The 57,671-nt window shown below is 39.5% G+C and carries 37 protein-coding genes, 1 pseudogene and 1 CRISPR repeat array (2 of these 39 cut by a window edge); of the genes and pseudogenes, 12 read left to right on the top strand and 26 right to left on the bottom strand.

Annotated elements, in window-relative coordinates; genetic code table 11:
• A protein-coding gene (locus VYJ22_RS05305; RefSeq protein WP_329905483.1) for a sodium:solute symporter crosses the window boundary here: on the bottom strand, positions 1–33 show its 5' portion. 1,428 nt of this gene lie to the left of the window's left edge; only the first 33 of its 1,461 coding nucleotides appear in the window; its start codon is at positions 31–33; the stop codon falls past the left edge of the window.
• Positions 34–51: 18 nt separating this feature from the next.
• The gene (locus tag VYJ22_RS05300; RefSeq protein ID WP_329905482.1) at positions 52–1,227 is read right to left on the bottom strand and encodes an exo-beta-N-acetylmuramidase NamZ family protein; all 1,176 of its coding nucleotides are present in this window, start codon (positions 1,225–1,227) and stop codon (positions 52–54) included.
• Positions 1,228–1,501: 274 nt separating this feature from the next.
• Here VYJ22_RS05300 and VYJ22_RS05295 point away from each other — a divergent pair, with 274 nt between their 5' ends.
• The 4 genes from VYJ22_RS05295 (at position 1,502) to VYJ22_RS05280 (ending at position 8,951) form a co-directional block, all read left to right on the top strand.
• On the top strand, positions 1,502–2,383 hold the full coding sequence (locus VYJ22_RS05295; RefSeq protein WP_329905481.1) for a hypothetical protein: 882 nt from the start codon (positions 1,502–1,504) through the stop codon (positions 2,381–2,383).
• A gap of 203 nt (positions 2,384–2,586) precedes the next feature.
• Positions 2,587–2,742: a hypothetical protein gene (locus VYJ22_RS05290; RefSeq protein ID WP_329905480.1), complete on the top strand. Its 156-nt coding sequence runs from the start codon at positions 2,587–2,589 to the stop codon at positions 2,740–2,742.
• A 1,058-nt stretch (positions 2,743–3,800) separates the two neighbouring features.
• On the top strand, positions 3,801–7,133 hold the full coding sequence (locus tag VYJ22_RS05285) for a SusC/RagA family TonB-linked outer membrane protein (RefSeq protein WP_329905479.1): 3,333 nt from the start codon (positions 3,801–3,803) through the stop codon (positions 7,131–7,133).
• 18 nt (positions 7,134–7,151) lie between these two features.
• The gene (locus VYJ22_RS05280; RefSeq protein ID WP_329905478.1) at positions 7,152–8,951 is read left to right on the top strand and encodes a RagB/SusD family nutrient uptake outer membrane protein; all 1,800 of its coding nucleotides are present in this window, start codon (positions 7,152–7,154) and stop codon (positions 8,949–8,951) included.
• A gap of 353 nt (positions 8,952–9,304) precedes the next feature.
• On the opposite strand, the gene VYJ22_RS05275 is transcribed toward VYJ22_RS05280, so the two are convergent.
• Complete coding sequence (locus tag VYJ22_RS05275; RefSeq protein WP_329905476.1) at positions 9,305–11,359, bottom strand: M3 family metallopeptidase; 2,055 nt, start codon at positions 11,357–11,359, stop codon at positions 9,305–9,307.
• A gap of 322 nt (positions 11,360–11,681) precedes the next feature.
• On the opposite strand from VYJ22_RS05275, the gene VYJ22_RS05270 reads away from it, so the two are divergent.
• Positions 11,682–13,370: a putative transporter gene (locus tag VYJ22_RS05270; protein ID WP_329905475.1), complete on the top strand. Its 1,689-nt coding sequence runs from the start codon at positions 11,682–11,684 to the stop codon at positions 13,368–13,370.
• A 9-nt stretch (positions 13,371–13,379) separates the two neighbouring features.
• Positions 13,380–14,099: a tRNA1(Val) (adenine(37)-N6)-methyltransferase gene (locus VYJ22_RS05265; protein WP_329905474.1), complete on the top strand. Its 720-nt coding sequence runs from the start codon at positions 13,380–13,382 to the stop codon at positions 14,097–14,099.
• A gap of 902 nt (positions 14,100–15,001) precedes the next feature.
• Here the strand turns inward: VYJ22_RS05265 and VYJ22_RS05260 are convergent.
• A pseudogene (locus VYJ22_RS05260) lies at positions 15,002–15,100 on the bottom strand (helix-turn-helix domain-containing protein); the annotation flags it as partial.
• 5 nt (positions 15,101–15,105) lie between these two features.
• Here VYJ22_RS05260 and VYJ22_RS05255 point away from each other — a divergent pair.
• Positions 15,106–17,559, top strand: coding sequence for a helix-turn-helix domain-containing protein (locus VYJ22_RS05255; RefSeq protein WP_329905473.1), 2,454 nt, complete (start codon positions 15,106–15,108; stop codon positions 17,557–17,559).
• Positions 17,560–17,561: 2 nt separating this feature from the next.
• On the opposite strand, the gene VYJ22_RS05250 is transcribed toward VYJ22_RS05255, so the two are convergent.
• The 4 genes from VYJ22_RS05250 to VYJ22_RS05235 are packed head-to-tail and all read right to left on the bottom strand — an operon-like array spanning position 17,562 to position 22,434.
• A complete protein-coding gene (locus VYJ22_RS05250; RefSeq protein ID WP_329905472.1) occupies positions 17,562–18,353 on the bottom strand; it encodes a DUF4249 family protein in 792 nt (263 codons plus the stop codon).
• 47 nt (positions 18,354–18,400) lie between these two features.
• Positions 18,401–20,893 carry a TonB-dependent receptor gene (locus tag VYJ22_RS05245; RefSeq protein WP_329905471.1) on the bottom strand — a complete coding sequence of 831 codons (2,493 nt, stop codon included), beginning with the start codon at positions 20,891–20,893 and terminating at the stop codon, positions 18,401–18,403.
• Positions 20,894–20,928: 35 nt separating this feature from the next.
• Positions 20,929–21,876: a FecR family protein gene (locus tag VYJ22_RS05240; RefSeq protein WP_329905470.1), complete on the bottom strand. Its 948-nt coding sequence runs from the start codon at positions 21,874–21,876 to the stop codon at positions 20,929–20,931.
• Between the two features lie 24 nt (positions 21,877–21,900).
• A complete protein-coding gene (locus VYJ22_RS05235) occupies positions 21,901–22,434 on the bottom strand; it encodes an RNA polymerase sigma-70 factor (protein ID WP_329905468.1) in 534 nt (177 codons plus the stop codon).
• Between the two features lie 178 nt (positions 22,435–22,612).
• Between VYJ22_RS05235 and VYJ22_RS05230 the strand changes: the two genes are divergently transcribed.
• The gene (locus VYJ22_RS05230; RefSeq protein WP_329905467.1) at positions 22,613–23,920 is read left to right on the top strand and encodes an IS5 family transposase; all 1,308 of its coding nucleotides are present in this window, start codon (positions 22,613–22,615) and stop codon (positions 23,918–23,920) included.
• Positions 23,921–23,995: 75 nt separating this feature from the next.
• Here the strand turns inward: VYJ22_RS05230 and VYJ22_RS05225 are convergent, their stop codons facing one another.
• Positions 23,996–24,583, bottom strand: coding sequence for a hypothetical protein (locus VYJ22_RS05225; protein ID WP_329905466.1), 588 nt, complete (start codon positions 24,581–24,583; stop codon positions 23,996–23,998).
• 379 nt (positions 24,584–24,962) lie between these two features.
• Here VYJ22_RS05225 and VYJ22_RS05220 point away from each other — a divergent pair, with 379 nt between their 5' ends.
• Positions 24,963–25,886: a TIGR01777 family oxidoreductase gene (locus tag VYJ22_RS05220; RefSeq protein ID WP_329905465.1), complete on the top strand. Its 924-nt coding sequence runs from the start codon at positions 24,963–24,965 to the stop codon at positions 25,884–25,886.
• 1,034 nt (positions 25,887–26,920) lie between these two features.
• Here VYJ22_RS05220 and VYJ22_RS05215 read toward each other — a convergent pair.
• Positions 26,921–27,058, bottom strand: a complete 138-nt coding sequence (locus VYJ22_RS05215; protein WP_329905463.1) for a hypothetical protein — start codon at positions 27,056–27,058, stop codon at positions 26,921–26,923.
• A 1,461-nt stretch (positions 27,059–28,519) separates the two neighbouring features.
• Between VYJ22_RS05215 and VYJ22_RS05210 the strand changes: the two genes are divergently transcribed.
• Positions 28,520–29,869, top strand: a complete 1,350-nt coding sequence (locus VYJ22_RS05210; RefSeq protein ID WP_329905462.1) for an IS4 family transposase — start codon at positions 28,520–28,522, stop codon at positions 29,867–29,869.
• Between the two features lie 73 nt (positions 29,870–29,942).
• Positions 29,943–32,500: a CRISPR direct-repeat array (repeat unit 32 nt; unit sequence GTTTCAATTCACGCACCCGTAAAGGGTGCGAC).
• 172 nt (positions 32,501–32,672) lie between these two features.
• On the opposite strand, the gene cas2 is transcribed toward VYJ22_RS05210, so the two are convergent.
• The 9 genes from cas2 to VYJ22_RS05165 all read right to left on the bottom strand — a co-directional run bounded on the left by cas2 (position 32,673) and on the right by VYJ22_RS05165 (position 46,296).
• Positions 32,673–32,960, bottom strand: coding sequence for a CRISPR-associated endonuclease Cas2 (gene cas2 / locus VYJ22_RS05205; RefSeq protein WP_329905461.1), 288 nt, complete (start codon positions 32,958–32,960; stop codon positions 32,673–32,675).
• A gap of 5 nt (positions 32,961–32,965) precedes the next feature.
• The gene (gene cas1c / locus VYJ22_RS05200; RefSeq protein WP_329905460.1) at positions 32,966–33,994 is read right to left on the bottom strand and encodes a type I-C CRISPR-associated endonuclease Cas1c; all 1,029 of its coding nucleotides are present in this window, start codon (positions 33,992–33,994) and stop codon (positions 32,966–32,968) included.
• Complete coding sequence (cas4, locus tag VYJ22_RS05195; protein WP_329905458.1) at positions 33,991–34,620, bottom strand: CRISPR-associated protein Cas4; 630 nt, start codon at positions 34,618–34,620, stop codon at positions 33,991–33,993. Before cas4 ends, cas1c begins: the two co-directional genes overlap by 4 nt.
• Before the next feature lie 26 nt (positions 34,621–34,646).
• The gene (gene cas7c, locus VYJ22_RS05190; RefSeq protein WP_329905457.1) at positions 34,647–35,657 is read right to left on the bottom strand and encodes a type I-C CRISPR-associated protein Cas7/Csd2; all 1,011 of its coding nucleotides are present in this window, start codon (positions 35,655–35,657) and stop codon (positions 34,647–34,649) included.
• A gap of 44 nt (positions 35,658–35,701) precedes the next feature.
• On the bottom strand, positions 35,702–37,603 hold the full coding sequence (gene cas8c, locus VYJ22_RS05185) for a type I-C CRISPR-associated protein Cas8c/Csd1 (RefSeq protein ID WP_329905456.1): 1,902 nt from the start codon (positions 37,601–37,603) through the stop codon (positions 35,702–35,704).
• Complete coding sequence (cas5c, locus tag VYJ22_RS05180; protein WP_329905455.1) at positions 37,600–38,295, bottom strand: type I-C CRISPR-associated protein Cas5c; 696 nt, start codon at positions 38,293–38,295, stop codon at positions 37,600–37,602. The genes cas8c and cas5c overlap by 4 nt, the downstream gene beginning before the upstream one ends.
• 17 nt (positions 38,296–38,312) lie before the next feature.
• Positions 38,313–40,637, bottom strand: a complete 2,325-nt coding sequence (gene cas3, locus VYJ22_RS05175) for a CRISPR-associated helicase Cas3' (protein ID WP_329905454.1) — start codon at positions 40,635–40,637, stop codon at positions 38,313–38,315.
• A 537-nt stretch (positions 40,638–41,174) separates the two neighbouring features.
• Positions 41,175–43,097, bottom strand: a complete 1,923-nt coding sequence (locus tag VYJ22_RS05170; RefSeq protein WP_329905452.1) for a SusD/RagB family nutrient-binding outer membrane lipoprotein — start codon at positions 43,095–43,097, stop codon at positions 41,175–41,177.
• A 19-nt stretch (positions 43,098–43,116) separates the two neighbouring features.
• Entirely contained in the window at positions 43,117–46,296 is a 3,180-nt protein-coding gene (locus tag VYJ22_RS05165; protein WP_329905451.1) for a SusC/RagA family TonB-linked outer membrane protein, read from the bottom strand.
• Positions 46,297–46,611: 315 nt separating this feature from the next.
• Between VYJ22_RS05165 and VYJ22_RS05160 the strand changes: the two genes are divergently transcribed.
• Positions 46,612–48,231: an ABC-F family ATP-binding cassette domain-containing protein gene (locus tag VYJ22_RS05160; protein WP_329905449.1), complete on the top strand. Its 1,620-nt coding sequence runs from the start codon at positions 46,612–46,614 to the stop codon at positions 48,229–48,231.
• Positions 48,232–48,371: 140 nt separating this feature from the next.
• Here VYJ22_RS05160 and VYJ22_RS05155 read toward each other — a convergent pair whose 3' ends face one another.
• The 7 genes from VYJ22_RS05155 to VYJ22_RS05125 all read right to left on the bottom strand — a co-directional run bounded on the left by VYJ22_RS05155 (position 48,372) and on the right by VYJ22_RS05125 (position 55,263).
• The gene (locus VYJ22_RS05155) at positions 48,372–49,349 is read right to left on the bottom strand and encodes a calcium/sodium antiporter (RefSeq protein ID WP_329905447.1); all 978 of its coding nucleotides are present in this window, start codon (positions 49,347–49,349) and stop codon (positions 48,372–48,374) included.
• Between the two features lie 72 nt (positions 49,350–49,421).
• Positions 49,422–49,751, bottom strand: coding sequence for a transposase (locus VYJ22_RS05150; protein ID WP_329905446.1), 330 nt, complete (start codon positions 49,749–49,751; stop codon positions 49,422–49,424).
• The gene (locus VYJ22_RS05145; protein ID WP_329905444.1) at positions 49,687–49,848 is read right to left on the bottom strand and encodes a transposase; all 162 of its coding nucleotides are present in this window, start codon (positions 49,846–49,848) and stop codon (positions 49,687–49,689) included. Before VYJ22_RS05145 ends, VYJ22_RS05150 begins: the two co-directional genes overlap by 65 nt.
• Positions 49,827–49,982, bottom strand: coding sequence for a hypothetical protein (locus tag VYJ22_RS05140; RefSeq protein ID WP_329905442.1), 156 nt, complete (start codon positions 49,980–49,982; stop codon positions 49,827–49,829). The genes VYJ22_RS05145 and VYJ22_RS05140 overlap by 22 nt, the downstream gene beginning before the upstream one ends.
• 620 nt (positions 49,983–50,602) lie before the next feature.
• Positions 50,603–53,029 carry an aspartate kinase gene (locus VYJ22_RS05135; protein ID WP_329905441.1) on the bottom strand — a complete coding sequence of 809 codons (2,427 nt, stop codon included), beginning with the start codon at positions 53,027–53,029 and terminating at the stop codon, positions 50,603–50,605.
• Between the two features lie 5 nt (positions 53,030–53,034).
• On the bottom strand, positions 53,035–53,976 hold the full coding sequence (locus tag VYJ22_RS05130; RefSeq protein ID WP_329905440.1) for an alpha/beta fold hydrolase: 942 nt from the start codon (positions 53,974–53,976) through the stop codon (positions 53,035–53,037).
• A 3-nt stretch (positions 53,977–53,979) separates the two neighbouring features.
• Positions 53,980–55,263: an O-acetylhomoserine aminocarboxypropyltransferase/cysteine synthase family protein gene (locus VYJ22_RS05125; RefSeq protein ID WP_329905439.1), complete on the bottom strand. Its 1,284-nt coding sequence runs from the start codon at positions 55,261–55,263 to the stop codon at positions 53,980–53,982.
• A 689-nt stretch (positions 55,264–55,952) separates the two neighbouring features.
• On the opposite strand from VYJ22_RS05125, the gene aspS reads away from it, so the two are divergent.
• A protein-coding gene (aspS, locus tag VYJ22_RS05120; protein WP_329905438.1) for an aspartate--tRNA ligase crosses the window boundary here: on the top strand, positions 55,953–57,671 show its 5' portion. It continues 45 nt past the right edge of the window; 1,719 of the gene's 1,764 nt are visible here — the first part of the coding sequence; the start codon lies at positions 55,953–55,955; the stop codon falls past the right edge of the window.

Raw genomic sequence — 57,671 nt, 5'->3', positions numbered from 1 at the left:
TATGACTGTGATGATGACTATCGAAGGATTCATATTGATATGGGTGTAATGCTATTCACTGTATAATAAATAAGGTTTGCGCAATTCTTTGAACTTCTCAACGTCGGTATTCCACCTTGACCTGATCTCGTCACTACTCTTTCCCTCCATGATCATCGTACGCACATAGCTCACACCGATGAGCTTTTCAAAAAACGGAGTAAAGAATTTCTCTCCCATATTCAGGTTGCGATAAGCATTGATCACATAGTCCAAGCAGATCTTATGGGAAACAATATCTTCATTGGCCAAAGAAGACAAGTCCACACCGAAGCAAAGTTTGTTGAGTAACGGTGGGTTCTTGGCTCCGGGTACGCTCTTGGGAGTGAAATTGAAGCTATACCCCACCATCCCCGGATGCCCGTAAATCCTAAATGGTTTATCTGTGCCTCTGCCCAAACTCACCACGGTACCTTCGAAGTAGCAAAGCGATGGATATAAGTACACCGATTTCATATCGGGCAAGTTGGGCGATGGAGCCACAGGCAAGGTATAGCGGGTCCCATGAGTATAGTGGAGGCAAGGTATTACCTTGAGATCAAGACTCTGAGTTTTCTTGTCCAGCCAATGCTCACCTATAGCCATGCGTGCCAGCTCCCCCAACGTGAGTCCGTGTACTACAGGGATAGGCAGTAGCCCCACCCCTGATTTGTATTTCATATCCAATATAGGGCCATCTACATACATACCGTTGGGATTGGGACGGTCGAGCACAACCACTTTCTTCCCGTATCGGGCACAAGCTTCCATGAGTCTCATCATGGATATATAATAGGTATAGTATCTGAGCCCCACATCCTGAATATCCACAAGCAATACATCGAAAGTTTTCATACTTTGCTGTGACGGATACCGGGATCTACCATCATAAAGCGAATAGATAGGCACACCGGTGGATGGGTCTTTGCCACTCGACACATGCTCTCCCGCATCGGCATTGCCTCTGAATCCATGCTCCGGAGAGAAGAGCGCTGTGACCTTGACACGATGCTCAAGCAAAACATCCAGTGTATGTCTCCCCTCGACCAAGCCTGTATGATTTGAGAATAAAGCTACCCGTTTCTTGTGAATCATGGGCAAATACTCATTTAGCCGGGCGGCACCTACCACTACGCTGTCTGTCTGCGCATAGCATAAGGTAGCCAATACACAAAAAAAGGAAAAGATAATCAATGCTCTTTTTTTCATACTATTAGTCAAACAATGGGATGTTTTCAACAAAGATAAAATAGTTTTAATATCATTATCTCCTAAATCAATTATTTATATTTTGGTAACAAATTTTAAGTTCACTACATTTGTATCATCTTTTATACAAAAAAGAATTAAATATAGAAGCCCCAAACAGGCATAGATAAAGAATAATGTATATTTAAGCCATATTGAGTAATACCATCAATAAAGCCGACAATAAGAGACAAATAAACACAAACGATTATATAGATCATAAAAAGAACCACCCATGATACTCATAGCGGAAAGCGGATCTACAAAAGCACAATGGACACTTCTGGAAAGAGGTGAAATTATAGAACAAGCCTATACAGAAGGCATCAATCCATACTTTCAGTCACGGAGAGAAATCAGCAGAGCCATAAGACTGGGGCTACCGGAAGGATTTTTCAGAACGAAAATCACCAAAGGATATTACTACGGCGCAGGATGCAACACTCCGGAGAAGATAGAGACGGTATCCGCATCCCTCACTGCACAGTTTCGCACGCCATTCGAAGTCGAGAGTGACCTCTTGGGGGCTGCACGCGGGCTATTTGGCAAAGACCAAGGCATCGCCTGCATTTTGGGTACGGGCTCCAACTCATGCTACTACAACGGCGACATCATAGTAAGAAATATCAAATCAGGAGGTTATCTACTGGGTGATGAAGGTAGCCTGGCGGTTGCCGGCAAAACATTCCTTGCTGACGTAGTGAAAGAATATGCCCCCAAAGAAATCACAGAGCATTACTTCGAGACATTTGCTACAAGCACCGAGTATATTATGGAAACACTGTACAGAAAACCACTCCCAAATAAATTCCTTTCCGAGACGGGCTCTTTCCTTTACCAATACATTGACAACAATTACATTTACCGACTGTTTCTCAACCATTTCAGACAATTCTTTGAGAGATGCGTTTGCCAATATGATTACAACGCACTGCCTACAAGAATTGTGGGTTCGCACGCTGATCACCTTTCGGAAATCTTACGAATAGTGGCCAAAGAATACGGCATCCAACTGGATCTTGTATGCGAAAATGCCATGGCAGGATTAGTTAACTATCATGAAATTGATTCATTCGAAGGCATACATGAGCCCGAATATTATTTACAAAACAAGTAACCTGAGCATCAACTTACTCCTGAATAGAAATACAACAATCGCCTCAACGAGTGACAAGATGACAGCAATAAGGTTAAATACGCAATTATTTTGATATTCCACGCTCACCTTTGAGGGTATTGACAAAGGGGGTGTACATGTAGTATATTTATCCTGAATATAATCGCGATAACCGCACATCCATACATAAAACTCAAAAAACAATGAATAACAACTATACTCTACTCCTTACCAATAAACAAGACTATGCACTCCTCCACAAAAACCTCGTGACACACGAGGCAACTCCGGCACTATGCCACAACACCAAACATAGACATCCGATCCCTGCATCTAAACTCCATATAATCAAAACATAAACAAGAAAACCCCAACACTCAAAGCTAAAGAGTGTAGTCTAAATAACAACTATATACCTCCCCCTTCAAGCGCCCTGCATCACACACGCTCAACCATAACCTAGTGAAATAACACACACCAGAAACCGGCAACTCATTGATTTCCCTCAACAGCCGCACAATTCACTTCTGCATCCCAAAAAAAGGCCCTATATCTTAGTTAAAACACTTTCGCATTTTAGTTAAAACGTTTTGGTGTTTTAGTTAAAGTACTGAAATGTCTTAGCTAAAACACCAAAACGTTTTAACTAAAACACAGAGGCATCACAACTAAAATACAACTCCATCTCTACAACATACCCCATTACCTCAAAAAGGAGTTTGAATCGAACTTATTCCACACGTCACATAGGACTTACGCAACAAGGAATAAGCTTTGAAAGGGATATAGAGCAATTATTTCAAAAAAATCAAATCTTCAACCAATTTATTTTACTGATAATTAAATAGTTATAAAAACATCACATCAATCACCACCAACCCTCAAAATAACACAATGATACCAAAAACAACAATACAATATCATTATGAAATATCGACCTCCCGTCCACATCGAAACCAATACGACAATACCACTGCCTTACAAATGCAACATAACAGTCGAATGAGCCTTCCCTACTGTAAAGCCCTTATAAATATGAAAATCAAAACTTCGCAATATGATTTGAAACAAAGGCGTTAGACCGTTAAAGAGAACACAGCCCGCTATTTGTGAAAATATGTTTCCAACATATAAATATAATCAAATACAAAGTTCATATAAAATTAATAAATACCTTTATCGCGAACATAAAAATAATTAAATCAAAAATCATAAGACACAATTAATAAACAATACGATACCATAGAGATTCTTTAATTAAAAAAACGAATATACCGGAGTGTAGTCTTTAGCCCCGGAAAGTAAACAAAAGACACTCCTACTCCAAACTCTTAGAGATAATAAGGCTATAGCCCCCGCAAAGGGCATAAAACAAATTATTAGGTTGATATTCAAATCACTAATACCAGTATTCTATATGAATGTAAATTTACAGCTAACAAAGTATTTCCGATCCTATCGGTTGGGGACTTTAATTTTTGCATCTGCGATTATGGGAGTGTGTGCCAATCCTCTTCATGCAGCACGCCCCATATCATCGGATGATGCGGAACAGTTGATCCAGCAAAACACCGTGGTTATCAACGGTACCGTGGTAGACGAAAAAGGCGAAGCTATCATAGGAGCCAGCGTGATAGAGAAAAGTATGCCAAAAAACGGTTTTGCCACGGATGTCAACGGCAAATTCAGTATCAAAGTGCCGGAAGGAGCCGTACTTATTATCACCTCGGTAGGATACAAGAAAGTAGAAGTCAAAGCCCACCAAGGAATGAAGGTGGTACTGCAAGACGATGCCAAAGCCCTCAAGGAGGTAGTGGTAGTAGGCTATGGAACTCAAAAGAAAGTAAACCTGACGGGGGCCGTTGCCAACGTAAATGTGAAAGAAGCTGTAGCAAGTCGCCCGGTAACGGATGTAGCGAAAGCTTTGCAAGGTATCACTCCGGGGCTCACCATCACCAATAACACCGGAGGTGTGGGAACAAACTCTACGATCAAACTGCGTGGTGCCATAGGATCACTCAATGCATCAGGGGGTACTTCTCCACTGATTCTGGTGGATAACGTAGAAATACCCGATATCAACCTCATCAATCCTGACGATATCGAAACTATATCGGTGCTCAAAGATGCTGCTTCATCGTCAATATACGGCACACGCGCAGCATGGGGAGTGATACTCATCACCACAAAGTCGGGCAAAAGAGGTGACAAAGTACAAGTCACCTACTCCAATAACTTTGCATGGAACACGCCTACCAAAAAACCGGAACTTGCATCTACAGTAGATAATGCCAAGTTCGCACTGGAAGTGATGAAGAGAATAGGCCTCAGCAGTAAGACCAATATAGGCTATACCATAGACGACTACGCTCTAAAAAAAATGATGGAGTGGAATGAGAAGTACGGGAATATGTCTGAAAAAGAGCTGGGAGAGTTGCAACAAGGCAGAGACTTTGAGGTGAGTAACGGTAAAACCTACTTTTACCGCTCATTCGACCCCATGAAAGAGTTTACCAAAAACTGGACACCACAGCAAACACACAACCTATCGATTTCGGGAGGTAATGACAAGACTATATATAATATCAGTCTGGGATACCTGAACCAAAAAGGTATTATGAAATTCAATACCGATCAATACAACAGATACAATGTAAACTCAAGTATCACCACGAATATCAAAGACTGGTGGAGGGTGAAAGCCAATATCCTTTACACTAAATCGGAGAACGAGCAGCCATATAGATTTACATCGGGACAATACGATGCTTGGTTTTATCTTTTGCGTTGGCCTCGCTGGTATCCCTACACTACCTACGAAGGAAAGGAATTCCGCTCTGCCGTAACAGATATCAAGGCGGGCAATAAAGAAAGGGAGACTCAAAACTACATTCGCCTCAACCTTGGTACGGAACTGAATCCCTTACAAAACCTCACCGTAAACTTCGACTACACCTACTCATCCATCAATGTGGCTGAGAAAAGAGACGGCGGCAAGATCACAGCCTATGATATGTTCTCGGCTGCACCGTTCGACAATTATAAGGATATATACGGAAGTTCGCATGATAGAGCCGTGCAGTCATCGAGCTATACTACAGCGAATATATTCAAAGCATACGGAACATACCTTTGGGAACTCAACGACAATCATAATTTTAAATTCATGGCAGGGATGGATGCAGAGAAGCGTGAGGCTTTGTCGCACTACTCCGAACGCAGAGGGCTTATCAGTATGAAATATCCCGAGATAGCGCTTGCCACAGGTGATCAGTACTCTTACAGCCCGTATGATTCATACCACAATGAACTTTCGTCAGCAGGATTCTTTGGTCGCATCAACTATAACTTCCAAGAAAAATATCTTTTGGAGCTAAATGCGCGTTATGACGGTTCATCCAAATTTCCTCAAGGAAAGAAATGGGCTTTGTTTCCCTCCGTATCAGCAGGATGGAGACTATCCGAAGAAAAATTCATGGAATGGAGCAAACCCTATGTATCCAACATGAAGATACGGGCATCATGGGGTACTATAGGCAACCAAGACGTACCGGCCAATACTTATATCTCCACAATGTCATCAGGCAATGCAAACTGGATAGTCGACGGTAAAGAAGTGACCTACCTAAACTCCCCGTCGATCATCTCACCTGAGCTTACATGGGAAAGAGTTACTACACTGGATATCGGTGCGGATATGAGATTTTTCAATAATAAATTCGGCATCACCATGGACTGGTATCAGCGTGTTACATCGGATATGCACAGTCCCGGCGAAACACTGCCACTTACCTTTGGCGCAAAATCACCGCTAATCAATTTCGGGGAGATTACAGGTAAAGGATTTGAGATAGCTATGGACTTCAATCATAGATTCGGATTCGGCCTTGGCGTCAATGCCCGTGCATCGCTGTCACACGTGAGTGAGAAAATCACTAAGTACAACTCCGCCATCAAAAATATCAATAGCTATTATGAAGGCAAGAAACTCGGAGAAATATGGGGCTACGAAACCGACAGACTCTTCCAAGCTTCGGATTTCAATCCTGACGGCACGCTAAAAGATGGCATTGCCTCTCAAAGTCTTTTTGAAAGCGGTAACTCTACGGGATTTAAATTCGGCCCCGGTGATGTGAAATATAAGGATCTTGATGGTGACGGCAAAATCACTTACGGCAAGAATACGGTAGACGACCATGGTGACCAAAAGGTGATCGGCAACAGCCTACCCAACTATGAATATAGCTTTAGCTTTGGATTGGATTATAAAGGATTTGATTTCAGTATGTTTTTCCAAGGTGTAGGTAAGCACGACTACTGGGCCTATGGGGCTTTTGCAATCCCTTCGGGCGGCTCCAGCTACGCCGATGCATTTTATGCTCATCAGACAGATTACTGGACACCGACGAATACGGGAGCCTTCTATCCCCGACCTTCTGATATGTCATGGAAAACGGATAATCAGAATTATCTGAAACAAACTCGCTTCCTCTCCAACATGGCTTACCTGAGATGTAAAAATATCACCGTAGGCTATACCTTGCCTGAAATATGGGTACAAAAGATATTCCTGCAATCGGCAAGAGTTTATTTCAGTGGGGAGAATTTATTTGAGTTTGATCACATGAAAATTCCTGTGGATCCCGAATCCACTGCTTATAAAGCCGGAGCCGGAAGCAGTACCTGGGCATTCGGCAGAAGCTACCCATTCAATAGGACTCTTTCAATGGGTGTAAAGATAGGATTCTAACATTAATTATTGAAGATTATGAAATACAAAATATTTGCATTGGCATCGATAGCACTGATGCTCTGCTCTTGCAACGATTTCCTATCATCAGGGGCTAAAGACAAAATAGAGGACAATCCCGACTTTTGGAATGACGAGGGTAACATCCGCACAAGTTTTTTCAAGTATTATGATCTCTACTTTGAGGGTTATAACAGTGGATGGAGCAGATCGGACTGGTTTTACAATACCAATGTGGCAGACTGGACAGATGATAATGCCCAAGAAGCCGCTACTACTTTTACCAAAGTAGCTCCGCCCGCAGAAACAGACGCATCCACCACAAAGAAAGATGAGCGCAACTGGACATTCAGCTATGTAAGAGAATTCAATACCCTTATCAACAAAATATCCGCCTCAAAGCTTGACAAGGAAGCTAAAGAGCACTGGCTCGGCATTGGGCGCTTCTTCCGTGGTCTTGAATATGCCAAATTGGTATCTAAATTTGGTGATGTGCCTTGGTATTCGCAGGCATTAGAAAGTAAAGATTATGATGCACTCTACAAAGAGCGCCAACCTCGTGAGGTAATTATGGATAGTGTGTTGAAGGATTTCGAATATGCAAGTACACATATCCGTAAAAATGATTTTGTAGAAGGAGTTTCAGTCAATCGATTTGTAGCGGAAGCTTTTGCTTCAAGAGCTATGCTATTCGAAGGTACATGGCAGAAATACCGCGAGAAAAACACAGGAGCAGCAAAAAAATATCTTGAATTTGCCCTAAAGATGTGTGAGGATGTGATGAAAAACGGACATTATATCATATCGGACGATTATAAGGCTCTTACAACCAGTATAGATCTGAAAGGTAATCCCGAAGTATTATTATACCGCTCTTATGTCGACGGTATCGTAACTCACAGTCTGATGAGTTTTCAGAATACTGAGGCAGAAATCTCGAGCCCTTCGAAGGATCTTATAGATAGCTATTTATCTAAAAACGGCTTGCCCATATCACAGACCGATAATAAGCAATACAAAGGAGACAAATGGTTCTTTGATGAGATAGCAGACAGAGACCCCAGACTCTCTGCTACGATAGATGTAAGCGGGCTTAAGCTAAATGGTGTGGAAAAGATCTATGCAGTATCAGGATACTTTGCCAATAGATTCGTAAATGAGACACTCAAAGATCAGCCCGGAGGTAAAAGTGCTACCAATATCACGGATGCTCCCATCATGAAATTCAATGAAGTGCTCCTCAATTACCTTGAAGCAGCGGCAGAGCTTTCGGCGCTAGGAGCACGTGCTATTACACAAATGGACGTAGACATAACTATCAATAAGATAAGAGATCGTAAAGGAGTACAGATGCCTCATGTAACATTGGCGGGACAAAGTTTTTCCGTAAATGGAATTACTATAGAAGATCCCTCCAAAGACGCTGACGTAAGCTCACTGATCTGGGAAATCAGACGAGAAAGACGTACCGAACTTGTGTATGAAGGGATTAGATTCGATGATTTGAGAAGGTGGAACAAACTTCAGTATGCTGACATGAAGCTCAATAAGAAGCTAAATCTTGGAGCATGGTTAGACAAACCCAAATTCATAGAATGGTACAACAAAACTTTCAATCCAACCAAGCCTATCACACTCAAAAGTCTTGAAACAGTATTTTTGGATAGAAGTGGCGATGCTGGGTACATCAAACCTATCAGAAATGAAAACTCTGTGAGAGTATATGCGGAGAAAGACTACCTCTACCCTATCCCTATAGACCAGATAACCCTATATGAAAAGAATGGTAAGAAATTGAAGCAAAACCCCGGTTGGTAGCAAGCTGATTTAAACCAAAATAAAAAAGGAAGAGTAAAATGTGTACTTAACAGCACATTTTACTCTTCCTTTTTTAGACTTGATCAGCCGGATGTATCTCAACAAAGTAGCTGAAAGACATATGGAGACCGTTGCATAGCTGGCAAATTGCTTCGTTGCTTGCGAGATTCGCGCTTGGTCATTTACCTGAGGTAAACTCCCTGTGCACTCACTCTTAGCGCCTTGCACTTTACCCTCTCTGCCCGGTCAAAGTGTCTTTTGTCGGCTTTGCCTCCAAAATCCATGAGACTGTTGACTTTTGCAACAGTTTCATATGGCATCAAAAGCCAAACTGTAATACTACAGCTTAGTGATCAGAGTCCCGTTCTTCTGAGCAGAGGTTGAATATCGGCATCTTGTCCCCTAAAACTTCTATACAAGTCTGCGGCATCCTGCCTATCGCCTTGTTCCAATATTTTATGACGAAAAGAATCGGCCGTTGACTTATCGAAAATACCATGTTCCTGAAAGCATGCAAAGGCATCAGCATCCAAAACCTCTGCCCATTTGTAACCGTAATACCCCGAAGCATAACCACCGGAAAAAATATGTCCGAATGAAGTACTCATCACGCAGGAAGGAGGAGACGAAGGTAATACCATAGCTTTTGCCCAGGCATTTTCTTCAAAAGTCTTAATATCCTGATCTTGGGGTAAGGCATCCCTAAGTGTATGCCACGCCATATCCAAGTAGCCGAAACTCAACTGACGACAAGCAGCATACCCGGCAAGGAAATTACGGGCTTTGATTATCTTATCAATTAAGAGTTGGGGTATTTTGTCTTGTGTCTCGTAGTGCCGAGCAAAACCATCCAACCACTCCCTCTCTGTAAGCCAGTTTTCCATGAGTTGACTAGGTAGCTCTACAAAATCACGAGACACATTGGTGCCTGACAAAGACTCATATTTTACCTTGGAAAATAACCCATGCAAAGCATGACCAAATTCGTGCAGGAATGTACCCACCTCACCTGCTGTAAGAAGAGAAGGTTTACCCTCTGTAGGAGGCGTAAAATTCATTACCACTACGATATGAGGCCTGTGATCTTTTGACTGACCTTCTTGATATTGCTCTTGGAAATTACTCATCCATGCCCCACTCTTTTTGCCTTCACGGGGAAAGAAATCGGTATACAATACACCAAGATAGCTACCATCAGTATCCAAGACCTCGTATGCATTGACATCTTTATGATAGACAGGGATAGCCGGTTGTAAACGGAATGTAATACCATACAAGCGAGTGGCAAGCGAGAAAACGCCGTTGATTACAGATGAAAGTTCGAAATACGGTCTGAGCATCTCATCGTCAAGGTCATAATAAGTTTGTTTGTACTGCTCAGCCCAGTATGCCCAGTCCCACGGTTGTAGCTCTCCTACAAAATTATTATTATGAGCATACTCGGATATCTTGGCTGTTTCTTGGACAGCCAGAGGTTTGTAGGCCTCAAGCAATTTATCCAAAAGTCCATAAACATCTTCAGGGGCTTTTGCCATGCGATGGCGCAAGGCCATATGAGCATAAGTTTCGTAACCCAAAAGATTTGCCAACTCTTTTCTTTTATTCACAATATCCAAGACAATCTGTTTATTGCAGTATTCATTGTCTACCGCTCCCAGCGACATCTTGGCTTCGTACATCTCCTTCCTAAGAGAAGAATCAGGGCAATGCTGCATAAATGGGAAATAAGACGGGGCAGAAAGATCAAAAAGCCAACCTGACTGATGTCCCCCTTTAAGGGCTTTGTCCGCAGCAAGATCAAGAGAAGCCTGTGGCATTGCGGATATCTGATCCTGATTGTCTACAAATAGCTTGAATATATTTTGTTCACGTAGATTGTTTTGACCATATGTTAAGGTAAGGCTGCTAAGTTGGAGGCTCAATTGTTCCAATGCTTTTTTATCCTCTTCCCCAAGAAGAGCCCCACTTTCCACAAAGCCGTCATAACAATTCTGTAGCAAACGTCTATCTTCGACAGAGAGGTCAAGGTCGTCCTTGGAGTCATATACGGCTTTGACCTTATCAAACAATGGCCGAGAAAGAATAATATACGTAGAAAGCTCTGAGAGCTGCGGAATAACACGTTCAGAAACTTTCATCAATTCATCTGAACTATTGCTATGTAAAAGATTGAAAAATACACCGGAAACCAAAGATAAATGTTTACCTGCCTGCTCTAAAGCAACAATAGTATTCTCAAAGGAGGGTTTATCAGGGTTATTTATGATAGATTCAATCTCCTCTCTCTTGAGCGAAATAGCATACTCAAATGCGGGTTCGTAGTCCTCAATGGAAAAATTAGTGAACGGATAAGTGCCGTGCAAAGTATTATAGACCCTAAAAATAGGATTGCCATTCAGTTTTTTCATTTCATATAAATTTTATGCAAAGATAATTATTACGAATCCATTTATCAATGGATCAACAAATCACCGCAAATAGCATCATTGCGGAAACATTGTTTGAATAAAATCACAAAATCCACAGTGCACCAATGCTATGGTTATAAAATTAAAGACTTTAGTCAAAATCACACTTCGAATATTTCTCAAACAAAAGAATATACCCAGAGTAATCTATCACAGTAAGACTATTTCCAGCTTTAAAACCTTGAAAAAAAGTATTACTTTTGTAAGCGCATGGAAGAAGGCAATGATTAAACATTAAATAAAAAACAATAATGTAATAATTATGACTTCACAAGAACAAGCCGATTGGCTCAGTTATCTCATTTTTGGCACTGGAACAGCCCACTCTATATTATTATTAGCACTTGTAATCACCTTTGGCGTGATTCTTGGGCGCATTAAAATAGGAGGAATCTCATTGGGCGTAACTTTTGTCCTCTTTGTTGGCATTATATTCGGGCATTTCGGAATCACGATGAAACAAGATGTAATGCACTTCTTCAAAGAATTCGGACTCATCTTATTTGTATACTCCATAGGTTTGCAAGTAGGTCCCGGATTTTTCTCATCCCTCAAAAAAGGCGGGCTCAAACTCAATCTTATAGCAATAGGTATAGTGTTACTGGGTGTTATTACCACAGTGAGTATCGCCTTTATTTCGGGTACGGATATGCCCACAATGGTAGGTGTGCTTTCAGGAGCTATCACTAATACACCGGGATTGGGTGCTGCCCAGCAAGCCTTCTATGACATATTCAGAGTGGAAAACACCAATATTGCTTTGGGCTATGCCGTTGCATATCCTCTTGGGGTGCTTGGTATCATATTCACCACCATAATACTCAAACATATTTGTAAGATCGACCTCAAAAAAGAGGAAGAAAAACTTATCAATGAAGAGCCGGACACGCACACAGCCGTACCTGTATCTTTAATTGTGAGAAATCCTGCACTCTACGGACAGAAGATAGGTAAGATCAATTCTTTGCTGGGAAACCTCAGCTTTGTGATATCCCGTCACTGGTGTAATAAAACAAATAAAATATCCATAGCTCGCGCTGATACAGAACTAAACGAAGGAGACAAGGTCTTTGTGATTACCAGTCCGCAAGACTCAGAACTTCTCAAAAACTACTTCGGAGAAGAAATATCCATGGATCGGAAACAATGGATCCCTACGGAAACTAATCTGATAAGTCGTAGATTCGTTGTCACCAACAAAGAAATCAACGGCAAACAGCTAGGCTCTTTAAGACTCAGACAAATCGAAGGGGTGAATGTAACCCGTATCAACAGAGCAGGAGTAGAGATGGTGGCTAGGCCCGAACTTTTGCTCCAGATGGGGGATCGTCTTACCATTGTAGGGAGTGAAGCTTCCATGCCCAAAATCAAAGAGATCATAGGAGACTCAGTAAAAAGACTCAACGAACCTAATATGGTGGGTATATTCTTGGGTATTGCTTTAGGTGTACTTCTGGGTGTTATTCCGTTTAACTTCCCGGGCATCCCCCAACCCGTAAAATTAGGACTGGCAGGAGGACCTCTCATTATTGCTATCCTTATGGGTGCGTTCGGTTATAAATATAACATTATTACTTATACTACGCCAAGTGTCAACCTCATGCTACGCGAATTCGGAATCACTATATTCTTGGCATGTGTGGGACTCGGAGCGGGAGAAGGCTTTGTGGAAACCATAGTTAGTGGCGGTTATAAATGGATCGGATACGGCGTTATTATCACGATACTACCCTTACTCATAATGGGTATTCTGGCACTTAAGGTCTGGAAAGTAAACTACTACACCCTTAGCGGACTTATTGCCGGTAGTACAACAGACCCACCGGCCTTGGCTTATGCCAATTCAAGTGCAACTAATGATGCTCCGGCTGTGGGATATGCCACCGTATACCCGCTAACGATGTTTTTGAGGGTACTTTCGGCTCAACTCTTAATCATATTCTTCTGCTAAACGAGATTCATGGCGAATGAATATTTCGACTTCAAGAATTTCCGCATAGAACAATCAGACTGTGCCATGAAAGTAGGTACAGACAGTGTTTTATTCGGTTGTTGGGCGGGTACTCCGGCAAAGTCGCCTTACATTCTTGATATCGGGTGTGGTACAGGTGTACTCTGTCTTTTTTTAGCCCAAAGATATCCCGAAGCTATGATTATAGGTATAGAGATAGATCCTCGAGCAGCCCAACAAGCCCATAGAAATATTAATAACAGTAAGTATAAAGACAGGATCAGCATAGTAAATGCTGATTTCCTGTCATACTCCCCAGATATTACTTTTGATCTGATTATAAGCAATCCTCCCTACTTCAAGAGTTCATTGCAAGCTCCACAATCACAAAGAAGCCAAGCTCGTCATGAAGAGTGTGGATTAAGCATAGAGAGCCTTTTATCGCATGCTTGTACGCTACTCAAAGACGATGGTGAGATAGCCCTGATCACTCCTCATCCTCGCTTGGAAGATCTAAGAAGTTATGCTGCTTACAATAGGATAAAACCCTCTCGTATCACTCATGTACAGAGTAAGCCTGACAAACAACCGTCAAGATTATTATCATCATGGTGCAAAGCCTACAACTCAAAAGCAGGTTACAAGGAAACAACCTTGATCTTAAATGATCCTGACAATAAAAGATCAAAAGAATTTATGGCTTTGACCTCTGATTTTTATATCAAATAACGTCCTGCACCACACTCTTTTCAGAAAACGAGTGAAATTCTGAGAAATAAATATAGTAAGGGGTTGACTAAGATAGTCCTTGAATGTAATCAATATTGAAACACAATGTACATGCAGTCTACCGGCTTTGTTATATTCAGGGAAATCAAACCCATTCACAAGTGACACTTTATTACAATTGATGGCTGTTTATGAGAGATAGAAATATTATCATAATGCTCACCATAAGCTCATATTAAAACCTAAATATCATTTAATATGGATAGCCTGAATCAATAAGACACTCCACATCTATCCCCCAATCACAAGTGTGAGCGATCTATTGACTCCGCGTATTTTTGTAACTACGTCATGATCTTTTCTTAGTTAGGTTTTACTTTTTTCTTAGTTAGGAAAGTCAAGTGACGTAGTTACAAAAATAATACAATGCAGTTAGAAAAAAATTGCATTGTAGTTAGGTTTTTACACACTTGAAGTACGGAAATAAAAAACCGCAAATGGAACTAATGTATCCCACTTGCGGATTTTTTGAGCTATATCTTGGTGTGATTAGCTCAGGATTGACATTTTGATATTATTGTCAGACTACTCTATTCTGACACTTTGTATCCTTATCAAAGTTATCACTCATATCCCCCCCTCCAAAGTAACCGTGGATTACAGATATGCTTGTGGAGTATAGTGTGGTTGTTAGTCTCATATTGCGCTTTATTAATTACAGATTTGAGTAGAATTCCAATAAAAAGGTAAATTATCCTGACACGGCAAAGATACAACATCAGCCCCCCCTTTGTCAAGAGGACAGATAGATTTTTTTCAAATACGGATTTGAGTATATCACCATAATTTAGAGATTTACCCTATTGAGATAGTTGCAAAATCATACAGCTCCTTTGGCTCTATTTATTGTCTCTCAATCTCTTCAAATGTTCCTTTTCAGTTGAGTAATCTCTATGTGCAAACAGCAAAAAGGCATCCTCCTTTTGAATATCATAGATGATTATAAATGAATAATCTATCCATGGAAGAGGTTCATAAATATTATTTGTACCTTTGGTTGAGAAACAAAACGATGAAGGGTGCACACTGCTGGAGGATAGACTTTGAGTTTTATTTACCTGCTTATTTTACCCCCAAATACATCAAGGCATCCTATACACTCTCGAATCTCAAGATTATGGAAATACAAGAGTATATATCAGAATTTATAAATCACACCAACCAAAATATTTTTCTCACTGGTAAAGCAGGTACAGGTAAAACCACCCTGCTGCGCTATATCACGGAACATACTTATAAAAACTGTGTGGTAGCAGCACCTACCGGTATCGCTGCCCTAAACGCAGGCGGTATCACATTGCATTCTCTTTTTCAGATTCCATCAGCTACTTTCATCCCTGAAGAGTTGAGCTTTACCCAACAAGATATTTCATACAATATTATCACTCCGGTTAGCTTTTGGCGACGCACCAAGATGCACGACAATAAGCGCAGATTACTCCGAAATATGGAACTGCTCATCATAGATGAAGTGAGCATGCTACGGGCTGATACATTGGATTTGATAGATATGATCCTAAGACGCATAAGAAAGTCGACCCAACCATTTGGAGGAGTACAAGTCCTTTTTATAGGAGATTTGTTGCAGCTTCCACCCGTAGTGAAGGCTTCAGAATGGAATATTATGAGCAAATATTATTCGGGAATATTCTTCTTCCATGCACAAGTGATCACAAAGTTTCCTCCGTTGTACATGGAATTGGAAAAAGTGTTTCGCCAAAGCGATAACACTTTTATATCATTACTTAATAATTTAAGGACTAATCAAATAGGCACAAATGATATCGCTATACTAAACAAACATGTCGATATACATTTCGATAGCACCCAACATCCCGGATACATTACGCTCACAACTCACAATTACAAAGCAGAACTGATAAACAAACGAGGTATGGATACCCTTGCAGGAAAGATAATGGAATATAAAGCCAAAACAGAAGGCGAATTTCCAGAGTATCTGTATCCAACAGAATCTACACTCGCACTCAAAGAAGGTGCGCGTGTGATGATTCTCAAAAACGATACATCCCAACCGCGTCGATATTACAATGGGAAGTTAGGAACAATACAAACACTCAGTGCCAAGCAGGTTAAGGTGAAACTTGATGATTCCGATCTATCAATCGATATAGAACCATATGAATGGCAAAATATCAGGTACACTTTGGATGCAGAAACAAATGAGCCGGGGCAAGAAGTTATCGGAACTTTCAGGCAGTATCCATTACGGGCAGCTTGGGCCATTACAATACACAAGAGTCAAGGTTTGACATTTGATAAGGCAGCATTGGATCTGGAAGATATTTTTGCATCAGGGCAGGCTTACGTAGCATTGTCAAGGTTGAGAAGCCTTGAGGGTACGGTTTTACTATCCGAAGTGAAAAACAAAGCCATAGTTGTCCCCAAAGATATTATGACATATAAAGAACACAAAAATAGTATCGAACAGCTGGAGCAGCAACTCGCAGTTTATAAAATAAAGTATTGGAAAGAACAAACTATTCTATCGTTTGAATGGACAAGCTTATCAGAACAATGGCGAAAGCATAGCTTCGGATACAAAGCAGAGACAGATCGAAGTGTTAAAAGCAATTACGGTGATTGGGCAAATGAACAGTCAGCACATGTAGATGAGCTGAGGAAAATAGCTTTGAAGTTTTGTAAACAATTGATCGCATTATGGTCAGAAACTTCGATTGACATGACCATGATTAATAATAGAATAAAGAGAGCCGTGGAGTATTTTACGCCTCACTTTAAAGAAATAGCCTCAAGTGTATTAAAAATCCAAAAGGAGGCAAAGAATCAGAAAAAAACAAAACAATACGTCAAAGAGCTGGAAAGTCTTTATCATATCACCACAGATGAAATGCGTCTTCTATATCGTATAAAAGGAGCAGTGGAAGCTCTGACCAAAGGGACTGTTCCTGATCGCCAAGAATTGAGAATCGATACGATGATGGGAGTCTTTCATAAAGATTGTGCTGATATAGCCGGCTTGAATGAAACTGAATTAGATGTAATGGATCATAACCACCTTAAAAGAAAATCTACAGAACGCAAAGTTAGCACTCAGCAACAAACTCTCCTATTATGGCGCTCAGGCAAAAAAATTGACGAGATAGCTTCAGAAAGAAATCTGAAGCCTGATACCATATACAATCATTTGGCTTTTCTCTTGGAGCATGGTGAAATTGAGAGCAAAGACATCATTTGTCAGGAAATAGTAGATGAGCTCATGCCTTTATTCACCAAAACACAAACTCGCGTAGAACTCAAAACACTCTTTGAAGCAACCCAAGGCAAATACCCATACAGCCTACTCAACCTGTACCGAGCTTATTTCGTTTGGAAAAAGAAAACAGAAAACCATAAAAAAGCAACAACAGACCAATAAGATTACTTATTAGGAGGAAGAGAGAGCTTTATTTTAGATTCATAAGTAGATGTTCCTCCTATAATACCTAAGAACATAGGATTTTGAGGAGATAGGATAGCCGAGTTTTCCGGAGATGTTTTCTGTATTTCATAGCTGTATAGATAATCATAAAACTCTTTTTCTACTCTCCTTATTCTCAATGACAAAGAGTCTCTTTCATCATAATTGGAATAATCTATATTGAAAAGCAACTCCTTGGGGCGATGAATATGAGTTCGTTTCACAAAAATTCTTTTATAAGGTGGTTTAATCTCATTATAAAGAATATTGTCACTATACTCATCCAGACATTGGATACTCATAAGAGACTGTTTGCCGGACTTTAGATTATAAGGAAACTCAATTATATAATACTCATCATTAGTTATATTATCTTCAAATGTAATAAAGGCATTGAAAAACTCATAATCCAAGTAAAAAGAAATACTATCCTTAACTTTTATCTTAGGTGGTATTTCAAACTTATTAATTATGTATTCATTGTTGCAAACTATCCTTAGAAAATATAAAGAAGGGTATTCCAAATGATACTTTGATTCCCAAATATGTTTTTCCGTATTCTTGAGCTCTGTAAGCACATTGCCATCTCTGTCTTCTATATATACAGTTTTGACTTTACTATCATAGGGGACTTTTTCGCTATTAATATACATACGAATAGGTTTTCCCAATGAAAATTCGGCTAGGACTTCCACCTTATTTTGATCAGTCTTTTTCAAGTCGACCTTAGAATAGTCTATACAACTAGCCACACATAATGCTAAAGACATTAAACACATTAACCGCTTCATATATAACCTCAAAATTGAAAACTATAACTAATGTACGGAAAACATTGCGGAAGTCGAGCTTCCTTCACCCAGATTTCACCTTTGGATTCTTTCACAGATTTGGAAAATGGCTTTTCTCTGCCCAAAATATTATTTAGGCCCAATTTAAGTAAATGGGCTTTCTTGTCACTCATTTGCTTATGAAACACATATCCGATATTAAGTTGATAATTATTGGGTAGTTTATAATTATTAATATGACTGATCAGAAATGTTCCATCAGCATCAAAGTTTCGTTCAATACCCATAATTTCATCAATATCTTTGATCTTGTAATCAGGGATAGTTATATACCCACCACTGCTTGCCGCAAAATGTAGTGTGACTCCATGATTTTTGGCCAAATTGTAATAGATACCGCCTTTGAGTGTGTGACGCTGGAAGTCAGATGAATAATATTTATCATTATTAATCCCGTCAAACTTTTCTTTAAATATATTCCATGTGTAAGATACATTGAATTTCAACCTATCATACATCCCTGTATAAGACATCTCCAGACCTTGTCCGTTCTTCTGTCCCGTAGTAATCTTCCTCTGCAAATCCAAAGCAATCCTATTACCCAGAATATCCTGGTAGAACCTATATCTCAAGATATCATTCTGCTCATTCATAAAGAGCGTAGCTTTAAACTCCTCTTTCCCTCCACGCAAAGATTGCTTTATACCCACTTCATACAGCTGCGAGCTTGACGGATTAAATTTATTGGAACTGGGAATTCTAAGTTCATAGGGAACACTGATCTTTTGTACAGATAATTGGTGATAAAACTGCCCCATCTCGGAAAATCCTGCATAAATAAGCGTTCCGTCCACCGGCTGATATATAAGTTGCAAACGAGGTTGCAAGTTATTTATAACATCACTGCCAATGATATACAAATTGTAGTTCAGACCTATGTTGAGGCTGAATTTCTCACTGTATTTTATCTTATTCTCAAAATACAGAGAAAGAAGTGAAGATCTCTTCCAATTTTTGGGGTCACTGTACAGGCTACTTATACTGAAGGATGGGTAACTGAAATGCTTTTGGCTGAATCTTACCCCCATTTTAATCTTATAATGTTTACCGAAATATTGTAGACTGCTATGTAATAAATACTCTTGAATAGAATATTTTAGATCCTCCAGTTCTTCTACACGATCTTTTTCCAAAACAATTTGCTTAAGAAATCGATTGTAGAATTTGCTGTAAGAGATATTGGTATTGCCAAACAACTTGTCAGAGAAGAAATGATTCCATCGGAAAGACAGTAGAGAGTTTGACCACCAAAGACTTTCTTTGTAATTTTCAGGTACATCAAAGCTCAGATCTCTGAGGTTGTCTCTACCGGTATATCCACTGAGATAAATATGATCTTTATCTGAAATTTTATAATTGGCCTTGAAATTCAGATCATATAACGAAGCATTGCTACTATCTTCCTTATCCCAGAACCTGCTAAGATAATTAATGAGACTCCGCCTGCCTGAAAAGATAAATGAACTTTTGTTTTTGACAATAGGCCCTTCGCAGAATAAACCTGCATTTACAAGGTCAATAGAGCACCCGCCATGGAACTTTGTCATATTTCCTTCGCGCATCATGATGTCTACTACAGAACTCAAACCGCCCTCATAACGAGCAGGAAATAGACCTTTGTAAAAGTCTACATTTTTCAAGATGTCAGGGTTGAATATAGATATAATACCGGAAAAATGATTATAATTATAAACAGGAACCTCATCAAACAATACTAAATTTTGATCCGGACTCCCTCCTCTGACCTGCAACCCTGTAAAGGAGGTCAAGGATCCGTCTACACCCGAAATAAACTGAAGCTGCTTCATGATATCATTTACACCCAAGAAGGAAGATGATACAGATGAGGTTTGGGCATTCATATTGATCTTTTCCTCAATGTTAACATTATTACGCATAACATTGAGAGGCTTGAGAACATATGTTTTCTCAAATAGATAAAAGTCTTTTTTGGTATCGCCTGTAATGTTAATCTTGAATACCAAGGGTTGATAACCAACATAATTAACTTTCACAATATGCTCACCGTGAGAAAGATTGACACAGTAATAGCCATACTTGTTAGATACGTCTCCTGAAAAGGATTGATCTATACTTACCGAGGCTCCAATAAGAGATTCATGAGAAGAACTCTCATAAATACTTCCACTCAAAGTATAGATTGGCGGATTATAAGTTATTATGATTTTATTGCTTTTTAACGACCAGTTGTAATATACCCCGGGGAGTATTGCTTTGAGTAAGTTATTTACAGATATCTTATCCTCGTTGATTGTGACTTTGCGGTTTAACGAAATCTCCTTGGGGTTGTACGAGAGAATAAACCCTTCTTTCTCAATATCCTTCAACCATTGGTGTACTGTCTGCGTTTGCATGCAACAATGGGTGGTAATCTGATAATCGAGCGTAAAAGAAGATTGGGCATAAAGTCTTATGCCCATACAAAGAAGTATAGTAACTGTTAATGGTATCCTCTTTAGTTTTCGCATTTCAGGTTCGATATCACTACATCTTTGCCATGTATAGTATAGTCGAAATGAAGTAACATTTGCAATTCCTTCATTGCATCATCCAAAGACTCTGTGGTAAAGGTTGTTGTTATCAAACATTTTCCGTCTACCGGTTGCTGCAATACGATATTAGCATCATAATAGTTACTCATGTCTCTCAATACTATTCTAAAATCGGTCTTATCAAACACCAATTTACTATTCTTCCATGACATATAGTTCTGTGAGCGGCTTTTATTTTTTGATATGGACGAATTACCACTTACATATACCCCTTGCTCACCGGGTAGAAGTTCGACTTTTTGTGTTTGAGTCTGAAGCTCAACCTTACCGGTCTTTACATTTACCATAGTGAAATTCTCAGGAGCATTGACATCAAAAGAAGTACCCAAAACTTTCACGATAGCGTTATCTGTTGTGATAACAAATGGATGCACAGTATCTCGCGATACTTCAAAGAAAGCTTGTCCTTTGAGCGTCACAGTTCTGTTTTTTACGAATTGTTTTTTGTATTTGATTGATGAGTTTTTATTCAGTGTGATAGCAGAGCCATCGATCATGGCAATAGTCTTGATATGATCACCTGAAGAAATTTCATATATTGGATTATAGAGATAGTTAAATGCTATTGAGATTACAGCGATCACACATGCTGCAATCCCAACCCAACGAAACAAGGGGATTTTGGTCACTTGTTTTTTGCCGGATATTCTATTTTTTATTTTCTGATAGGCTTTTTCAACGTTTATTTCCCAATGAGAGTCTGATGCCTCCTGTTCCCAAGACATAAACTTTTTTATATCCTCATACTCCTTGGGATTATCCTTGATCCATACTTCAAGAATTTTTTGTTCTTCCTGAGTCAGACTTTCGGAAACGAAGTGTTTGGCCAATATATTTTCGATCGTATTCATTCTGTTTCTGTTATTTTATCTTTCTCAGGATTCAATTAGAAATGCTATAATAAGAATAAAATATTGTGGATGGTCTTTAGCGAATTGTCTTATAATTTTGATAGCTTTACCCATTTGATTTTCGATAGTTTTTATCGACAAATTGAGTTCGTTCGCAATCTCCTGATATGTCTTGCGTTTTATTTTACTCAATTCAAATATTTCTCTACATTTCGGTGGAAGCAATGACAAAGCTTGTGATATTATTTTAACGGCATCAGGCTTTTCCTCATATGATTCTTCCACGATATCATGTTCATGCAAAGAGATATTATCATCGAAAGAAATATCTGAGTTTTTCTGCCTCAAATAATCAATGCATCTATTCCTGACTACAAGTGTGAGGTATGCCCCAGGATTGGAAACATTGTCTAAACGATGTTTTTCCCAAAGGTTCAGAAAACACTCCTGCACAATATCCTCGCAGGTATCTTTATTCGGGATCATTTTAAGAGCAATGTGACAAAGCCTTGCATAATGATCATAAAACAGTTCTTTAAAACGTTCTTTATCTTGCATGAGGGGTACCAGGGTAGGGCTGATTGTATATCGATAGTTCTTGTTTACATACGCTAATTTAGTTAGTCGCCCCTTAAAATCGCGTTTATTTTCTGATATACAGTGAATTACATTCTTATACTCTTTGATAAATCTGCAAGTTTTTGTATCTTTGGATGTAGAAACTTGCAGATTTTTTATGATACGCCCTACTCAAACAGTTCAATCTCTATTCTCTTCGCTGGACGATTTGCTTAACCAGCAACATCCTCTGTATAAACTTTCCCATAAAATCGATTGGAAAAGGTTCGAAGAGGCTTTTTCTTCCTTGTATTGCCCTGACAATGGTCGTCCCGGTAAGCCTATTCGTTTAATGTGTGGTCTTTTAATTCTGAAGCATTTGCGCAATATTTCAGATGAATCTGTTGTAGAACAATGGAGTGAGAACGCTTATTTTCAATATTTTTGTGGCATGCAGGAGTTTACTCCTTCCTTTCCCTGCAATGCCTCGGAACTGGTTCACTTCCGCAAACGTATCGGCGAAAGAGGGATAGAGCTTATTCTTGCAGAAAGTATTCGTGTGAATGATGACAAAAATGAGAAGGATCACCACGATACCGCTTTTATAGACTCCACCGTGCAGGAAAAGAATGTGACTTATCCTACAGATGCCAAGTTGCATAAGAAGATAGTAGGCAAGGTTCTCAAAATCGTAAGGGCTCTCAATCTACCCATTCGTCAAAGCTATACTTTCGTATTGAAAAGAATTTATCGGGATCAACGTTTTCGCAACCATCCCAAGAACCGTAAGAAAGCTCTTAAAGCGGATAAACGGTTACGAACAATAGCGGGACGTTTGGTTCGGGAACTTAAACGAAACCTGGGTAATAACAGGGAGTACGACAAACTCATTTCCCTCTTTGAAAGGATTCTTTCGCAACGGCGTAATTCCACTCAAAAGATTTATTCTATTCATGAACCGGATGTTCAATGCATCAGTAAAGGTAAGGAGCACAAAAAATATGAGTTTGGAAACAAAGTCTCGATTATACGCTCCATGACGGGAGTGATTTTGGGAGCCTCTTCTTTCCGTAATGAGTATGACGGACATACCATAGAGCAAAGCCTCGATCAGGTGAAGAGACTCACGGGAGAAAGGATTAAGAAATTGGCCGGAGATAGAGGTTACCGTGGGAAAAAAGAAATAAACGGTACGCAAATATTGATTCCTGACACTCCAAAAGCTAAAGACAGTTATTATCAACGTAAAAAGAAGCATCGACTTTTCTGCAAGCGTGCAGGAATAGAACCAACTATCGGACATTTGAAGTCAGATTATCGCTTAGGACGTAACTTTTACAAAGGGCTCTTCGGGGATGCTATCAATGTAATGTTAGCTGCAGCGGCATATAACTTCAAAAGAGCCATGAAGCTTCTTTTGTACCTAATAAACAAAATCAGCGAAACACTCCCAATGGAGAGGATTGCGCTGAAATGTGCTTTTTAAGGGACGACTAGTTAGAATTTAAGACAAAAAGAAATCAACCCGCTAATGCAAGGTTGATTTCCCAATCATCGATAATCAAAAGTTTAGAGTTAGACCTGTTGTTATTATCCCCTTATAACCATAGCCGAGTTCTATGAAAGCCCCAAATCCTATAACTCCGGCTCGTAGAGCTATTGGATTGACCTGATATGCAAGCTCCGCTCTATTAGGGCTTTCCGGTTGTGAATACATCATTACCCCCATACTTGCCGAGCCATAAATATTAAACAATGAACTCCGGTAATAAGAAAAATCGCCCGTAGGCATAAACAACAGCCTATTATGATCAATACTGTATATTGGTATAGTGGAATTTTCTGATTTATATACATCTTCCCTTGCTAAAGAATAAGTCAAATCGAAACCTACACCAAACACATCCCAATTATAGCGATAACCAACCCCGATCATGCCTGATGATATGATTTGGGAATATTCACCCCTATCCGTTATCTTATTAGGCATGTCAGGAGTCAATATTTCACTTATTTTTCTGTCATATCCTGTACTGTAAAATATTTTTAATCCTGTTTGTTTTATTTCTTGAGCCTTCAAAGAGACACTCATCACAGGAATCTGGGCAACCCATAGCAATAACAACAATGCTTTTTTCAAAGGTTTCATCTTATCCTATTTAAATATCTCTCTACATCTTACGTAATCAAAGTCTACGCTTAAGACCTATGATACACTTATAAGACGTAAATATCTGTAAAAACCCCTATTTCTTTTTTATGAAATTTTAGGTATTATGCTATACATAAATAGATGATCACCGAGTGATTATTCTCATTTCTCTGATTACTAAGCTAAAACCATACTTCGATCAGAATAACTCTCATTACGTTATAGTAAAATAAAAGATTATCAACTAATTTTGCATAAGGTAAAATATGTCAAATTTGATCATCGATAATATTATGGCAACCTTGCAACTTTGCCTACTCCTGTAACGTTATATTATAAAACAGAACAACATATACTGAAGTGCTTTATGGATGAAATGAAGAAAAAACATACTGTATTGATTACCGGAGCCACAGGGCTTATCGGGAAAAAGCTTTCGACACAGCTGCAAGGCGAAGGGCATACAGTCAAATGGCTTTCAAGAGATAGATATGAAGGCCCGGATGCTCCTAATGGTGGAGTATTTTATTGGAATCTGGATTCAAAGGTCATCGAAGAAAGAGCTTTTGAAAATGTAGATACCATCATACATCTTGCCGGAGCCAACATTGGAGAGCAGCGATGGACTGCTGATCGTAAAAGGGAGATTATGCGAAGTCGCATAGTATCAGCCCGACTCATTTTCAACAAGCTCAAGGTGATGAATCACTCTGTAAAGACTTTTATATCAGCATCAGCTATTGGATACTACGGAGCAGTTACAAGACAAGTGATTTTTGATGAGACCTCACCTATGAGCAATGATTTTCTCTCCAAGACATGCTTCCTTTGGGAACGAGAAGCACACAAGTTTGAGGAGTTGGGAATCCGTACCGTTATATTCCGTAACGGTGTAGTGCTATCCAAAGATGGCGGTCTCTTACCCAAAATGATCATTCCCGTGAAGTTCGGCATCAATTTACCCATGGGAACAGGGCATCAATACATCAATTGGATTCACATTGATGATATTGTAAGAATATACATAAAAGGTGTTGAAGATGAGAACTTGGTAGGAGTTTATAATGCAGTAGCTCCCGGACCACTGACAAACGAACAGTTTATGTATGCTCTATCCTATGCCAAAGGTGGCGAGCGCATCCATATCAAGATGCCCGAAGCTATTCTCAAAACATGCCTTGGCGAGATGTCTCAGCTTATTCTGGAGGGAACTCGAGTATCTGCTGAAAAGATTAAATCTACAGGATTCATTTTTGAATACCCCTCTCTCAACAAAGCTCTACATGAGTGTATAGATTGACCCTCTTTCATTCCTTATCAGAGTATGACTTGGGTGTAAGCATCACAGGCAAAATACATAAATTCGATTTATGAAATGCTCATTTAATGAGCAATTTGCCCCTGATCCTTACACCCAAGTCTCGTTAATAATCATAGTCTGACGTATTATGAGACCGTTGCATAGCAGGCAAATTGCTTCGTTGCTTGCGAGATTCGCGCTTGGTCATTTACCTGAAGTAAACTCCCTGTGCTCTCACTCTTAGCGCCTTGCACTTTACCTTCTCTGCCCGGTCAAAGTGTCTTTTGTCGGCTTTGCCTCCAAAATCCACAAGACTGTTGACTTTTGCAACAGTCTCATTATATAAAATATTTGCTCCACCTCTTGACAAAGGGGGGTAGCATGTTGTATATTTGTTGATATATTTATTTACTATACATACCAATTACACAGAATCAATATACAGGCTACAACACATTTATAAAGATTAAGAAATGAAAACGAGAATAAATGCTATTATAGAATCAAATGAAAATAGATACTCATTCGTACTATATCGATATACGCTTGTGAAGCATTCCAATCTTACATATAGTCATATTTAAAACTCTAAAGAAAAATATCAAAATGTAAGATTGTAAGTAACAATATACAAAACAAACAAAAGATCCGCAAATAGGCGTTTATACCCTATTTGCGGATCTTTTTGTTTGGCGCATACGTATAGTTACATTAGGGCTGTCTTATAACTAAAACACATTGGTTTATTAACTAAGACAGTTTAGTTTTTTAACTAAGGGTTTGGAGTTTGTTAGTTAAGAAAAAACAGTAACGTAACTAAGAAAGATTCAGAGTGTAGCTACAAAAATATATAGAGCTAATTCAACCTTAGGAATAAAGACCAATCATCCATCAGAATTATCATTCCGACAGAATAAACACAACAACAAAGACATATAGACAGAATAATAAACAAATATAAAACATAATCACTTTTCACACACAATCTATAATTCATCTAAAAAATATCACTTTGTTTATTTTAACTTAGGTTTTCAAAAAAGAATGAAATGAATATAATACTTGAGTTTGATAAGCAAAAGTCTACATTCTGAGAAAAAGAGCGATGTATTTTGAGACCGTTGCATAGCAGGCAAATTGCTTCGTTGCTTGCGAGATTCGCGCTTGGTCATTTACCTGAAGTAAACTCCCTGTGCACTCACTCTTAGCGCCTTGCACTTTACCCTCTCTGCCCGGTCAAAGTGTCTTTTGTCGGCTTTGCCTCCAAAATCCACAAGACTGTTGACTTTTGCAACAGTCTCTTTTTGAACATTGGACTCAGTCGACTACACAAGAGAAGAGCTTTAAGTAATACTTACCCGTGTATTTTAATAGCATTGACACTGTTGCATAGAAGAAAAAGAGGTGCAAAGGGAAGTTGTGTTTTAGAGTATCTCGATAGTTTCCCTGAACTTGTAGATCTCCCGCGATCCCGCTACAATGGAATTAAAGTTATTGGCCCTAAATCGGATTACTTCTATTATGCAAACCAAGGTCCAACTCTAAAAGATTGATATAGTAACACCCCTTTATCAAACAGAAGTCTTTGGTCATGAGATATGATAAATCCTGCTTCCTGATCAAAAGCTTTTACGCTCTTTAAACTATGAGAGTGCTCAAACTACTGATTTCTGATCTATCACCTAATTCTAATTATTAGTGTCCGCTAAAAGTTTTTCTGTCCTGCAATCCTCGAAATATTAATCGGACAGCCATGTTTTGGGATCATTTATCTCCTTTTTTATGAAGGATAATAGCTATATGATTATCAATAGACGTGTTTAGCTTCGTTTGAGCGCTTTTATGGGCCAGATTTCAAGGATATTTTGTCAGACAGCCGATCAACAAAGGAGTAGAGGGTCTTATTTCTTCCCCCAATAGGCAAAACAGAGCGCTGAAAAGAGACCGAAACGCCTTAGGGAGGATTGTTCAAAAATCAAAAAAGCCTAATTTGTCTGTAAGTTAGAAGTACGTAAATCAAGTTTAGCGAACACTAATAAATTCTAATGTATGACCCAACACCTAGGTAAAACATATATATGCCCATGTCTTAGCTTTTTGTTTTTCCAGATACATGATAAGAAAGTGAAAGATTGACTTCAACGAGAAGTAAGTCTTTCACTTTCTTATTATCACAATCTATACACTATCCCGAACTTAGTGTATAGATCACAGGACTTTACTCAACAGCAATAAATGGAATCCAGTCGAAAGGGTTAGTTTCAATTCACGCACCCCTAAAGGGTGCGACTTAGCAGTATTGAGGAAAAGCAATAAGACCCCATGTTTCAATTCACGCACCCGTAGGAGCTGCGACTCCAAATATAGGAAATATTCTCTTTTTATACGAATCTCAATTTACCGATAGAGGGTCAACAGCACACAAATTTTACAAACAATAATTAAAAACTATTTCAATTCCCCCTCCCGTAAACTAATCTATACACATATCTCAACGATTTAACATACTTTTATTCAATTTCTTGCATTGTATCCTCGTTGTTTTTTCGTATCTTTATATATGTAACTTAACATTTTCAGGCGTCATAAAAGATGCACGTATCGCTAAGCGATTATATTTCGTCTTGGCAGCAATGACACGTCGTGTGGACGGGGTCATGAACAGTTGTTTTAAGAATCATGCAGAAAGGCAGGGGGCTTATCGACTCCTAAATAATAAAAGATGGAAAATGGATCAGTTTTTGGACTGCGTTACCGCAAATAGCGCACAATGTTGCAAAGATCTTAAGCATGTGCTTTGCATTCAGGATACTACAGAGTTTACTTTTGATAATATCAGTGGCAGATTAAACCCTAATGACGAAGATTATGGGTATGGAACCAACAAGAGTTCGGAGTACAGCATCTTTGCTCATCCTTGCTTGCTCTTTGACCCTGAGACAGAAACCCCTATGGGTTATAGTTCGATTGAGTTGTATAACAGAGATCGCAAAGACGCACGCCAGAAGAAACAGCTGCGTAAAAAACTTGGATTTAATGAGAAAGAATCGTCTCGTTGGGCTGCATCGGCTAAAATGGCAAACGCGAATTTGCCAGAAAATTTACGTAAAACCATGGTGGGTGATCGTGAGAATGATATCTACACCGTCATGAGTAAGACGTTGGAAGAAGGATGTGATTTTCTGATTCGCTCCATTCACAATCGGCTTCTCGAGGGAGATTCAAAATCTAAAAAAGAACGTATCATCGAATGGTTGGATAAACAACCGGTTAGTTTCAGTTGCACATCCCAGATCACTAGGCAAAATGGGCGTAAACCTCGCAAGGCGTTGTTCGACGTCAAATATGCACCAGTCACTTTCGGCAACACAGGTAATGGTAAAGACGATGTTTCAAAGAGTATTAGCTGCCACTACGTTCATGTCAGAGAAGATGCCGGTAGCGTTCCCGAGGGTGAAAAGCCTATCGAATGGCGTTTGCTCACCTCGCACGAAGTAAAGAGTAAGGAAGATGCACTCCGGATTATACAGTGGTACAAGTATCGATGGCATATCGAAGAAGTCTTTAGATTAATGAAAACCAAAGGCTTGGGTATTACCTCTGCCCAATTAGAAAACGGTATGGCGATGAAAAAGCTTATGGCAATGGGGTTCTATGTTGTGCTAAAGTGTATGACTCTAAAGAAAAAATATGACACTGCCAATGAGAGCGTTTCATGTAATCGACTCTTTACAGAGGAAGAGTGCGAGATGCTGCATCTAGAGATGGAAATGCTACATAAAGAGTCTCCTCGATCAAAAGATGGGAATAATCCTTTTCGGGAAGATTCGTTAGCTTGGGCTTCGTGGATAATAGCCCGACTGGGATCATGGAAAGCTTATGTAAAATCTGGCGGACCTCCAGGATATAATACCATGTGCAAAGGTCTAAAGGTTTTCCATGAGCACCTCACTGTACTATCTTTCATGAAACAAAAAAATTAAAAGATGTGTATAAAGATTAGTCCCGTAAAGGGTGCGACACTACATGACTTCACTGATATTTGAGCCGGGTGCTGTTTCAATTCACGCACCCGTAAAGGGTGCGACCATCACATTCGAGGTAACCGATCAGGTATGGGGTGTTTCAATTCACGCACCCGTAAAGGGTGCGACTTCGAAGTCTCTGCCATTCAGATCGCCGGAGGCGTTTCAATTCACGCACCCGTAAAGGGTGCGACGTCTTCTTCTTGCTTAGCTCTAATCTTCTTGTCGAGGTTTCAATTCACGCACCCGTAAAGGGTGCGACCTTTGTCCTCATCTTGAGTTGTTGCCATTCAATGTTTCAATTCACGCACCCGTAAAGGGTGCGACGATGTTGAAGGTCTTGCAGAAGATTACAACTTCCATGTTTCAATTCACGCACCCGTAAAGGGTGCGACTTACGAGGGGATGGGTACACCACACCATACTACAAGTTTCAATTCACGCACCCGTAAAGGGTGCGACTCATCGGGTCTGCACTATACTGATTGATCTTGATGTTTCAATTCACGCACCCGTAAAGGGTGCGACATGTTTGGCTTATACGTCCTCTATAGTTACCAGTTGTTTCAATTCACGCACCCGTAAAGGGTGCGACAGTAATACGAGTAGCATGTTCACCATTTGTTGCAGCGTTTCAATTCACGCACCCGTAAAGGGTGCGACTGCCGTTGACCTGTATTGTGATCCCCGAGTCCGTGTTTCAATTCACGCACCCGTAAAGGGTGCGACATGTTTGGCTTATACGTCCTCTATAGTTACCAGTTGTTTCAATTCACGCACCCGTAAAGGGTGCGACAGTAATACGAGTAGCATGTTCACCATTTGTTGCAGCGTTTCAATTCACGCACCCGTAAAGGGTGCGACTGCCGTTGACCTGTATTGTGATCCCCGAGTCCGTGTTTCAATTCACGCACCCGTAAAGGGTGCGACGCAGACGGCCACGGAGATTAGGTCAGAAGTTGCTGTTTCAATTCACGCACCCGTAAAGGGTGCGACTTATATTGTTTTCTGTAATAATTATTACGCAATGTTTCAATTCACGCACCCGTAAAGGGTGCGACTTGCCGTTGACCTGTATTGTGATCCCCGAGTCCGTGTTTCAATTCACGCACCCGTAAAGGGTGCGACTTTGAGCAAAGATGTAAGCCCTATTGTAATAAGCGTAGTTTCAATTCACGCACACGTAAAGGGTGCGACTCCGAGGTGCGCCCAATTCGCAACACATGAGTGGTGTTTCAATTCACGCACCCGTAAAGGGTGCGACACCCAAGATTGTACCACCTTAGTGGTTATGTCGGCGTTTCAATTCACGCACCCGTAAAGGGTGCGACCGTGATAGACCGAGCGCTGTCGCTCGAATTCGCGCTTTCAATTCACGCACCCGTAAAGGGTGCGACGCACCCATTTACCACCTACATTAGCCTTAAAATGTTTCAATTCACGCACCCGTAAAGGGTGCGACACCCTGAGGGTGTTCTTTCCCTCAAATTATAAAATGTTTCAATTCACGCACCCGTAAAGGGTGCGACCAAGCCTACCGGTTGTAGTCTTGCCACAAGATATGTTTCAATTCACGCACCCGTAAAGGGTGCGACGTTTATCAAAACTATTTTTTTCTACCTTAGTTGGTTTCAATTCACGCACCCGTAAAGGGTGCGACCAACATGTCGATGGACAGGAGCAGCATCTACAGAGTTTCAATTCACGCACCCGTAAAGGGTGCGACTTAAGACTGCAGAGTCCAGAATTACGCAGACGGCGGTTTCAATTCACGCACCCGTAAAGGGTGCGACTAAGATATACATAGAATCATGTAACAACAACGACGTTTCAATTCACGCACCCGTAAAGGGTGCGACAAGGTTGCACAACAAGGCACATCCGGCAAGCAATGTTTCAATTCACGCACCCGTAAAGGGTGCGACTTGATTTGTGTGGTGCTTATGGTATAGACATAGAGTTTCAATTCACGCACCCGTAAAGGGTGCGACAGTCTGGTTTGTGTGGGGGGCTTCAGGGGGAGGGAGTTTCAATTCACGCACCCGTAAAGGGTGCGACTTACCGCTGCGTTATCTTGAGCATCCTCTAAGGGTTTCAATTCACGCACCCGTAAAGGGTGCGACATTAATTGTGTTTATCTCGTTGTAGTCCCCTCCGAGTTTCAATTCACGCACCCGTAAAGGGTGCGACTAATCTATTGACATTAATATCAAACACGTATAAGTTTCAATTCACGCACCCGTAAAGGGTGCGACAAGGTGGCTCTTATCACTCAGACGTCTGTCACGGCGTTTCAATTCACGCACCCGTAAAGGGTGCGACGATGCTGTTCAGGGACTACACGTCCGTATCTGATGTTTCAATTCACGCACCCGTAAAGGGTGCGACCTTTTGCGGAGCCGTTCGGTGAGGATGTCTCTAAGTTTCAATTCACGCACCCGTAAAGGGTGCGACTGAAAAACAGCGTGCAGAGTGTAGGTACATATACAAGTTTCAATTCACGCACCCGTAAAGGGTGCGACCTCTTTGTTCTCATCTTGAGCTGCTGCCACTCGATGTTTCAATTCACGCACCCGTAAAGGGTGCGACAGGTGTCTTTAAAAAGCTTTACACAAGGTATTCTTATTGGTTAGATATGCGAAGATAGATTTTTTTTAATAATTAAGTTTAAATAAAAGATTTAAATATCATAATCTATTGATAATCAATACATGCGATAGACACAGCGTTTTATAGGTAGCCTATGGTTCGCAGATGGTTATTAGATTATTAAGTCTCCTGTAAAATCGAGAGAATTACTCTTTCCCAAAGACTCAATCCTCTGTTTATAATTATTAGGCAGATGATAGAAACGAACAGAATCTAAAGATGGATCAATAATATTTTGGATGTCGTTTTTCATAAGAAGAAACTGAGCAGGCTCAAGTAGACATTCAAAAAGTGAGTTCTGAACACGATGTCCATAGTTTTGACAGACTTTTGCTACTTTGCGCAATCTCTTCTGTCCGTCCTCTGAAAACGCTACATCATAAGCGACTAATACATACATAAGCTTCAAGGCATTATAAATACAGGATAATCATCTAATACTCCTCTAATGTAATTAGCTAATAATCTTGCTTGTACATGTGGTAAAAGACCTAATGGTATTCGCTCCTTGATATAAGGGTGAATTAATTCTTCTTTTTTACGTTGTTGCCACGTCTGAATGACTTTACGCCGTGCTTCGTCTGTAAGCAAAACGGCCTTATCTTGTTGGCGAATGAAGTCATTTAATTTTATCATACGGTTATTGATCAATGATAGTACAAAGCGGTCTACAAGGTAAGGTCTAAGTTCTTCTATGAGATCTAATGCTAAGCCAACTCTGCCAGGTCTATTTACATGATAAAAACCAACATATGGGTCCAGTCCTGCAGACATAAGAGCATGTTTAATGCTATGAGTAAGGAGTGAATAGAAAAAAGACAATAAAGCGTTAAACGGGTCTTTAGGTGGCCTTTTAGATCTACCTTGGAATGCAAAGTCTATATTGAGGCAGAGGTTGGGTAATGCTTCAAAGTATAATTTGGCTGCGTTCCCTTCGATTCCTAACAACTGTTTGCGATCCTTACACGACAAAGCTTGTGTCATGTAGCTCGCCATGAGATCGAGTATGTATTGAAATCGATCTGGATCGGAGACTCTATCTTTATAATCACGCTGAAAACGATGAAGGACTGCACGTTGATTTTTGATTTTACCAGCGACTATTATCTTGGCAATATGAGCAGCTATCAATTCATCATCAGCAACTCTAAACTGACTATTGCGTAGAATAACATTACCTTTTACTGGCCCTTCCACAGAGCCTATATACTCACCATTAGGTTTATGAAAAGCAAGATGTACATTGTGTTCATTACAGAGGTGTATGGCTCCTAAAGATGCACCCATGTATGAAAACATAACTACTTCTTCGAGGTTGTGAATGGGTATACGAAATACCTCTGCTTGCTCGACCTTGACGACTAAGTTCTCGCCATCTTTATTTAAATAAGCATTAGGCGTATTTATATATAGCGTGTTTAGTAGTAATCTCATAATTCAAAACCTTGTACTCTTAAATATTCTTGAGCCGATGTTGTATGCTCTGAAAGTGGCATGCAAATATCTTGGAGCGAACACTTGTTGCACTTATTAGACTTTGTCGACCTCACTATTCCATTTTGACTCATCAGTGTGTGCATTTTTGTTATGATAGATAACGTTTCTTTACGTAGAGAAGTGTTTATATCTATTTGGGTGCGTTGTCTTGTTTTACCATAATAGATATATCCATACTTAATCTCACAGTTATACATTTCCTCAAGACATATAGCCTGAGCACATAACTGCACAGCATCGACATTATCTCTTTTGGGTTTGCCATGCTTGTACTCTATAGGATAGAGAGGCATGCCTCCTCTATGACTTTCGAAAGCTACAATGTCTGCAATGCCATAGACTCCTATAGTGTACGAAGCAAGATGCATGGAATGGATATGTCGTATACCTTGCTCGAGAGGTTGCAGTTTGGGATTATCCACATGCTTATGCAACAAATGACCACCGACAGTAAGCTCGTTATCTTGCCAAAACTGGTCGAGATAAACCAAACACCACTGTGTGGGACAGAAAGCATAATGCTGAATGCCTGAAATCATCAATAACTGCTCATCCTCGAACATTTTATCTGAATATTACCATTTAGAGTTTATTGTTTACTCTCATTATCATTACTCCACCCCGTAATCAAGTCATAAACTTTTATGCCTTTAGGCAAATTCTTGTCGTTAATCGTAATCTGATAATCATCGAATCGCCTTGCAGGTTTTTCCTGATTCACAAGATTCACATTGATGCGATCAAAGAGCTCGAAGGCGGGAGCATTGCCAAGTTTCGAATCATGCTCAAAAACAATGAGACGACGAGCAGACATAAGTCCTCGTGCAGCAGAGTGGTCTATCTCGAACATGTTTATGAGAGCTTCCCAAAACAAATCTAGATCGGACTGTGTGAAGCCTGTGTCTTCAGCGAAATGAGGAGTAATAAAACCTCTACACAAGTATAGTCCGTATGAAACTGTAGACTTTCGCCCCATTGTCTGTTCTTTTTCCTCATCTTTTTCGCTTGTAACAGCCATACGAGTGATGGTATGTTCATTTGAAAATATTGGATCAATAGATCTGGAAAATGTAAGCTGTACAGGCCCTCGCACTTGACCTGCTGTTTTTTCAGCTTTGCCCTTCTCGCCTGTTTTGCTTTTCGTTTTCACTTTGTTATCTTCATCACTATCAACAGTTTCTTTTTTCCCTGTTGTCATCACAGCTCCAAAAGTGCGTATATCATAGTAGTCTTGACACATTACTTTACGAGCATTCTCTTCTTTTACCTTTTTTAACTGTTTGTCTTTCTTGTCGTCTTGTGTTGATTTATCTTGATTAGGATTAGCCTTATCAAAGCCTTCTGTGATAAGCCTGTTTAAAACAGCCTTTTCCTGTATGAAATTCCTATAGCCAGGTTCATTTAGACCCTTTTTTACAGAAACGTAATTTCGTACTTTACGCTTGAGACAAACATCCGATACAAGGCCTTGTCCTGTTTCGGGATCTATGCGAGGAGTGTTACTTGCATCGGGATCACCATTTGGATTACCATCTGTTACTTCGTACAGATAAATAAAATCGTAGCGTTTATCCACTGTAGTTTGATTAATTTGTTCCATATATTATAAGTGTTAGTTGATTGCAGGTTGCTTTCCTCGATGTTTTATTTCTCTTCATCTTTTTTATTATAGCTAATTGCTTTCTGATGATAGTAGCCAACGGCGAACAGACTTTGCTCATCTAATTTAAAGTGTAAAGGAAAGTTTGGATCTTTTCCAGGAAATAAATTGTATATGTCACACAATTGCTGGTCCAACCATTTTGATAAGCCTAGTTTATCTTTTTTTATCTTTGACAGATGATGATTTGAAAGCTGTGTAAGCATACCAAATACAAGAGCGGGTGTTTTAGCAGCTGCAGTAAAGTATCTGACACGAATTGTACCTTTGACCTCTGGATCTGCGTTTTGTTGAATTTTTTCTAAGATAGCAAAAAGCCTTCCGCAGAGATACGCTTTATTGTTGTTTTGGGGATCTAGTGCCATAGTTATTGTATATTTGTGATTTCGAATTAAATATGCTTTTAGAATAGCTGCGCGAAGGCTTGTGACATTTCGCTCCTGAAACATGCGATTTAAACATGCTAACTGTAAGGTGTGTGGATATTGTTTTCCACTTACGATACTATGAATAATAGCTTCAATCAAGTTTGTTTGCCATTTGTCTTGGGTACCTATAGATACACTTTTCACAATAGAGTAGAGATTGCGAAGGGGAGGGTGACTTTCATTAAGCAAGCCATCCCAGGAGATTATATTCATATCTTGAAGATGCTGTAGCGTATTCCCTACAATTTCTCGCACAGATCCTTCTTGCCAGAGCTTCACTGCTATACGACCTGAGTTTGGGGTCAATCCTAAAATATAGAAGCGGTCTTCACTAACCTTATCTATGTATCCATCTTTTGATCCAATAATAGCTTTAAGTGCATCATAGACCTTGTAGGAATTATTGCTATAAAGCTCATCTATATCATCAGTTTTTCTTTTTTTCTTAGGTTTAACATCTGATTCAGGGGGATCAAATGTTGCAGCTTTATATGTTTCTATAAGAGTCTTATCAAACTGAGCATTCCAAAAGATTAATTTCATGTCTCCAATCTTGTAATTGGTTTCTCGCCCCGACTTAAGTAAATCAATGAGAGCAGTGGTCATAGCAAAAGAAGCCTCTTCTGAGATTGGCGCATTCAATCCTTGAGTTTTACCATAAGAGTCATAACCTGAATTTGTCTGAAAACTAACGAGTGATGCTGTGGCCTTTGCTCCTAACATTGATCCCATTGATTTATGCAGACGAATTAACCGTCCTTTTTTCCCTGTGATTAAACATATACCTTCATTTCCTTTCAAAGAATCACTAATAGGCAGATCATTACTAATAGCGTCATCATTATTAAGAAAAGATTGATCCATAGAAATAAGAGTCTTTATATCTGGATGAGAAGCTACTATTCTGTTCATGCCTCTAATCATGAAACTAATATTTGCACCAGGCATTAACTGAATGCTATTGAAGATATCATTTTTGTGGGGTAGAATTGAACTTTCGGTGCCTATGAGTTCTTGTCCATTTCCTTTGATTTCAATTAAACTTTCTTCTTTTTCGTAAAATGCTTTAACAGCATTGAATTCTTTATTATCAGGGAATATTTCACAAATTTCTTTTATCTTCTTGACGAATGATTCGTGCTGTTTTATTGCATTTGATTTACCTTTATCCGTATTATCTTTAGCATAACAGAGTACATAACCCTTATGGTCCCACAAACGGTTTGCTACATCACTACTTTTCGAGCCACTACGCCCCAGACTTTGTGCAACAAGAAAAGACTCGCCTTTATTATTGTTACTTTTACTACGTGTATCTTCTATTCGTACAAAGTTTCCATCCATATCTATTACGATTATAAATGGAATATTCTTGTACTCCATGCCCAGAGGTGCTATGGCATTGTCCTGCTGGGCTTGCATCGTGATGTAGTAGTTATACAAGGCTTGTAGTATCATCTCAGCACCTCCTTACTATCTTTAGGTGGAACCATAATAACTCCCTTTGTCATTACGGCATCGAAAAACATTGCGGGAGGGCAGTTTACATTACTTTCAAAGTCCATATCATATAACATATATCCTAAACTTCGGCTTTCATCTATCCCATCGCCATATTGAGCATCTTTGATCCATTTATAGGCACAAGAGAATTCACGACAACCTAAATAAGGCATCGTAAAGCACTGCCCCTTGGCAGCTCTACGCTCAAATATCTCCTGATATTTCTTGGGGTTTTCTGTTCTGTCTCCTTTAAGAGCTCGTTTTTGTGCTTCTTCTCTGCAAGCTTTAGTACGCTTCTCCACTGGAGTATAGAGCATCTTGGCAAAAAGACGATATGCCACATCTCGAAGTAGGTAAGATGACTTTTGCTGCCTCTTATCTTCTATAAACAGACCACTACTTCGAGAACTCATCGTTGCTCCTATTTCGTTTCTTCTGAAGCAAATCTTTTTTATTGGATTCAAGATTTCAATACGAGTGATCTGCCATTGAAATGCCGGCTTCCAATATATTGCTTGGAAGATAGCACGAGCTGAACTCGGCGTGATAACATCGTAGCTTACACGCTCTACTTTCATTTCCGGACGAGTAAAGCAAGCAAAATCGCCACGTACCTCTATACAATATTCTTTATCTTTATATTCCATGGACTATTAATTAGGTACTAAATAATTATTGTTGTTTCATTATTTGGGTTATCAAGTAGCACGCCTGAATATTTATGGTAACATCCTATATGGTTCAAAACGTAAACTATGTCTGTTTTGCCGATCTGTATACACTCTATGCTTCTACTTTTTTTCAGCTTCTCAAAATCAGATAAGTTCACCCGAACCATGTATTGCTGCATTTTACGGTACATGTGCCTATTCAATATTTTTCTGTTTCTCAGCTCATCAATGACCTCAGCACCTCCCATGTAGGGAACTAAAATTTCTTGCTCACCAGTGTTTTCAATCATTTTAAATTTAGTAGCGGCACACTCAAAGTTAAAATAAAAATTTTGATATTTATTAAGATCCCATAAATCTTTTTCAATTTTTTTCTCATCAAAACAAGTTCTTCCATATAAATGCCTATAGAATTCGTTTATGATTTCTGGATTGTTTAGATCAATACCTTGAGCATATTTACTTATCATATCACTGGTAGCATAAGTACCCTGAATCATTTCGCCTAAAGTTTTTTTTCCATCGGATAATTTAAAAACATTGACTACACCATTTTCATGTAATCTGCCTTCTCGATTACAACGCCCACCAGCCTGAATGATAGATATTAGGCTCGACTCAGCACGATAGACTATAGGAAAGTCAATGTCAACTCCAGCTTCTATGAGTTGTGTACTGATTACCTTTACCTGCTCGCAATTTTTTAATCTCTCTTTTAAATCTGTCAATACGATTTTGATATGAGCAGAGCACATCATACGAGAAAGGTGGATAATTGTTACATTCCCTTCAGACTTTGCGACTATGGCATCATAGAGCTTTTTAGCATCACTTCTGGTATTGACCACACATAGTACGGCCTTATTACAAGCACAAATTTCTTCTGACAAGGAGTCAATAGTATGTTCTTTCGGAATTAGATTGAAGTCGGCTCGGCGGAATACATCGAATTCTTCTTTATTATAAGGCACTAGAGGGTGGATTTCCGCGGCTTGTAATGGATAAAATCTCGCATCACACATTCCATTATCTTTAGGCATTTCATCCATAAGAGGTAGTGTGGCAGTGCAAAACAAGACTTGTGTTTGAAATTCGTCAACCAAACCATCTATGGTTCGTAGTATCGGGTTGAGATAACTCATCGGGAACATTTGAACTTCATCAAACACCACTATGGCATTGGCTATATTGTGTAATTTACGACATTTCGAGGGGCGATTAGCAAAAAGCGACTCGAAGAATTGGACTGTTGTTGTTACAATAATAGGAGCATCCCAGTTTTCCGATAATAACTTACTTCTTTTATAAACTTCTTCATCTTCAATGTCTATGTCTGAATGATGCTCCAACACATTATTATCACCAAATATATCGCGGAATGTCGCTGCCGTTTGGCTTATGATCGACGTATATGGTATGACGTATATAATCCTATCTGCATGGTTATAGATAGCATTTTCCAAAGCCCAGGTCATGGACGAGAGAGTTTTGCCAGCACCTGTTGGGAGGAAAAGCGAATAATAGCCTCGCTCGCTTACCTTACCGCTGGTTCTGCATTGCTCAAGAAATTTATTTCTCATGTGATTGATCTCGCCCTCACGATCAAACGCATCTGTTTTTCGCTTTAGTAAATCACGAAGGTGTCTGAAATCAGGAGTTGATATCATACATCTTAACTTATTTCTATCAGGATCCATGAATGCCTCTGTGTCCAAAAAGTCGGCATCTACAAGACAAGAGAATAACATTCTTAAGATAAGCTGTCTATTCTTGTGAGAATTACTTGTCTTATCAAGGGGATTTGTTAGCATAAATTTGCTGTCCTGATCTATCATTTCTTGTAAAAACTGTTTTTCAGTAGTGTTTAGAGAGGATTTATATCTAGTTATTTCTTCTATTGATTCCAATCTATTACGTAGTGGATTGATGTCATAGAGTCCTCTGTGATGCGAGCTGATGCAGTACTCGAATATACGCTGAATACCGGCTGGACTTTTACCATGATTTTTGAACAAATCAGTTGCAAATAATGCGCCCACAGCACTATGTGGGGTTTTCTGCGAAGATTTTATTTCGGGATCATACCCTGAGGTATGCTTGATGTAGTTTTGGAATTGGGGGTGATATTTCCCTACATCGTGCCATCTACCGATGATGGCTCCCAATGACCCGAACCGCTTGTCCGACGTGAGTCTTTCGGCAAACTCACTACAAAGCTTAGATACCGACTCCAAATGATGATATAGGTCATGAGTTTTCCACTCCTGATCAGTTTGAACAATATGTGCTACCGGTCTTAAACTTGTAAACTGTTCCATGTAATGATTATATTTTTCATCAGTGATAAATTACAGGCAATTGTCTTTACCCAAATATAAATAAATATAACCAAAATTATAGTTAAAGGCTATTTGGCTATATGGAGTATATATACAACACCCATTTTACTCCCTAAATGAAAGGGCTTAGCAGAATATATTCTATACCATACTAAAGAATCAAATATTATAGTTATTTGATCAAAATTTGGCGTATAGATCCAATTTTTTCGGCAATAATAGCCTGTCTAGTCTTAGATTAGGTCATAAGAGACTGTTGCAAAAGTCAACAGTCTCATGGATTTTGGAGGCAAAGCCAACAAAAGACACTTTGACCGGGCAGAGAAGGTAAAGTGCAAGGCGCTAAGAGTGAGTGCACAGGGAGTTTACTTCAGGTAAATGACCAAGCGCGAATCTCGCAAGCAACGAAGCAATTGGCCTGCTATGCAACGGTCTCCATAAGTAAAAAAGGGAAAACAGCTTAAGATACTGTTTTCCCTTTTTTCGTTTCAGAGAATTGATAGTTCTGAGACTACCTTATTTTTTCTTTGCCCACCAAAGAGGAGTAAATACATTATCTTCACCTCCCAACTGTTTCACGGCTTCGATATATCCCGGTTTATTACCTACTTCAATGGAACTTGGGAACTTAAGACGTTGAGGGAAGAAATTGACCTGCTCCTTCATGAAATTGCTTTGATTAAGCTGTGGCATATTAACCAACGGTTTTTCTACTGCAGGAGTTTCAAAAAATGGCAAACCCAATCTTCTATGATCATTCCAAGTCTCAAGCGGCAGCCAAGGGGTGTTAGCTATAAATTTTTGAGTAATGATCTTTGTAAGATGATCATTGAGGGCTTTGCCATATAAGGTATTACTTGCTATAGGATATTTGTAGGTGTATTTTTCTTCCTTTTTTGTATAGCCGTTTATACAATCCATTTCTACCGTAGCAGGAGGCTCTGCAGTATGATCCCATGCTACAGATGTGCCGACTCTATTGTATGCCGTAGATTTTAGGTATTCATCTACAAATTCTGCACCACTATAAGCAAAGCTAGCTTTGATACCATCTTCGTAAGCAGTCTTAGCATCCATAGGAACTTTCCATCCGCGCAATGCAGCTTCAGCAATCAAGAAATAAGTTTCCCACTCTCCAAGGAATACCCTTTTATTCTTACTGCCACGGAATTTCTGAGCCAAACGAGGCATTGTACCCAGTTGGATCATGTCATTGACAGCACCTACTTCACCCCAGTCACCGGCAGGCCATACATTCCATGTAAACTTTGCATCGAGCGAATCCAACGTTTTAGTCTTGTCATCTAGCCTTTTAAGATCATACTTTGTTTTGTATGTTTCCTCTTTTGCCCATGATGGGTAAAAACAAAACTCAGGATTATCGACATCCCCGGGAATAATAAATGTATTATATGTACGTGGATCAACGCTGTAAGGAATACCATCAAAGAAAAATCCGCAGGAGGGGTCGCTACTTTTGAGAGTAAAGTGCTTGTCATACTTCATCCCCATATAATTTGCAGGCTTTATCATCTTTTTGATATCATTATTCTTGATCAATTGCTCTGATTTTATACCACCTAAACCTAAAACAAGGTTATTATATGTCGGAGATATAAACTGCGCATTCCATTCACGGCTCATTACGCCGGTAAGATCATCCCATCCGGGTTTTTCTTCAAATTGAAATCTTCCATCTGCAGTAAGAATTCCTCCTGCAGCTGCAGCCTCTTCAAAGTTGGTCTTAGCTAAGTCTTTCGCTACCTCCGAAAGGCGCATGGCAAGACGCATTCTAAGCGAGTTGGAATACGCAAACCATTTTTTGGTGTTGTAGCCGAATATATGATCCAGATCGGTGACTTTAGTATCTTTGGGTGTTTCAGATGTTTTGAGTATCTCAGATGCCTCCTTGAGTTCTTTAAGAGCATACTTATAAACATCTTCTGTAGTAGCATAGTGCGGGTTTTCTCCGGCATATCCCTCTATAGCTACGGGGCCAAACATATCACTTGCTTCCGTAAGCAAATAAGCTCTCCAAATTCTTGCTACTGCATATAAGGTAGGTTCATAAGATTTGTTCTTTTTCTCATCGATCTTAATCTTTGAGAGTTTGATAGCTTCATAGATAGGCTTGAGACAATTGGTGGTAATATGATTGTAATAATCGACACTCCAACCGTCGTTCAGAGAACCGGTAGATATACCGCCTGATCTTTGCTGATGGCCTGCTGTTTTCCAATAAAGAACAAAGGCTCTCTCTGCAATATGAGGGTTCAATTGAGCAGCCACCAGTGATTTGTTGATAAGATATTCAGACAAAACCTGATCTTTTGTTGCAGCTTTAGGATCTGCGTTGACATCATCAAAGTCAGAGCATGATGTAAAAGCCAATGCTCCTCCTAAAACAAGTCCTCCAATTATATATTTTATATTTTTCATAACAAACTTTCAAAAAGAATTAGAATCCAAGAGTAATATTGAATAAGAATGAACGCGAAGTGGGGGAAGATGAGAATTCATATCCAACTGCATTGGTTCCGGTAGCAAAAACAGATTCCGGGTCAATACCATTGAGGTAACTCTTGAGCATCCACACATTATTACATGAGAAGCCTATTTTGGCTTTAGTAATGGGTGTATGACTGAGTAATGATTGAGGCAAAGTATAGTTCAACGAAATATTTCTTAGTCTTACGCTTGTAGCGTTATAAATATTTGCTTCACCTATACCCAAGTTACCGGTAGATCCGGTCACCGTATTCCAGTAATCTTGGACTTTGATCTCTTTCTTATTGATTTGCCATTTTCCATTATCACCTTTTACTACACCATCCACAACCATATCCTTGCGATCTCCATTTACCACAGTGACAGAAGATGATCCGGTGCTTTGCAAAGCACGATTGGTTCCTGAAAATATTTTACCTCCGATGCGAGCATCAATCAAGAAACTCAAATCTACACCTTTGAATGAGAACGAATTGGTAAGCCCCATAAGAACATCAGGTTGCTGGTCACCCAACTTTGACATTGTCCCCTCTCCTACAGGAAGGCCGTTACCATCCACAATAAGTTTACCAAAATACTCACTGTCTTTATCCTCTACTCTTTTGTAAGTAGTGCCCCAGATCTCACCATAGTTACCACCTCTGATAGCTACAATCTTGAGGTTTTCAAAACGACCCAACTCATATTCATTTACAGTATAAGCACCGTCATTATATAGATCTACGATTTTATTACGATTATGAGAAAGGTTGAGCATAGTGTGCCAATTAAAGTCTTTTGATCTTATAATATCGGCATTTAACATCAACTCAAAACCTTGATTCTGGATGTTACCTGCATTGATGATTTTGGAGTTATATCCACTGGCATTGTCCATGGGAAGCTTAAGCAACTGACGTGTAGCATTGGATCTGTACCAAGCAAAGTCTATTCCTAAACGATTATCAAACATGCGTACCTCAGCACCCAACTCATAAGACTTTATCAACTCACTTCTTACCGACTGATTGTACAATACACCATCCAGATTGGCTATAGTACCCTCGAGCGGATCTTTTTGTATAATATAGGAATTATAGAGTTGGTATGGCTCAAGGTCATTGCCTACCTGTGCCATTGAAGCTCGTACTTTGGCAAAATTGATCCATGAAGGGACATTCACATCATTTTTACGCAACATCTCTGTAATAATCCAAGAAAAGTTGAGAGAGGGGTAAAGGAAAGAGCGGTTAGCCTTGGACAACGATGAAGACCAGTCATTACGCAAAGTTCCATCAAGGAAAAGATAGCCATTCCAGTTGAGCTGGAAAGTTCCATAAAGAGAATTGATCTTTTTACGACTATATGACTCATCAGTAGAAGGTTTGTTTACACCATTGTTTAGGGTGAAAAGGTTGGGGACGATAAGCTCTCCTGAATTGGAAGATATACCGGTATATTTTCTGGCCATAAGATTACCTCCGAATGAACCTGCAACGCCTAAATTTTCCCAAATATTATCTTTGTGAGCATTGATAAGGAAGCTGTAGTTATTCTCATAGAATTTGATCTGCTCCACAGAATACCTACCACCGCCTCCCACTATAGGAGAACCTGCATAAACTTTATTCTCAACACTTGTAGAATATTGGTCTGATCCAAATCTTAACTCCGCATCCAACCAATCTGTAGCTTTGTATTTCAAAGAAGCATTCAGTAAGAAACGGTCGCGGGTATCATTGTTCAGATTATACTGGCTGGACCAATATGGGTTTGTTTGATTACCCACACCATACCATCTCATTGTACCATCAGGATTCAGAGGATTTTTAAAATCCCTTATATCCATGGAACGGGGCAATGAATACATAATGAAAAATGAGTTTGAACTATTTACACCGTTAATAGGTCTGTTTTGTACATTTGTTTTGATATATTGGACTTTAGTATCGGTGCTCCATTTGTCGTCAGTGCCAAATTTTGAGATAGCACGTACCATCAAGTTTGTTCTATCCAAGGATGACCCGGGGATATTACTCTTATCATCTGTTCTGGTAAGAGATGTATAAACTGATGCTTTTTCATACTGCTGAGAGAAAGAAACATTCTCGGTAAAGTTTACACCGGTACGGAAGTAATTTCTGATGTTATCATAAGATCTCATATGATCTTTCTCTCCGTTCCATTTAGTGTATTCCTGACCTTCTATCTTGGGTCCCCAACTGCTACTCTCTTCTTTCTTAAAAGCACCGTTGGTACCTTGACCGAAAGAATTCTGAAGTTTGGGCTTCATAAATAACTCTTCAAATGCGACAGAGGAAGAGATAGTCAAGCCCAAGCCTTTGCTTTTCTTTCCTGTTTTGGTCACAATTTGAATAACACCGTTCCCCGCACGCGAACCGTAAAGAGCAGCTGCCGAAGCTCCTTTTAGTACAGTCATGCTCTCAATATCTTCAGGGTTGATGTCCGAAAGGCCGTTACCCATATCAGGCGAGGGATTCCAATAATCATTGTTATCAGCTCCGGTAAAGTTATCCATAGGTACTCCATCCACAACGATAAGAGGTTGGTTATTGCCGGTAAGTGAGTTATTACCTCTCAAAACGATCTTGGAAGAACCTCCCGGGCCATTACTTGATCTGATGATTTGGACACCCGATACTTTACCGGACAAAGCATTAGTCACATTGGGCTCTCTCACTTTGAGCAGGTCATCACCTTTAACTTCCTGCATAGCATAACCCAATGCTTTCTTTTCCCTTTTAATTCCTAAAGCTGTCACTACAACCTCATTTAGGACTTGCGAATCTTCCGATAGAGTTACAACTATATTTTGCTGTCCGTTGTATACAATTTCCTGATCTTTATACCCTACAAAGCTAATGATCAGCACATCTCCTTTTTTTAATCCGCTAAGAGTAAACTTACCATTGACATCTGAAGTAGTGCCTTTGGCCTGGTTTTTCTTCAATCGGATATTTGCGCCAATAACAGCACCATCTTTATCCTTGACTGTACCTGTTAATGAACCGGGATTTTGTGCCTCGACTGATATATTGTCATTAGGAATACTTGCGGCATGCAAGTCCTGTACCCCTAAGGCAATAAAAGAAGTCAATGCAACACCAACTAATAAAGTTCGTTTGTTCATGAATTCTGATTATTATAGTTTATGAAAGTTATATCTGAGAATTTCAAAAAAGCATTTTCTAAAATATTAATATTGAATATTCTATCTTATAGTCCAAACCTATCTGTAAACGCGAGCAAATATAATTAATTATTTATAATAATACAGACCTTTGCATTCTTATTTTAATAAATAGATTTAAGTCGCCACTCTTTTATAAATTTACAATCAAATATACTCCCAAGCTCCTTATCCTTGATATTGTAGGTTATTTGGGGAGGTGAGGGGATTTGACTAACTTTGTGTACTTTTTCTGATTAATATCCAAAATTATATATGATAGCAGTTAATGATTTGAGTGTGCAGTTTGGTAAGCGCATACTTTTTCAAGATGTCAATCTGAAGTTTACCCCCGGTAATTGTTATGGTATCATCGGAGCCAACGGTGCCGGCAAATCTACACTCTTGCGTGTGATTAGCGGTCAGCTCGACGCTACAAAGGGAACAGTGATGCAAGGTCCGGGAGAACGCTTGTCAGTCCTCAGTCAGGATCACTTTGCTTTCGATGAATATACTGTACTGGATACAGTGCTTATGGGACATACAGTGCTTTGGGGCATCATGGAAGAAAAAAATGCCCTATATGCCAAACCGGACTTCAATGATGAAGACGGAAACAGAGTCGCAGAGCTGGAAGATAAATTTGCAGAGATGGAAGGCTGGAATGCCGAAAGTGATGCTGCAACGTTACTCAGTGGCTTGGGCATAAAAGAAAATGTACATTACACACTCATGAAAGACCTTAGTGGTAAAGAGAAAGTGCGTGTACTCCTTGCTCGAGCGCTCTTTGGTAAGCCGGATAATCTGCTTCTCGATGAGCCTACCAATGACCTTGACCTGGAAACGGTTTCGTGGCTCGAAAACTATCTGTCTGAGTGTGAACAAACAGTATTGGTAGTAAGTCACGACCGACACTTCCTTGATTCTGTATGTACCCATACAGTAGACATTGACTTTGGTAAAGTACAACAGTTTGCCGGGAACTATAGCTTTTGGTACGAATCTAGCCAGCTAGCTCTACGCCAACAACAGCAACAAAACAAAAAAGCTGAAGAGAAGCGTAAAGAACTTGAAGAGTTTATCCGACGCTTTAGTGCTAATGTCGCAAAAAGTAAGCAAACTACAAGTCGTAAAAAGATGCTTGAGAAACTCAATGTAGAAGAGATCGCCCCCAGTAGCCGACGTTACCCGGGCATCATATTCTCTCCAGATCGTGATCCGGGCAATAAAATTTTAGAAGTTAAAGGTCTCACTGCAAAAGCTGAAGATGGCTCATTGCTATTTAAAGATCTTAACTTCAATGTCGAAAAAGACGATAAGATTATCTTCATCAGCCGTGATCCGCGAGCTATGACTGCTTTTTTCCAGATCATAAATGATGAGGAAAAGCCAGAATCAGGATCATTCGAGTGGGGGCAAACCATCACAATGGCATACCTCCCTCTTGACAATAGCAGTTACTTCAATACTGACATGAACCTTGTAGAGTGGCTTTCGCAGTTTGCAGCCGATACCAATGATGTATACCTCAAAGGATTCCTTGGGCGTATGCTTTTCAGTGGAGAAGAAATCCTCAAAAGTGCGTCTGTTCTTTCGGGAGGAGAGAAGATGCGTTGCATGATCTCACGTATGATGCTCAAGAATGCCAACTGCCTTGTATTGGATAGCCCAACTAACCACTTGGACTTAGAGTCAATACAAGCTTTCAACAATACGCTCAAAGGATTTAAGGGTAATATATTATTTTCAAGTCATGACCATGAGTTTATACAGACGGTAGCCAACCGTATTATAGAGCTTACCCCCAATGGCATCATTGACAAGATAATGGACTATGATGACTATATCACAGATCCTACTGTAGCAGAGCTAAAAGCGAAGTATTACGGAGCATAATTTATTTCATATAAAAAGAGACCCGAAATCCGTCTGATGGATTTCGGGTCTCTTTTTATATGAAATAAACTTCAAAAGAATCAGTAGTGAACTTCACATGAAATATCCTTTCCAATCCCTATGTTTTTGGGGAGGGGGCGTTAGCCCTGATAAATCAAGAAAGAAGTATAAGCTATCATGCAAAGAGTAAGTACGAGTCCTTCTCCTCGAGTAATAGTCTTCTTTCCAAAAAACAAAGCAAAAATACAAAGCATAACTGCTGAAATCATCAGGACAATATAGTCTATCATACCTATCCCTGAGGGTCTAATTGGTGTTATGGTGGAAGAAACTCCTAAAATAAAGAATATATTGAAGATATTACTACCTACTACATTACCCACTGCAATATCCGGTTGCTTCTTCAGGGCAGCAGCTATACTGGTTGCAAGTTCCGGAAGAGAAGTACCCATAGCCACAATAGTAAGGCCAATCAAACTCTGGCTCACGCCAAAACTCAGTGCTATTCCTGAAGCGCCTTTTACAAAAGCATCTCCCCCAAAAATAAGAGCACCTAAGCCACCCAGAAACATGAGAATAGATAACCATGTTGCATACACTTTTATATCGCTAAATTCTTGATCCTCTTCTTTAGAAGATGGTTTTTGTTTTTTCGAAATAGCAAAAGTATATGCCAAGAAAATTATAAAAAATGCCAAAAGCACTATACCATCTCCTCTTGATAGAATGTTCATTGTTTGACCACTGATAGTGATATCCATAGCCATCACAAAGAGAACTACCGAAGCTAGTATTACTAAGGGTATTTCTACTTTTACGGTACTTATACTTATTTTCAACGGAGTGATCATGGCTGTGATACCAAGTATCATGAATATATTGAATATATTACTACCGATCACATTGCCTATAGCAATATCAGGATTACCCTTCAATGCAGAAATACAACTTACAGCAAGCTCCGGCATGGATGTTCCAAAAGCCACAATAGTAAGCCCTATTACCAATGGGGATATACCCCACTTACGAGCCATAGAAACAGCCCCTTCTGTGAGGAAATGGGCTCCGCCAACAATAAATGCCATGCCCAATAGGAGGTAAATGATGTTTAGTATCATCTCAGTTTTTTAGTAATTCAACATTCTTATATTATACAAATTTGCAAAAAAAATTAAGAAGCTGTTTTGAAATTATTCAATAATTCTGTTAAGCATGATTTGAATGAATGCGAGCTGCACCATTGCTTCTGCTGTATCCGCTTTAAATTCGTAATCCATCGTAAGTCGTCTGAAATTCTCAAGCCATGAGAAAGACCTTTCCACCATCCGGCGTTTAGGTAATACCTGAAACTTTGAAGGACATTGGTCTGATCTAAGCACTATTTCCAGCACCCATCCAAATTTATCTTTTACCCGGTCTTTAAGGCTTCCATGATAGCCTACATCTGCCAGAATCTTAGTTAGACGTGGAAACTTTGCTTTTTTGCTTTTCAATGGCTTGCGGTGCTCCTTTACTATCATGAATATTGGCTTCGTGGACAGCAACAGCCATCGGAAGTCCCATATTATCAACGATAATATGTTCCTTTCTCCCCTTTATTTTCTTGTTTCCGTCCATTCCTCGACCTGAGTCGACATGATGAGAGGTCTTCCCACGCTTCGGGAATCTATAATCCCCATACCAGGGCTTTCTGAACGTCCGAGAGCTTTGCCAACACGCGCATGTAAGGATGACATGAGTTCCTCTATCACACCTTCTAATTATTTCCTCCCATAAAAACTTACTTCATTCATTTCAAAACAGCTTCTTAATTCTCTCTGAGATGAATGACCAAATCAATGTTTATAAATGGTGAATCCAATCTTTGAGAATGACAAGGCCAATCTTTGAGAATGATGCGATCAATCTTTGAAGATGGAAACATCAATATTTGCATCGAAAAAACAAAGCATTCAATTGGTAAAAAATAACATTCTTTTGCGGTAATCATATTCACATTGAAAAGACAACGCTTGCATCCATCATTTAATATATATGTTCTTTCATTGTTGGTCTGCGCGTAAGTCGCAAACATAACCATGTGACAGAACATATATTTTCTTTTTAGATGCTTCAATGTATTACACACATGTTATTTCCTCCCATAAAAACTTACTTCATTCATTTCAAAACAGCTTCTAAGACCACAAACATCAAGAAACACCTGCATTATTATTAACCTGTTTTTAGCCGGATCTCTCAATTCTTAGTTTTATGTCCAATCTATGAGATGAATTACAGAAGACTAAAGAGAATATAAACAGGATATATATTTTAATAGCTTTATTATTGCGTATATCACCTGATCTAGTCATATACCATAAAAGTTTAATCATTGGTACCTTTCAGCAAGTCTAAGCACATCTCCGAAAACCCCTCTGGCAGTAACTTTGGCTCCTGCGCCAGCCCCTTGAATAACAATAGGGCTAGAGCCATAACTTTCTGTATAAATTTCAAAACAACTGTCAGCTCCTCTCACCATCCCCAAAGGACTATCTCGAGGTATTTTTCTTAAACCCGCTTTTAGTAAGGCTTGCTGAGTATTGTCATCCCAAACTACTTCTCCCACATATCGCATCACTTCTTCGTCGCTACAAGAATTTCTAAAAGCCTCTATAAATTGTTCGAACTCTGCAAATCGTTCTTGAAACTCTATTGCAGTCAGGGAGCGTAAAGCTTTCGGAACAAGATTTTCCACGTCCACATCACAAAGTTCACAAGGAACATCAAGTTCACGTACCAAAATAAGCACCTTACGTGCGACATCATTCCCACTTAAGTCTTCTCTGGGATCAGGTTCTGTGTATCCCCTATGTATAGATTCTTGCAAGGCTTCTCTTACCGACAGATTCTTATTTTCACTCAACGAATTGAATATAAAACTTAAACTACCTGAAAATAATCCATAAATACGAGTAATACGTTCTCCTGCAAGATGCAAAAGCTTCAAATTGTCAATAAGAGGTAATCCTGCCCCAACATTAGTCTCATATCTGTAGGTTTTACGTTTGTTTTTGAGTACTGTTCTGAGGGCTTGGTACTCGATCCATGGTAACGTATTAGCTCTTTTGTTTGAAGAAACGATGTCAAAACCATTTGAGGCAAAGGTCTCATATTGAATAGCAATTTCGGGGGAAGCTGTATTGTCTATCACTATCATATTTTCTAAATAATGCTTCTTCCCGAAGTCAATAATACTCCCGGCAATATCGGATGTTGGAGGCATACGTTCTTTTTGAGTCGACCAATCATATCCAATGCCATCTTCCGATAATAATAACTTTTGAGAATTGGCTACAGCAAATATTTTAAGATCAATGTTCTTTCTCTTGCGTATAAGACTACGTTGAGCAAGTACTTGATCAATGAATTCCTTTCCCACAGCACCGTGTCCAATTACGGCAAGATGTACAGCTTTGGTTCGGTCGAATATCTCTCCATGTATTACATTCATAGCTTTTGAAATCTCCTCCGAACGGACTAGAAGGCATAAAGTATTTCCGGGAATAGCATTATTGAGAAGGATTGGTATGATTTGGTTTGTTACAAGAGCCTTATATGGACGATCAAATTCGGCTAAATTAAGTCCTACGATAGCTAATACAGACAACCCTTTTTCCGCATAAATAACCGAGATAAGCCCTTGGCGGATATCCTCCAGAAATTCTTCTGCCAAAGATTTTACCGCATTATCAGCATCGCTTTCGTTCACAACAATGGCAATGCCTCTTTCGGATGAACCTTGCGAGACAAGGCTTGCACTTATTTTTCTTTTACCGAAAGCACCAAATATACGAGCATCTATACCGGCACGACCGAGCATATTTTTCCCTTCAAAATGAATGAGAGCTTTATGAGACAATGATGCCAATGCACGCACAGACCTGTCTTGGGGTCGGGATGAGATGAGGGTTCCGGTATTGGTAGTAGCACAAACAAAAGTATTCAGCACACGTAAAGGAATATCCTTTCTTTGCAATGGTTCTATGGTTTTGATATGCAGAATGTCTGCTCCAAACTGAGAAAGCTCTGCCGCATCAGAATACGACAACTCCTCTATTTTTTTAGCATCTTTTACCACTGAGGGATTAGCAGTGTAAATACCATCGACATGAGTATAATTTTCCAAAATTGATGCATTGAGAAAATTGGCAACAAGCGCTGCTGTATAATTACTCCCGTTGCGTCCTAAGGTGGTGCGATTTCCGGCATGACTACGGGCTATAAAGCCTGTGATGATGGGAATAAGATGAACTGATAATGACTCAAAAAAAGAAATTGTTTGTAGCTCGGATGCTTTAATATCCACATCGGCATTACCATAATTACTATTGGTTATGATCAAATCTCCTGCATCCACAGCTATCGCTGGATAGCCTTTCTGAATCAATTCATGAGTTATGAATTTGGATGAGATTATTTCACCAAAGCTTACAATTTCGTCTTTTGTCTTTGAACTGCATTCATGCAATAGTCTTATACCTCTAAGTAGATCTTCAATCCGATCAAACTCGGCACAAAGATCTACCGTAGATTCCGCTTGCTGATGTGTAATGAAAGAATCTAACTCATCCTCATATGCCCGATCACTTACTGCCAAATCAACAAGATGCAACAGTCGGTCTGTAGCATCGCCACGTGCAGATACTATTATTGTAGGTTGTTTGCCTTGGTTATAATTATCTAATATTATCCCCAACACTTTATGGAGACCAACTCCATTATCAAGAGATTTACCTCCAAATTTCAATACTCTCATCGTTATCAGAATAATGGTTTTATAATGTTACCCAATTGTTGATATTCCATCAAAAAAGCATCATGTCCATGAATGGACTTGATTGTGTTCAATGTAACGTTAGCTTTGCTAAGGCTCAAGGTCTGAAAAGTGGCAAGCGCACGATCATGCGTAAATAATAAGTCGGTATCAATAGAAATCATATGTATATCAGACTGTATGATATCGAGCGTAGAAGCATCATCACATACGAATATAGTAGCAGTAAGGAAGGTCATGACTTTGTAAGCTGAGAGGTTGAATCTTTTTTGGAGCGTATCTCCATGATACTCCAACCAGTCCTCTACATCATATTTTTCAGCATCACGGTTTTTGAGTAATCCAAATCTCTCATTGAGAGAAGTCGGAGTCCTATAACACAGCATTGCATGCATGCGAGCATCTTTCAAGGGATTATAGGAATGCTCAAGAATACTCTTCTGAATCCAAGTCTGAGCAATAAGCCAGTCGCTAGCTTTGTAATCGCAGGCAATGGGAAGAATACGTTGTGCCAAGGTTGGAGCAAGAAAAGCCATCTGCCAGGTAAGTGAACCGCCCATGGACGCCCCCATTATCGCATATACTTTATTGATACTAAGAGCATTCAACGCTTGTATAAAAAGCCGTGCTACATCGTACAGGGTGAACTCTTCAAAATCATCGCTTTCTCTACCATCGTAAGCATTGCCGGGAATATTAAAAGCCAATATGCTGTATTTACGTGTATCAACAGGTTTATTTTCCCCTATGAGATTCCCCCACCAACCGTCATCACCGGCAACAGAAGAATTACCTGTAAGAGCATGATTGACTATAACAATAGGTGCTTTGCTAAGCGACTGTCCTGCCAATTCATAACTTAGTGTAATTACCGAATATTCTTTGCCCTTTTCAGACAAAAAATTATTAATAGATATATATCTGAGCATAACTTATGGTTGATTACTAGCGCTAACTATGAGGGCTTGATCCAAATCGGATTTCAAATCCTCCACATCTTCTAATCCCACAGACAATCGTATAAGATCAGGAGTAACTCCGGCTTGACGTTGTTGTTCTTCGGTAAGTTGCCGATGGGTAGTGCTTGAAGGATGAATAAGTAATGATTTGGTGTCTCCCAAATTAGCCACAAGGCTAAATATATGAGTAGAGTCAGCGACTTTCTTAGCTGATTCATAGCCTCCTTTAGGTCCAAAAGTTAATAATCCACCAAATCCATCTCTGAGATATTGAGAACAGACCTTATAATACGGACTTAGAGTCAACCCCGGATAATTGACCCACTTTACCAAAGGATGATTATATAACCATTGGGCAATATTCATAGCATTCTCACTTACTCTTTTGAGACGTACGTCCAATGTTTCCAAACCTTGTATTATCTGAAAAGAATTTGCCGGACTTATGGTGCTACCCAAATCACGGAGTCCTTCGACCCTTGCACGTACAATGAAGGCCGCTTTATTAAACACTTCCCAATAAACAAGTCCATGATAACCAGGACTTGGCTCTGTGAAATCAGGGAAATTTCCATTCGCCCAATTGAACTTCCCACTGTCAATAATTGCTCCCCCCAAAGCAGTGCCATTACCACAAATATATTTGGTGAGCGAATGGATTACGATATCCGCTCCGTATTCGATCGGTTTCAATAAACCCGGAGTGATAGTATTATCCACAATAAGTGGTATAAAGTGACTATGAGCGATATGAGACAGCTTTCCGATATCTGCAAAATTGAGTTTGGGATTTCCAAGAGCTTCTGTATAGATTAACTTCGTGTCAGGGGTAATAGCTCTCTCAAATGCTTCCATATCATCCGGATCGACAAATGTAGTATTGATACCAAAACGGGGAAGTGCAACACTAAAAAGATTGAAAGTTCCACCGTATATACTCGAAGAAGATACTATATGATCACCTGCGTTGAGAAGTGTTAGTATAGTAGTAGCTATAGCACTCATACCACTAGCTGTAGCCACACAGCCTATTCCACCCTCTATTGCAGCTAATCGCTGCTCAAGGATATCAGTAGTAGGATTGTTGAGTCGTGTGTAAATATATCCTGGTTCAGTAAGATCAAAGACAGCTGCTGCATGATCTGAATCTCTGAACTGATAGGCAGAGCCTTGAAATAAGGGAACACTGGTGGCTCCATTGTAGTGAGTAGGATTGAACCCCACATGAAGTGCTTGAGTTTTTCTGTTCGTAGACATTCCTTTTTGATTTTATATTGAATAAGTATTGTAAGTCATAATAAAAAAGTCCCTCCGCAATACTATTGCCGGAGGGACTTTTAATAAGAATTTACATTCTGTTATGGCAATAGTGGTGGAGACAGACACATCATCATGTCCATCATCATTGCCATCATCATTACTATTGTTATAAAATGTATCATTAGTTTGTATTGCTCGTTAGTAAAAAGGGCGCTGCAATCAAATGTGAATTGCAACGCCCTTTTATTTTCTGTTATAAATAACTATATACATAAAGGCACTGCTACGAATGGCATTCGCATCATCACAGACATCATCATGTACATTTTCTTAATCATCGTTTGTTTTATCATTCTTATTGTTGATTTACAAATATAATAATATATCTGAAAAATAGCCTTATCAAAAAAATAAATAACCTTATAATCTAAATATGTAATGAAGTATAAGTATTGATGGAAGAATAAATAACGTACTATTAAGAAGTGTATGTATAACAAATCAGAAGGCATGTCTTTATGATCAATCATTCCAATTTGAGATTCAATCCTTAACACCAAATTAATGGCAATTGAGGTATAATAAGTTAAGATCGTAACGTTGAGGGTTCATTATCTTATTATTTGTAATATAATTAAGCTAATTTGAGTATTTTTGCAATCAAAGAACAAAACAAACTTTATTGTATGTACAGAACTAATACGTGTGGTGAGCTACGCATATCTCATGTGGGAGACTGCGTAACGCTTGCGGGATGGGTACAGAAAGTACGCCGTATGGGCGGAATGACCTTTGTAGATTTGAGAGATCGCTATGGTATCACTCAACTTGTTTTCAGTGGAGAGCGTGTAGATCAAAGCATTGCGAAAGAAGCGCAACATCTTGGTCGTGAGTTTGTAATCCAGATAGAAGGTATAGTATCAGAGCGTTCAAATAAAAATGCCAATATTCCTACCGGAGACATCGAAATAGAAGTTAAGGCTCTAAAGGTGCTCAATAAATCAGAAGTTCCGCCTTTTACTATCGAAGAAGATACGGATGGAGGCGATGATTTGAGGATGAAGTATCGCTATCTCGACCTTAGACGTAGCAATGTGCGTGCAAATCTCGAACTTCGTCATAAATTTGCTCTAGAAGTGCGCCGTTATCTTGATAGTAAAGGCTTTCTTGAAGTAGAGACACCAATGCTAATCAAGTCAACCCCGGAAGGCGCAAGAGATTTTGTAGTACCATCCAGAATGAACCCAAATCAGTTCTATGCACTACCCCAGTCTCCCCAAACTTTCAAGCAACTGTTGATGGTAAGCGGATTTGACCGCTATTTTCAGATAGTTAAATGTTTTAGAGACGAAGACCTTCGAGCAGACAGGCAGCCTGAGTTTACACAGATTGACTGTGAGATGAGCTTTGTGGAACAAGAAGATGTGCTCACTATGTTTGAAGGAATGACCAAGCATTTGTTCAAAGAGGTTCGCGGTGTTGACATTGAAACTCCATTCCTTCGTATGTCGTGGCATGATGCAATGAAATACTATGGCTGTGACAAACCTGACCTTCGTTTTGGGATGCCGTTTGTTGAAGTCATGGATGTAATGCAAGGACATGGCTTCAGCGTATTCGACTCCGCAACCTATATAGGTGGTATATGTGCTAAATCAGCTGCATCATATACTCGTAAACAACTGGATGCCCTTACTGATTTTGTAAAGCGCCCTCAAATAGGAGCTAAAGGATTGGTATATGCACGTGTAGAAGCCGATGGGTCTGTAAAAAGCAGTGTGGACAAATTTTACTCACAGGAAATACTTAAGAAACTTGCCGAAAGAATGCAAGCGGAAGCGGGTGACCTTATTTTACTGATGAGTGGTGATGATGTGATGCGTACACGTAAGCAACTCTGTGAATTGAGACTAGAGATGGGGAATCAATTGGGATTGAGAGATAAAAATACATTTTCCTGTCTTTGGGTAGTAGATTTCCCATTGTTTGAATGGGACGATGAAACCAAACGTTTCTATGCTATGCATCACCCCTTTACATCACCCAAACCCGAAGATATCCCTCTTCTGGATACCAAACCGGGGGAAGTGAGAGCCAATGCGTATGACATGGTAATCAATGGAGTAGAAGTAGGTGGAGGTTCTATCAGAATCCATGATAGCGGATTACAACAAAAAATGTTTGAATTACTAGGATTTACTCCTGAAAAAGCGCAAGAGCAATTTGGATTTCTCATGAATGCATTCAGATACGGAGCACCTCCTCACGGTGGGTTGGCTTATGGATTAGATCGCTGGGTATCACTTTTTGCAGGGCTGGATAGTATTCGTGATTGTATTGCTTTCCCGAAAAACAACGCAGGACGTGATGTGATGATTGATGCTCCTTCATTGATTGATAATGAA

The sequence above is a fragment of the Porphyromonas pogonae genome, assembly GCF_036320655.1.
Taxonomy (GTDB): domain Bacteria; phylum Bacteroidota; class Bacteroidia; order Bacteroidales; family Porphyromonadaceae; genus Porphyromonas; species Porphyromonas pogonae.
Note: the sequence above shows the minus strand (reverse complement) of the source record. Positions and strands in the feature narration are given on the sequence as shown.

What these genes read in the sequence shown, in the direction of transcription:
- VYJ22_RS05300 (WP_329905482.1), bottom strand. Translation starts at nt 1,227, where the DNA reads ATGAAAAAAAGAGCATTGATTATCTTTTCCTTTTTTTGTGTATTGGCT.
- VYJ22_RS05295 (WP_329905481.1), top strand. Translation starts at nt 1,502, where the DNA reads ATGATACTCATAGCGGAAAGCGGATCTACAAAAGCACAATGGACACTT.
- VYJ22_RS05290 (WP_329905480.1), top strand. Translation starts at nt 2,587, where the DNA reads ATGAATAACAACTATACTCTACTCCTTACCAATAAACAAGACTATGCA.
- VYJ22_RS05285 (WP_329905479.1), top strand. Translation starts at nt 3,801, where the DNA reads ATGAATGTAAATTTACAGCTAACAAAGTATTTCCGATCCTATCGGTTG.
- VYJ22_RS05280 (WP_329905478.1), top strand. Translation starts at nt 7,152, where the DNA reads ATGAAATACAAAATATTTGCATTGGCATCGATAGCACTGATGCTCTGC.
- VYJ22_RS05275 (WP_329905476.1), bottom strand. Translation starts at nt 11,359, where the DNA reads ATGAAAAAACTGAATGGCAATCCTATTTTTAGGGTCTATAATACTTTG.
- VYJ22_RS05270 (WP_329905475.1), top strand. Translation starts at nt 11,682, where the DNA reads ATGACTTCACAAGAACAAGCCGATTGGCTCAGTTATCTCATTTTTGGC.
- VYJ22_RS05265 (WP_329905474.1), top strand. Translation starts at nt 13,380, where the DNA reads ATGGCGAATGAATATTTCGACTTCAAGAATTTCCGCATAGAACAATCA.
- VYJ22_RS05255 (WP_329905473.1), top strand. Translation starts at nt 15,106, where the DNA reads ATGAATAATCTATCCATGGAAGAGGTTCATAAATATTATTTGTACCTT.
- VYJ22_RS05245 (WP_329905471.1), bottom strand. Translation starts at nt 20,893, where the DNA reads ATGGGCATAAGACTTTATGCCCAATCTTCTTTTACGCTCGATTATCAG.
- VYJ22_RS05240 (WP_329905470.1), bottom strand. Translation starts at nt 21,876, where the DNA reads ATGAATACGATCGAAAATATATTGGCCAAACACTTCGTTTCCGAAAGT.
- VYJ22_RS05235 (WP_329905468.1), bottom strand. Translation starts at nt 22,434, where the DNA reads ATGCAAGATAAAGAACGTTTTAAAGAACTGTTTTATGATCATTATGCA.
- VYJ22_RS05230 (WP_329905467.1), top strand. Translation starts at nt 22,613, where the DNA reads ATGATACGCCCTACTCAAACAGTTCAATCTCTATTCTCTTCGCTGGAC.
- VYJ22_RS05225 (WP_329905466.1), bottom strand. Translation starts at nt 24,583, where the DNA reads ATGAAACCTTTGAAAAAAGCATTGTTGTTATTGCTATGGGTTGCCCAG.
- VYJ22_RS05220 (WP_329905465.1), top strand. Translation starts at nt 24,963, where the DNA reads ATGAAGAAAAAACATACTGTATTGATTACCGGAGCCACAGGGCTTATC.
- VYJ22_RS05215 (WP_329905463.1), bottom strand. Translation starts at nt 27,058, where the DNA reads ATGACCAAGCGCGAATCTCGCAAGCAACGAAGCAATTTGCCTGCTATG.
- VYJ22_RS05210 (WP_329905462.1), top strand. Translation starts at nt 28,520, where the DNA reads ATGACACGTCGTGTGGACGGGGTCATGAACAGTTGTTTTAAGAATCAT.
- cas2 (WP_329905461.1), bottom strand. Translation starts at nt 32,960, where the DNA reads ATGTATGTATTAGTCGCTTATGATGTAGCGTTTTCAGAGGACGGACAG.
- cas1c (WP_329905460.1), bottom strand. Translation starts at nt 33,994, where the DNA reads ATGAGATTACTACTAAACACGCTATATATAAATACGCCTAATGCTTAT.
- cas4 (WP_329905458.1), bottom strand. Translation starts at nt 34,620, where the DNA reads ATGTTCGAGGATGAGCAGTTATTGATGATTTCAGGCATTCAGCATTAT.
- cas7c (WP_329905457.1), bottom strand. Translation starts at nt 35,657, where the DNA reads ATGGAACAAATTAATCAAACTACAGTGGATAAACGCTACGATTTTATT.
- cas8c (WP_329905456.1), bottom strand. Translation starts at nt 37,603, where the DNA reads ATGATACTACAAGCCTTGTATAACTACTACATCACGATGCAAGCCCAG.
- cas5c (WP_329905455.1), bottom strand. Translation starts at nt 38,295, where the DNA reads ATGGAATATAAAGATAAAGAATATTGTATAGAGGTACGTGGCGATTTT.
- cas3 (WP_329905454.1), bottom strand. Translation starts at nt 40,637, where the DNA reads ATGGAACAGTTTACAAGTTTAAGACCGGTAGCACATATTGTTCAAACT.
- VYJ22_RS05170 (WP_329905452.1), bottom strand. Translation starts at nt 43,097, where the DNA reads ATGAAAAATATAAAATATATAATTGGAGGACTTGTTTTAGGAGGAGCA.
- VYJ22_RS05165 (WP_329905451.1), bottom strand. Translation starts at nt 46,296, where the DNA reads ATGAACAAACGAACTTTATTAGTTGGTGTTGCATTGACTTCTTTTATT.
- VYJ22_RS05160 (WP_329905449.1), top strand. Translation starts at nt 46,612, where the DNA reads ATGATAGCAGTTAATGATTTGAGTGTGCAGTTTGGTAAGCGCATACTT.
- VYJ22_RS05155 (WP_329905447.1), bottom strand. Translation starts at nt 49,349, where the DNA reads ATGATACTAAACATCATTTACCTCCTATTGGGCATGGCATTTATTGTT.
- VYJ22_RS05150 (WP_329905446.1), bottom strand. Translation starts at nt 49,751, where the DNA reads ATGATAGTAAAGGAGCACCGCAAGCCATTGAAAAGCAAAAAAGCAAAG.
- VYJ22_RS05145 (WP_329905444.1), bottom strand. Translation starts at nt 49,848, where the DNA reads ATGGACGGAAACAAGAAAATAAAGGGGAGAAAGGAACATATTATCGTT.
- VYJ22_RS05135 (WP_329905441.1), bottom strand. Translation starts at nt 53,029, where the DNA reads ATGAGAGTATTGAAATTTGGAGGTAAATCTCTTGATAATGGAGTTGGT.
- VYJ22_RS05130 (WP_329905440.1), bottom strand. Translation starts at nt 53,976, where the DNA reads ATGCTCAGATATATATCTATTAATAATTTTTTGTCTGAAAAGGGCAAA.
- VYJ22_RS05125 (WP_329905439.1), bottom strand. Translation starts at nt 55,263, where the DNA reads ATGTCTACGAACAGAAAAACTCAAGCACTTCATGTGGGGTTCAATCCT.